At 62.2% G+C, this 54,754-nt stretch carries 57 protein-coding genes and 1 tRNA gene (1 of these 58 cut by a window edge); 33 read left to right on the top strand and 25 right to left on the bottom strand.

The genetic code is table 11. From position 1 onward, the window contains the following. A partial coding sequence (locus ACQY6C_RS09285; protein ID WP_427967973.1) for a sulfotransferase occupies positions 1 to 318 on the top strand: 318 nt, incomplete at its 5' end. A gap of 13 nt (positions 319 to 331) precedes the next feature. Here the strand turns inward: ACQY6C_RS09285 and ACQY6C_RS09290 are convergent. Next, the gene (locus ACQY6C_RS09290) at positions 332 to 1,255 is read right to left on the bottom strand and encodes a calcium/sodium antiporter (RefSeq protein WP_427967976.1); all 924 of its coding nucleotides are present in this window, start codon (positions 1,253 to 1,255) and stop codon (positions 332 to 334) included. A gap of 27 nt (positions 1,256 to 1,282) precedes the next feature. Beyond that, a complete protein-coding gene (locus ACQY6C_RS09295; RefSeq protein WP_427967979.1) occupies positions 1,283 to 1,906 on the bottom strand; it encodes a ribonuclease HII in 624 nt (207 codons plus the stop codon). Here ACQY6C_RS09295 and ACQY6C_RS09300 point away from each other — a divergent pair. From ACQY6C_RS09300 to ACQY6C_RS09325, 6 genes are all read left to right on the top strand, one after another. Then, on the top strand, positions 1,905 to 3,074 hold the full coding sequence (locus ACQY6C_RS09300) for a PQQ-dependent sugar dehydrogenase (RefSeq protein WP_427967982.1): 1,170 nt from the start codon (positions 1,905 to 1,907) through the stop codon (positions 3,072 to 3,074). The two genes, ACQY6C_RS09295 and ACQY6C_RS09300, sit on opposite strands and share 2 nt — an antisense overlap. Before the next feature lie 63 nt (positions 3,075 to 3,137). Further along, complete coding sequence (locus ACQY6C_RS09305) at positions 3,138 to 3,692, top strand: GNAT family N-acetyltransferase (RefSeq protein ID WP_427967985.1); 555 nt, start codon at positions 3,138 to 3,140, stop codon at positions 3,690 to 3,692. Between the two features lie 131 nt (positions 3,693 to 3,823). After that, a complete protein-coding gene (locus ACQY6C_RS09310) occupies positions 3,824 to 4,372 on the top strand; it encodes a DUF1285 domain-containing protein (RefSeq protein WP_427967988.1) in 549 nt (182 codons plus the stop codon). Beyond that, entirely contained in the window at positions 4,369 to 5,016 is a 648-nt protein-coding gene (locus tag ACQY6C_RS09315; protein ID WP_427967991.1) for a CoA pyrophosphatase, read from the top strand. Before ACQY6C_RS09310 ends, ACQY6C_RS09315 begins: the two co-directional genes overlap by 4 nt. Next, positions 5,006 to 6,196, top strand: coding sequence for a CCA tRNA nucleotidyltransferase (locus tag ACQY6C_RS09320; protein WP_427967994.1), 1,191 nt, complete (start codon positions 5,006 to 5,008; stop codon positions 6,194 to 6,196). Before ACQY6C_RS09315 ends, ACQY6C_RS09320 begins: the two co-directional genes overlap by 11 nt. 230 nt (positions 6,197 to 6,426) lie before the next feature. Beyond that, positions 6,427 to 6,936 carry a hypothetical protein gene (locus ACQY6C_RS09325; protein ID WP_427967997.1) on the top strand — a complete coding sequence of 170 codons (510 nt, stop codon included), beginning with the start codon at positions 6,427 to 6,429 and terminating at the stop codon, positions 6,934 to 6,936. Positions 6,937 to 7,007: 71 nt separating this feature from the next. On the opposite strand, the gene parC is transcribed toward ACQY6C_RS09325, so the two are convergent. Continuing rightward, complete coding sequence (gene parC, locus ACQY6C_RS09330; RefSeq protein WP_427968000.1) at positions 7,008 to 9,308, bottom strand: DNA topoisomerase IV subunit A; 2,301 nt, start codon at positions 9,306 to 9,308, stop codon at positions 7,008 to 7,010. Between the two features lie 152 nt (positions 9,309 to 9,460). Here parC and ACQY6C_RS09335 point away from each other — a divergent pair, with 152 nt between their 5' ends. Further along, complete coding sequence (locus ACQY6C_RS09335; protein WP_427968003.1) at positions 9,461 to 10,630, top strand: cytochrome-c peroxidase; 1,170 nt, start codon at positions 9,461 to 9,463, stop codon at positions 10,628 to 10,630. Here the strand turns inward: ACQY6C_RS09335 and ACQY6C_RS09340 are convergent, their stop codons facing one another. From ACQY6C_RS09340 to ACQY6C_RS09355, 4 genes are all read right to left on the bottom strand, one after another. Beyond that, positions 10,631 to 12,265: a hypothetical protein gene (locus ACQY6C_RS09340; protein ID WP_427968006.1), complete on the bottom strand. Its 1,635-nt coding sequence runs from the start codon at positions 12,263 to 12,265 to the stop codon at positions 10,631 to 10,633. Between the two features lie 246 nt (positions 12,266 to 12,511). Then, on the bottom strand, positions 12,512 to 12,847 hold the full coding sequence (locus ACQY6C_RS09345) for a 2Fe-2S iron-sulfur cluster-binding protein (RefSeq protein ID WP_427968009.1): 336 nt from the start codon (positions 12,845 to 12,847) through the stop codon (positions 12,512 to 12,514). Next, positions 12,844 to 13,923 carry a cysteine desulfurase family protein gene (locus tag ACQY6C_RS09350; RefSeq protein WP_427968012.1) on the bottom strand — a complete coding sequence of 360 codons (1,080 nt, stop codon included), beginning with the start codon at positions 13,921 to 13,923 and terminating at the stop codon, positions 12,844 to 12,846. The genes ACQY6C_RS09345 and ACQY6C_RS09350 overlap by 4 nt, the downstream gene beginning before the upstream one ends. An 83-nt stretch (positions 13,924 to 14,006) precedes the next feature. After that, positions 14,007 to 15,119, bottom strand: coding sequence for a cysteine desulfurase family protein (locus ACQY6C_RS09355; RefSeq protein ID WP_427968015.1), 1,113 nt, complete (start codon positions 15,117 to 15,119; stop codon positions 14,007 to 14,009). 75 nt (positions 15,120 to 15,194) lie between these two features. Here ACQY6C_RS09355 and ACQY6C_RS09360 point away from each other — a divergent pair, with 75 nt between their 5' ends. Together ACQY6C_RS09360 and ACQY6C_RS09365 are read left to right on the top strand one after the other, a co-directional pair. Further along, the gene (locus ACQY6C_RS09360; protein WP_427968018.1) at positions 15,195 to 15,851 is read left to right on the top strand and encodes an alpha/beta hydrolase; all 657 of its coding nucleotides are present in this window, start codon (positions 15,195 to 15,197) and stop codon (positions 15,849 to 15,851) included. A gap of 218 nt (positions 15,852 to 16,069) precedes the next feature. Further along, positions 16,070 to 16,741 (top strand): energy transducer TonB, encoded by a 672-nt coding sequence (locus ACQY6C_RS09365; protein WP_427968020.1) that lies wholly within the window; start codon positions 16,070 to 16,072, stop codon positions 16,739 to 16,741. Here ACQY6C_RS09365 and ACQY6C_RS09370 read toward each other — a convergent pair. After that, the gene (locus tag ACQY6C_RS09370) at positions 16,738 to 16,938 is read right to left on the bottom strand and encodes a hypothetical protein (protein ID WP_427968023.1); all 201 of its coding nucleotides are present in this window, start codon (positions 16,936 to 16,938) and stop codon (positions 16,738 to 16,740) included. The genes ACQY6C_RS09365 and ACQY6C_RS09370 overlap by 4 nt on opposite strands. A 103-nt stretch (positions 16,939 to 17,041) precedes the next feature. Between ACQY6C_RS09370 and ACQY6C_RS09375 the strand changes: the two genes are divergently transcribed. Then, a complete protein-coding gene (locus ACQY6C_RS09375; protein WP_427968026.1) occupies positions 17,042 to 18,901 on the top strand; it encodes a DUF885 domain-containing protein in 1,860 nt (619 codons plus the stop codon). Positions 18,902 to 18,980: 79 nt separating this feature from the next. Next, the gene (locus ACQY6C_RS09380) at positions 18,981 to 20,534 is read left to right on the top strand and encodes a DUF1570 domain-containing protein (RefSeq protein WP_427968029.1); all 1,554 of its coding nucleotides are present in this window, start codon (positions 18,981 to 18,983) and stop codon (positions 20,532 to 20,534) included. Between the two features lie 51 nt (positions 20,535 to 20,585). Here ACQY6C_RS09380 and ACQY6C_RS09385 read toward each other — a convergent pair whose 3' ends face one another. Further along, the gene (locus tag ACQY6C_RS09385; protein WP_427968032.1) at positions 20,586 to 21,089 is read right to left on the bottom strand and encodes a DUF937 domain-containing protein; all 504 of its coding nucleotides are present in this window, start codon (positions 21,087 to 21,089) and stop codon (positions 20,586 to 20,588) included. Positions 21,090 to 21,220: 131 nt separating this feature from the next. Between ACQY6C_RS09385 and ACQY6C_RS09390 the strand changes: the two genes are divergently transcribed. After that, positions 21,221 to 21,583, top strand: coding sequence for a DUF3597 domain-containing protein (locus tag ACQY6C_RS09390; protein WP_427968033.1), 363 nt, complete (start codon positions 21,221 to 21,223; stop codon positions 21,581 to 21,583). A 60-nt stretch (positions 21,584 to 21,643) separates the two neighbouring features. Here ACQY6C_RS09390 and ACQY6C_RS09395 read toward each other — a convergent pair whose 3' ends face one another. Next, complete coding sequence (locus tag ACQY6C_RS09395) at positions 21,644 to 23,248, bottom strand: phosphoenolpyruvate carboxykinase (protein WP_427968036.1); 1,605 nt, start codon at positions 23,246 to 23,248, stop codon at positions 21,644 to 21,646. A 237-nt stretch (positions 23,249 to 23,485) separates the two neighbouring features. Here ACQY6C_RS09395 and ACQY6C_RS09400 point away from each other — a divergent pair, with 237 nt between their 5' ends. From ACQY6C_RS09400 to ACQY6C_RS09430, 7 genes are all read left to right on the top strand, one after another. Next, a complete protein-coding gene (locus ACQY6C_RS09400; RefSeq protein ID WP_427968039.1) occupies positions 23,486 to 24,235 on the top strand; it encodes a response regulator transcription factor in 750 nt (249 codons plus the stop codon). Beyond that, positions 24,228 to 25,775: a stimulus-sensing domain-containing protein gene (locus tag ACQY6C_RS09405; RefSeq protein ID WP_427968041.1), complete on the top strand. Its 1,548-nt coding sequence runs from the start codon at positions 24,228 to 24,230 to the stop codon at positions 25,773 to 25,775. The genes ACQY6C_RS09400 and ACQY6C_RS09405 overlap by 8 nt, the downstream gene beginning before the upstream one ends. Positions 25,776 to 25,792: 17 nt before the next feature. After that, positions 25,793 to 26,203: an HPr kinase/phosphorylase gene (locus tag ACQY6C_RS09410; protein WP_427968044.1), complete on the top strand. Its 411-nt coding sequence runs from the start codon at positions 25,793 to 25,795 to the stop codon at positions 26,201 to 26,203. 52 nt (positions 26,204 to 26,255) lie between these two features. Next, the gene (rapZ, locus tag ACQY6C_RS09415; RefSeq protein ID WP_427968047.1) at positions 26,256 to 27,188 is read left to right on the top strand and encodes an RNase adapter RapZ; all 933 of its coding nucleotides are present in this window, start codon (positions 26,256 to 26,258) and stop codon (positions 27,186 to 27,188) included. Between the two features lie 61 nt (positions 27,189 to 27,249). After that, positions 27,250 to 27,675 carry a PTS sugar transporter subunit IIA gene (locus tag ACQY6C_RS09420; protein ID WP_427968050.1) on the top strand — a complete coding sequence of 142 codons (426 nt, stop codon included), beginning with the start codon at positions 27,250 to 27,252 and terminating at the stop codon, positions 27,673 to 27,675. Next, positions 27,672 to 27,950, top strand: a complete 279-nt coding sequence (locus ACQY6C_RS09425; protein WP_427968052.1) for an HPr family phosphocarrier protein — start codon at positions 27,672 to 27,674, stop codon at positions 27,948 to 27,950. The genes ACQY6C_RS09420 and ACQY6C_RS09425 overlap by 4 nt, the downstream gene beginning before the upstream one ends. Before the next feature lie 35 nt (positions 27,951 to 27,985). Next, entirely contained in the window at positions 27,986 to 28,786 is an 801-nt protein-coding gene (locus ACQY6C_RS09430) for a TrmH family RNA methyltransferase (protein ID WP_427968055.1), read from the top strand. Positions 28,787 to 28,823: 37 nt separating this feature from the next. On the opposite strand, the gene ACQY6C_RS09435 is transcribed toward ACQY6C_RS09430, so the two are convergent. The 4 genes from ACQY6C_RS09435 to recR all read right to left on the bottom strand — a co-directional run bounded on the left by ACQY6C_RS09435 (position 28,824) and on the right by recR (position 32,366). Next, positions 28,824 to 29,402, bottom strand: coding sequence for a DnaJ domain-containing protein (locus ACQY6C_RS09435; RefSeq protein WP_427968057.1), 579 nt, complete (start codon positions 29,400 to 29,402; stop codon positions 28,824 to 28,826). A gap of 197 nt (positions 29,403 to 29,599) precedes the next feature. After that, on the bottom strand, positions 29,600 to 30,940 hold the full coding sequence (locus ACQY6C_RS09440) for a DNA recombination protein RmuC (RefSeq protein WP_427968060.1): 1,341 nt from the start codon (positions 30,938 to 30,940) through the stop codon (positions 29,600 to 29,602). Between the two features lie 138 nt (positions 30,941 to 31,078). After that, positions 31,079 to 31,642 carry a peptide deformylase gene (locus tag ACQY6C_RS09445; protein ID WP_427968063.1) on the bottom strand — a complete coding sequence of 188 codons (564 nt, stop codon included), beginning with the start codon at positions 31,640 to 31,642 and terminating at the stop codon, positions 31,079 to 31,081. Between the two features lie 127 nt (positions 31,643 to 31,769). Next, positions 31,770 to 32,366, bottom strand: a complete 597-nt coding sequence (recR, locus tag ACQY6C_RS09450; RefSeq protein WP_427968066.1) for a recombination mediator RecR — start codon at positions 32,364 to 32,366, stop codon at positions 31,770 to 31,772. Between the two features lie 112 nt (positions 32,367 to 32,478). Here recR and fmt point away from each other — a divergent pair, with 112 nt between their 5' ends. The 3 genes from fmt (at position 32,479) to ACQY6C_RS09465 (ending at position 35,326) form a co-directional block, all read left to right on the top strand. Next, complete coding sequence (fmt, locus tag ACQY6C_RS09455) at positions 32,479 to 33,384, top strand: methionyl-tRNA formyltransferase (RefSeq protein WP_427968068.1); 906 nt, start codon at positions 32,479 to 32,481, stop codon at positions 33,382 to 33,384. Next, complete coding sequence (gene truA / locus ACQY6C_RS09460) at positions 33,381 to 34,130, top strand: tRNA pseudouridine(38-40) synthase TruA (RefSeq protein WP_427968071.1); 750 nt, start codon at positions 33,381 to 33,383, stop codon at positions 34,128 to 34,130. The genes fmt and truA overlap by 4 nt, the downstream gene beginning before the upstream one ends. Before the next feature lie 83 nt (positions 34,131 to 34,213). Then, positions 34,214 to 35,326 carry a zinc-binding dehydrogenase gene (locus ACQY6C_RS09465; RefSeq protein ID WP_427968074.1) on the top strand — a complete coding sequence of 371 codons (1,113 nt, stop codon included), beginning with the start codon at positions 34,214 to 34,216 and terminating at the stop codon, positions 35,324 to 35,326. 15 nt (positions 35,327 to 35,341) lie between these two features. On the opposite strand, the gene ACQY6C_RS09470 is transcribed toward ACQY6C_RS09465, so the two are convergent. Then, a complete protein-coding gene (locus tag ACQY6C_RS09470) occupies positions 35,342 to 36,328 on the bottom strand; it encodes an asparaginase (RefSeq protein ID WP_427968076.1) in 987 nt (328 codons plus the stop codon). A gap of 100 nt (positions 36,329 to 36,428) precedes the next feature. On the opposite strand from ACQY6C_RS09470, the gene ACQY6C_RS09475 reads away from it, so the two are divergent. Next, positions 36,429 to 36,504 (top strand) — tRNA-Val (locus tag ACQY6C_RS09475). Positions 36,505 to 36,522: 18 nt separating this feature from the next. On the opposite strand, the gene ACQY6C_RS09480 is transcribed toward ACQY6C_RS09475, so the two are convergent. After that, entirely contained in the window at positions 36,523 to 37,089 is a 567-nt protein-coding gene (locus tag ACQY6C_RS09480; RefSeq protein WP_427968079.1) for a TlpA family protein disulfide reductase, read from the bottom strand. 16 nt (positions 37,090 to 37,105) lie between these two features. Here ACQY6C_RS09480 and argH point away from each other — a divergent pair, with 16 nt between their 5' ends. From argH to ACQY6C_RS09500, 4 genes are read left to right on the top strand one after another with little or no spacing between them, the layout of a single operon-like run. Then, positions 37,106 to 38,482 (top strand): argininosuccinate lyase, encoded by a 1,377-nt coding sequence (gene argH / locus ACQY6C_RS09485; RefSeq protein WP_427968219.1) that lies wholly within the window; start codon positions 37,106 to 37,108, stop codon positions 38,480 to 38,482. Further along, positions 38,479 to 38,730: a hypothetical protein gene (locus tag ACQY6C_RS09490; RefSeq protein WP_427968082.1), complete on the top strand. Its 252-nt coding sequence runs from the start codon at positions 38,479 to 38,481 to the stop codon at positions 38,728 to 38,730. The genes argH and ACQY6C_RS09490 overlap by 4 nt, the downstream gene beginning before the upstream one ends. Positions 38,731 to 38,761: 31 nt before the next feature. Then, entirely contained in the window at positions 38,762 to 40,024 is a 1,263-nt protein-coding gene (gene lysA / locus ACQY6C_RS09495; RefSeq protein ID WP_427968085.1) for a diaminopimelate decarboxylase, read from the top strand. Beyond that, positions 40,012 to 40,809, top strand: coding sequence for an NAD(P)-dependent oxidoreductase (locus tag ACQY6C_RS09500; RefSeq protein ID WP_427968088.1), 798 nt, complete (start codon positions 40,012 to 40,014; stop codon positions 40,807 to 40,809). Before lysA ends, ACQY6C_RS09500 begins: the two co-directional genes overlap by 13 nt. Here ACQY6C_RS09500 and ACQY6C_RS09505 read toward each other — a convergent pair. From ACQY6C_RS09505 to ACQY6C_RS09520, 4 genes are all read right to left on the bottom strand, one after another. Continuing rightward, complete coding sequence (locus ACQY6C_RS09505) at positions 40,806 to 41,783, bottom strand: winged helix DNA-binding protein (protein WP_427968090.1); 978 nt, start codon at positions 41,781 to 41,783, stop codon at positions 40,806 to 40,808. The genes ACQY6C_RS09500 and ACQY6C_RS09505 overlap by 4 nt on opposite strands. Positions 41,784 to 41,860: 77 nt before the next feature. Continuing rightward, positions 41,861 to 42,424: a L,D-transpeptidase family protein gene (locus ACQY6C_RS09510; RefSeq protein WP_427968093.1), complete on the bottom strand. Its 564-nt coding sequence runs from the start codon at positions 42,422 to 42,424 to the stop codon at positions 41,861 to 41,863. 49 nt (positions 42,425 to 42,473) lie between these two features. Further along, a complete protein-coding gene (locus ACQY6C_RS09515; protein WP_427968095.1) occupies positions 42,474 to 43,763 on the bottom strand; it encodes an adenylosuccinate synthase in 1,290 nt (429 codons plus the stop codon). A gap of 504 nt (positions 43,764 to 44,267) precedes the next feature. Then, entirely contained in the window at positions 44,268 to 45,194 is a 927-nt protein-coding gene (locus ACQY6C_RS09520; protein ID WP_427968098.1) for a hypothetical protein, read from the bottom strand. A gap of 68 nt (positions 45,195 to 45,262) precedes the next feature. Between ACQY6C_RS09520 and ACQY6C_RS09525 the strand changes: the two genes are divergently transcribed. Then, entirely contained in the window at positions 45,263 to 45,760 is a 498-nt protein-coding gene (locus ACQY6C_RS09525) for an RrF2 family transcriptional regulator (protein WP_427968100.1), read from the top strand. On the opposite strand, the gene ACQY6C_RS09530 is transcribed toward ACQY6C_RS09525, so the two are convergent. The 3 genes from ACQY6C_RS09530 to ACQY6C_RS09540 form a co-directional block, all read right to left on the bottom strand. Beyond that, on the bottom strand, positions 45,757 to 46,863 hold the full coding sequence (locus tag ACQY6C_RS09530) for an ATP phosphoribosyltransferase regulatory subunit (RefSeq protein ID WP_427968103.1): 1,107 nt from the start codon (positions 46,861 to 46,863) through the stop codon (positions 45,757 to 45,759). The genes ACQY6C_RS09525 and ACQY6C_RS09530 overlap by 4 nt on opposite strands. A 128-nt stretch (positions 46,864 to 46,991) precedes the next feature. Then, a complete protein-coding gene (gene serA / locus ACQY6C_RS09535) occupies positions 46,992 to 48,575 on the bottom strand; it encodes a phosphoglycerate dehydrogenase (RefSeq protein ID WP_427968106.1) in 1,584 nt (527 codons plus the stop codon). 106 nt (positions 48,576 to 48,681) lie between these two features. Then, positions 48,682 to 49,809, bottom strand: coding sequence for a phosphoserine transaminase (locus tag ACQY6C_RS09540; RefSeq protein WP_427968109.1), 1,128 nt, complete (start codon positions 49,807 to 49,809; stop codon positions 48,682 to 48,684). Positions 49,810 to 50,095: 286 nt separating this feature from the next. On the opposite strand from ACQY6C_RS09540, the gene ACQY6C_RS09545 reads away from it, so the two are divergent. Beyond that, positions 50,096 to 50,437, top strand: coding sequence for a hypothetical protein (locus ACQY6C_RS09545; protein ID WP_427968112.1), 342 nt, complete (start codon positions 50,096 to 50,098; stop codon positions 50,435 to 50,437). A 197-nt stretch (positions 50,438 to 50,634) separates the two neighbouring features. After that, complete coding sequence (locus tag ACQY6C_RS09550) at positions 50,635 to 51,834, top strand: glycosyltransferase family 4 protein (RefSeq protein WP_427968222.1); 1,200 nt, start codon at positions 50,635 to 50,637, stop codon at positions 51,832 to 51,834. Positions 51,835 to 51,841: 7 nt separating this feature from the next. Here the strand turns inward: ACQY6C_RS09550 and ACQY6C_RS09555 are convergent, their stop codons facing one another. Next, positions 51,842 to 52,291: a hypothetical protein gene (locus ACQY6C_RS09555; protein WP_427968115.1), complete on the bottom strand. Its 450-nt coding sequence runs from the start codon at positions 52,289 to 52,291 to the stop codon at positions 51,842 to 51,844. A gap of 92 nt (positions 52,292 to 52,383) precedes the next feature. Next, on the bottom strand, positions 52,384 to 53,007 hold the full coding sequence (locus ACQY6C_RS09560) for a PadR family transcriptional regulator (protein ID WP_427968118.1): 624 nt from the start codon (positions 53,005 to 53,007) through the stop codon (positions 52,384 to 52,386). Between the two features lie 114 nt (positions 53,008 to 53,121). Here ACQY6C_RS09560 and ACQY6C_RS09565 point away from each other — a divergent pair, with 114 nt between their 5' ends. Further along, the gene (locus ACQY6C_RS09565) at positions 53,122 to 54,444 is read left to right on the top strand and encodes a replication-associated recombination protein A (RefSeq protein ID WP_427968120.1); all 1,323 of its coding nucleotides are present in this window, start codon (positions 53,122 to 53,124) and stop codon (positions 54,442 to 54,444) included. Continuing rightward, positions 54,441 to 54,754, top strand: the 5' end (the start) of a protein-coding gene (locus ACQY6C_RS09570) for a hypothetical protein (protein ID WP_427968122.1). The gene runs 574 nt beyond the window's last position; 314 of the gene's 888 nt are visible here — the first part of the coding sequence; the start codon lies at positions 54,441 to 54,443; its stop codon lies beyond the right edge, outside the window. Before ACQY6C_RS09565 ends, ACQY6C_RS09570 begins: the two co-directional genes overlap by 4 nt.

A 54,754-nucleotide genomic window follows, 5' to 3' on the forward strand; every position in this document is an offset into this window, starting at 1 on the left:
GTCTTCGCGCCATTCGGAGACCGCGTGAATGACCGCGCCTTCATGACCGATTGGTTCGCCCGGCGGAACCAGGAAGTGATCGACAGCCTGCCGCCGGAACGCCTGCTGGTTTACAACCCCAAGGAGGGTTGGGAACCGCTCTGCGCATTCCTGGGCGTGGCTGTGCCCGCCGAGCCACTGCCCCGTGTGAACAGCCGCGACGAATTGCTCGATGCATCCGACCAGACCGAAGGCATTCCCGCCGATCCGGAAGCGGCCGAGGCTTTCGGTCGGAACTATATCAAGGAATTGAAGGCCAAGGCATTCGCCGCTGGCTAATTGGCGCGATCGATCAACCCGCCAGCGACATGGCGGTGTTGACGGCAAAAATCATCACCAGCGCCGCGCCCGCGACGCGGCCGATCTGCTTCGCCGTCGCCAGCATGACGAGTAGCGCGAATGCCGAAACCGCCAACAGCACCAGCTGATAGGTAAGCAGGCTGGCGGGTACCGGATGCGGCGCAACGCTCATCGTCACACCACCGATCAGCAGGATGTTGTAGATATTCGATCCAATCACATTGCCCAGCGCCAGCCCCGGCTTGCCGCGCACGGCTGCAGCGATCGAAGCTGCAAGCTCGGGCAAGGACGTACCGACGGCGACCACCGTCAGACCGATCACCGTCTCGCTCACGCCGATCAGTTCGGCGAGGTCGATCGCTGCACCGACCAGAAGATTGCCGCCGAGTACCAGCAGCACTAGCCCGGAGACAAAGAACAGCCCCGCCAGCCCGATGGCCGGAGCGGGTTCGTCATCCACCTCCTCGTCGGTCGGTCGCGGGTGATTGTAGCGCCAGTAGATATAGGCCACCAGCAGAGCGAGCAGCACCACGCCGAGCCACATCGATCCGATCTGCAGCGCCGTCACCGCCCACAGCACCAGCGTCGCCAACAATGCGATGACGCCATCACGCTTGCCGGTGCCGGTAAGCGCGATAGGCATTACGAGCGCGCAAACGCCGAGGATGAGAAGAGTGTTGGCGAGGTTGGATCCGACGATATTGCCCCAGGCAAGTTCGGGCGAGCCCATCAGCGCGGCTTCCACGCTAGCGACCATTTCAGGCATGGAAGTCGCGGCGCCGACGATCACCAGCCCGGTGATGAGGTGGGAGATACCCAGATGCCGGGCTATGCCGACAGAACCGCGCACCAGCAGTTCACCGCCCACTGCCAGCCCGGCTAGCCCCGCAAGGCTGAACAGAATCGCTTCGATCATGAAGCAGGATGTAAGCGATAATCTCGGCTAAAGAAGAGACAATTGCGCGACAGGCGCGAAACTGCGGCGGTGGAGCGGTGTGGGTCCATGTAAACGCAACGCCTCCATGTGCTCGGCGGTTCCATAGCCCTTGTTGCGTTCCCAGCCGTAATGCGGATGAGTCGCGGCAGCTTCAACCATCAGCCTGTCGCGCCATTCCTTGGCAATGATCGATGCGGCGGAGATGGCAGGCTCGATCCCGTCCCCGCCCACTATCGCCCGTGCCGGCCAGCACCAGCCGTCGCAGCGCCCATGCGGCGTCATATTGCCGTCGATCAACACGGATTGCGGCGAACCAGGCAGCAGTCGAACCAGCCTGCCAACCGCTTCGGTCATCGCTTGCATGGTTGCTGCGAAGATATTGATCCGGTCGATTTCGGGAGGCTCGATCACCGCCACGGCCCAGGCGCAACTCGCGCGGATACCTTCATCGAGTGTAGCGCGGCGTTTGGAAGAAAGACGCTTGGAATCGTCGAGCCCTTTGGGGCAGGATGGGCCAAGAACCACGGCTGCCGCGACAACCGGGCCGGCGAGCGGGCCACGTCCCGCTTCGTCCACGCCCACGACCAATGGTGCGGCACCAAATTCGATTTGAGGAGTTCCTGATTGCATGACCACGCTTGCAAAAATGTCGCCCCCCATATTCCTCGTGCTGCTGCTGACCGCAAGCTGCGGAGCCACGGTGGGTGTGGACACTCCTGCAAGTGAACGTGTCGATGCAAGCGAAGCGTTCACAATCGAGGAACAGGCGACGTTCGACGAGCCCTGGGCGGCGGATTTCCTACCCGGCACCGATGTGCTGGTCGTGACCGAGAAGGCAGGCACGATCCGCGGCTATGACACGACCAGCGGCGAGAGCTTCGCGATTTCGGGCGCTCCGAAGGTCGATTACGGCGGACAGGGCGGCCTGGGCGATGTCGCTTTCCTGCAGAGCGAAGCTTCAGACACGATTGGCTCGCGCACGATCTATCTGAGCTGGGCCGAAGCGGGCGAAGGCGATGCGCGCGGCGCAGCGGTGGGCAAGGGCCAGCTCGTCTGCACCGCGAGCAGGGATTGCGCGGTGGAAGGACTTACAGTGATCTGGCGCCAGCGGCCCAAGGTAACAGGGCGCGGCCACTACTCGCATCGTCTGCTGCTTTCACCCGATGAGCGCTATCTGTTCGTCTCAAGCGGAGATCGGCAGAAACTGACGCCTGCGCAGGACACTTCAAACACGTTGGGCACGATCGTGCGGCTCAATCTCGACGGGACGCCCGCCGCGGGCAACCCCTTCGCTGAGCGCGGATCGCCGAGCGACGAGATCTGGTCCTTCGGCCACCGCAATGTGCTGGGGCTCGATTGGGATGCAGAGGGGCGCTTGTGGAATCTCGAGCATGGCCCGCGCGGCGGCGATGAGCTCAACCTGGTGGACCCCGGCGCGAATTACGGCTGGCCGGTCGTGTCGAACGGCGTCCACTATAATGGAAGCGGGATTCCCGATCATGAGACCCGCCCCGACCTCGCCGCGCCTGCGATCAGCTGGAATCCGGTCATCGCGCCAGGAGACCTGCATTTCTATCGCGGCGGGTTGTTCCCCGGCTGGCGCGGCGATGCACTGATTCCGGGGCTCTCGGTTCAATCGCTCGTACGGGTCGAAATCGAAGGCGAAAGCGCGCGCGAAGCGGCCCGTTATGGCTTCGACAGCCGCATCCGCGAAGTGGTCGAAGGCCCGGACGGTGCGCTGTGGCTGCTGGAGGACGGCAAAGGCGCGCACCTGCTGAGGCTCACGCCAAAGCCTTAATCGTCGCGCCCCAAGCGCAATTTCATCGACAGCATTGCGCAACAGGCCTAATCGCGCGGCCCCATGGCGAGTCTGATCCCTCTTGCGAATGTGAGTCCCGAGCTGATTGAGCAATTGCTCGACCGTGCTTTCGGGCCGGATCGCCATGCCCGCACCGCTTACCGCATCCGCGAAGGAACCCAATGGCTCGAAGCTCTGAGCTTCGCTGCTCTCGACGATGAGGACATGCTTGTCGGGACGATCCAGGTCTGGCCGGTGGCACTGACCGATCCCGACGGGCGACCGCATCCGATGCTGATGGTTGGCCCGGTCGCGGTCCTGCCAGAGCACCAGAGCCGGGGCTATGGCAAGGCGCTGATGGTCGCGGCGCTCGATGCGGTGGACAACGGCCCGCAAGACGCGCCATCTTTGCCGCAGGTGATGATCGGCGATCCCGAATATTACGGCCGGTTCTTCGGCTTCAGGGCAGAACACACCGGCGGCTGGCATTGCCCGGGCCCCAACGATCCTGCGCGCCTGCTCGCCCGCTGTGCCAATCCCGCCATCCTTCCTGCCGAAGGGATGTTGGGGCCTTGGCATTCCTCCCCCACAGGGGGAGAGGAACCGCGAGACGCGTAGCGGCTCGGGGTGGAGGTGCACCCTTGGCAAGCTCGATCGCCGATTGCACCCCTCCACCACTTGCGGTAGTCCCCCTCCCCGCGACGGGGAGGATTGAGTCATTAGACCTCATCTGGCATCGCCATTTCCAGATGCCCTATGAGCCCCCACCCCATCTGGCCGAATTGACATTGGCCGAGATCGCCGAGCAGGTTGCCGCGCGCAAGCTGCCCCCCGTGGAAGGATGGGCACCCGAGAAGCAGGGCGACAGCATGATGCGGATCGCTGCCGACGGCACATGGTTCCATGAAGGATCGCCGATCCGCCGCGAGGCAATGGTCCGCGCCTTTTCCGGTCTGCTGACGCGCGACGAGTCCGGTCAACATTGGCTCGTGACACCGTTCGAGAAGTTGACGATCGAAGTGGAAGATGCGGGCTTCATCGCCACCGATGTGGCACGCAAGGATGATGGGCTGGCCTTCCGCCTCAGTACTGATGAACTGGTGATCGCCGGGCCGGACCATGCGCTCATCGCACGCGGCGATGCGGAAACTCCCGCGATCTATCTCCATGTCCGGCGCGGCTGCGAAGCGCGGCTCAACCGCAGCACTTACCAGCAGCTTGCAGAGATCGCGCTAGCGGAAAGCGACGACTGGACGGTCGAAAGCCAGGGGGAGCGTTATTCGCTGCTGCCCGCATGAATGCGCTTTATGACCAGCTTGCGGCCCTTCTGGAGCAGGGGCATCGCGAAGACATCCCCGATCTGCTCAGCGATGCGCGCTTCGCTCATGCAGAGCGGACCGCCGATGCGGCCGTGCTGATCGCGGTGACCGCGCGTCCTTTCGGCCTCAAGCAGCGAAGCGATAGGCCGGATTTCGACGGCCCCGGCGTGATCCTGACGCAGCGCCCGCAAGATATGCGCAACCATCCTGGCCAGGTCGCTTTCCCCGGAGGCAAGATCGATCCGGGTGAGAACGCAGTCCAGGCGGCCTTGCGCGAGGCGGAAGAGGAGCTCGCACTGCACCGAGAACATGTGCGCGTGATTGGCACCACCGATCGTTATCGGACAGGCACAGGCTTCGACGTAACGCCCGTGCTTGCCGTTATCCCGCCCGATCTCGATCTGACCCCCAATCCGCATGAAGTCGAAGACTGGTTCGAAGCACCGCTCTCGCTCCTGCTCCAGCGCGAGAACTGGACCGAACAGGAGGTCTTTTGGAAGGGGGAGATGCGCCAATACCTCGAAATGCACTACAAGGGCTTTCGTATCTGGGGCGTCACTGCAGCGATTATCGCCAATCTGTCGCGCCGGATCGGACATGAGGGGTTGTTCGATGAGCGCTGATCTGAAGGCAGCGGAGTGGACCGAGCGAGAGGGACTGCGCGCGCTGATCGCTGCGCTTGGAGCGGAGAACATTCGCTGGGTCGGCGGTGCGATCCGCGACACGCTGCTGCATACGCCTGTCGCCGACGTCGATTGCGCCACTGTCCACCTTCCGGATGTCGTCATGCAAATGTGCAAGGACGCGGGCATCCGCACCGTCCCAACCGGGATCGATCATGGCACCGTGACGGCAGTTCTGCGCGACGGGCCGGTCGAAATCACCACCTTGCGTCGTGACGTCTCGACCGATGGCCGCCGCGCCACCGTCGCCTTTGCCCAGGCGTGGGAGGAAGACGCCGCGCGGCGCGATTTCACCATCAATGCGCTCTATGCCCATCCCGAAACACTGGAGATTTCCGACTATTTCGGCGGGCTTGATGACCTTGCCGCGCGGCGCGTACGCTTTATCGGCGATGCGCGCGCGAGGATCGCGGAAGATCATCTGCGCATCCTGCGCTATTTTCGCTTCCAGGCGCGCTTCGGCGCCGAGCTGGACCAGGAGGCGGAGGAAGCCTGCGCCGATCTGGCCCCGACACTGAAAGGATTGAGCCGCGAACGGATCGCGATGGAACTGCTCGCCATCCTCGCTCTACCTAACCCTCACCCGACCGTCGCCCGCATGTTCGCTCGCGGGGTACTCGGCGTGATCCTGCCGGAAACCTGCAAGCCGCACATCGACGCGCTTGAGCGCCTCATCGCTGCAGAACAGGATCAGGGAATTGCGCCCGATCCGATCCGCCGACTTGCCGCCTTGCTGCCGCCAATTGCGGAAATTGCGGAGACGGTGGCAGCGCGCTTGCGGCTTTCGCGAGCGCAGCGGGCACATCTCGTCTGCGACGCCGACCGGCAGGAAAGCGACCTCTCACACGCGCGTGCGCTGGCCTATCTCGAGGACCTGGCCTGCGCCATCGATCGGGTGCTGCTGCAAGGCGGGGACACCTCTCCCTTGCGCGATTGGGAGGTCCCTCGCCTCCCCCTGAAGGGAGGGCAGATCGTCGCGCGCGGCGTAGCCGCCGGCCCGGATGTCGCAAGAATATTGCGCGCTGTTGAGGCCAAATGGATCGAAGAAGGCTTCCCCGGGGAAAAAAGAATCGCAAGCTTGCTCGACGCGGAACTGGCTGGGCACAAAGGCGATTCCTAGCCTGAACCCGTCTTAAGCGGGGCTTCATATTGGTAGCGCTACAACAGAGACGGTTGTCACGCCGCCCTGCTTTTAGCTATGGCGCGTCACCGCAAGGGCCCTTTGTGTGCCCTGCACATATGGCGAGCCGGCCCTATTCGGCATGCCAGACAATTCATCCCGAGGTCGCCGGCGCCGCTACTGGACAACGGTTGGCGGCGCTATTGAAGTTGAGAAATTGGAGAGATTGAATGAAATTCGCGAAGCTTGCCATCCTGGCCACCGCCCTGGCGGCGACCCCGATCGCGGCTAGCGCTGCCGATGTACAGGCCGGTGCAACCGTTTATGGCCCCGAAGGCAATCCTGTCGGAACGATTGAAAGCGTGGCCAATGGCCAGGCAGTGCTCGACACGGGCAAGCACAAGGTCCCGCTGGGCCTTGCATCCTTTGGCGAAGGTGAAACCGGACCGACCATTACCGTCACCAAGGTTCAGCTCAACCAGATGATGGACCAGCAGGTCGCTGCCGCTGCCGCCAAGCGTGACGCCGCGCTGCTGGTCGGCGCTTCTGTTGTGAGTGCAGACGGGCAATCGGCGGGGATGGTCAAGGAAATCAATGACGAAACCGATGCTGTCGTTGTCGAACGCGAAGCTGGCCTCGTCACGCTCAAGCGCGAGCATTTTGCGGTCGACGGGAGCGGCGCGCTGATGGCGCTGTTCACGCTCGCCCAGATCGACGGCGCGACTGTCAGCAACCAGTAAGCTCGAACCGCTGGGTTGATTGAGGGCCGTGGGCGGATGCGCCTGCGGCCCTTTTTCTATTGCCGGGAGGGTCACTCTCCCGAGAAGCGATTGTCCTTCGGGAAGCCCTGCGGCGGCATCCGGCCCGCCGCGCCGCGCGCGACCTTCCATTGCCAGATATCGCTCTCGGTCCGGGTGCGATCGCCCTTCCCGCCCATCTGCCAGCTCAGCCCGTCCGCCAGAACGAAGGTCTTGGCATCGCAAAGCCCGCCGTCACGATAGCGTTGCAGCATCACGCCCTGGCCACGGCCCAGCACGGGCACTTCTTCCAGGTTGAACACGACCAGCTTGCGGTTCTCGCCCACGCAGGCGACATGGTCATGTCCTTCGCCGATCTGACGCATGACAACCAACCTGGCATCGCCCTTGAGGTTGACCACCTGCTTGCCCTTGCGCGTTTCGGCCAGCAATTCACTGGTTTCCGCGACGAAGCCCTTGCCCGTGCTTGAGGCAAGCAGCAACCGGCCCTCGGGCTTGTGCACCACCATGCCTGCGACGCGGGTTTCCGCCTCGAGGTCGATCATCGACTGCACGGGCTCGCCAAAGCCGCGCGCACTGGGGAGCTTGTCAGCACCAAGTGTGTAGAAGCGCCCGTTCTCCGCTGCGATCAGGATCTTGTCGGTGGTCTGGGCATGGGCGATGAAGCCCAGCTCGTCGCCTTCCTTGTACTTGAACTCCTGGTCGAGCGGGACATGCCCGCTGGCCGCGCGAATCCAGCCCTTTTTCGAGAGTATCACCGTGACCGGCGCCTTCTCGATCATCGCGTCCATGCTGAACTCGACCGCGGGCGCTGCTTCCTCGATCCGCGTGCGGCGGCGGCCCAGCGCGGTGTCCTCACCATATTCCTTGCGCAGCGCATTGAGGTCGCGCTTCAAACGCGTGCGCTGGCGTGCGGGCGATCCGAGCAGCTTTTCGAGCTCGTCCTGCTCCGCCAGCAACTCGTCCTTCTCCTGCCGCAGCTGCATTTCCTCAAGCTTGCGCAAGCTGCGGAGCCGCATGTTGAGGATCGCTTCGGCCTGTCGCTCGGTGAGCTTGAATTCCTCCATCATCACCGCTTTGGGATCGTCCTCGTAGCGGATGATCTCGATCACGCGGTCGAGATTGAGGAAGGTGATGATGTAGCCTTCGACCAGTTCCAGCCGCCGCGCGATCTGGTCCAGCCGGTGCTGGCTGCGGCGCTGGAGAATGTCGATCTGGCTCGCGGTCCAGTTCTGCAGCAGTTCCTTCAGGCCCATCACCATCGGCGTGCGCGTAGCGTCGAGCACATTGAGGTTAAGGCCGAAGCGCGTTTCGAGATCGGTCAGCTTGAACAGCGATTCCTTGAGCAGTTCAGGATCGACATTGCGGCTGCGCGGGACCAGCACGATACGGATCTGCTCATCGCTCTCGTCGCGCACATCGTCCAGGATCGGCAGCTTCTTGTCGGCGATCGCCTGTGCGATCTGCTCGATCAGCTTGCCCTTCTGGACCTGGTAGGGGATTTCCGAAATGACGAGTTGCCACTGGCCCCCGCCAAGCCGTTCGATGCCTGCATCGCGATCCTCTGCCTTGTCCGCTTCGGCGGCGTGGAAGACACCGCGCACCCGGAACGAACCGCGCCCCGTCTCATAGGCGTCCGCGATCTGGGCCGGCGGGTCCACGATCTGGCCGCCGGTCGCGAAATCGGGCCCGTGAAACAGTTCCATCAGCCGCGCGTGTTCGACATGCGGATTGTCGATCAATTCCAGCGTGGCGTCGATAATCTCGGCCACATTGTGGCTGGGAATATTGGTCGCCATGCCTACCGCGATCCCGCTGGCCCCATTGGCGAGCAGATTGGGGAACAGGCCGGGGAATATCTCCGGCTCCTGCTCTTCGCCATTGTAGGTCGGGATGAAATCGACCGTGCCTTCGTCGAGGCCTTGCATCAACTGCAAGGCGGTCTTGGTCAGTCGCGCTTCGGTGTAGCGATAGGCGGCGGCATTATCGCCATCGATATTGCCGAAATTGCCCTGTCCCTCGACCAGCGGATAACGCAGCGCGAAATCCTGCGCCAGGCGAACCATCGCATCATAGACCGACGCATCACCATGCGGGTGGTACTTGCCGATCACGTCACCGACCACGCGCGCGCTCTTCTTGAATGCGCTATTCGGATCGAGCTTCAATTGCCGCATCGCCCACAGCAAGCGACGGTGAACCGGCTTCAACCCATCACGCAGATCAGGCAGCGAGCGCGCGGTAATGGTCGAGAGCGCATAGACGAGATAGCGTTCTTCCAGCGCGGAATCGAACGGCGCATCTACGATAGCGTCAAAGGGATCGGGCTCGGGCATATCAATCACGTCAGACATTGCTCACGCGCTTAGCAACGCGCGCGCCGCTGTGGGAGAGGCGTTTCCACAGGAATGGGCCAAATCGCCTTGCAGGGTTGTCGATGCCTGTTGGCGAATGATCCAGCTTCAGAGTAGCTCTACGCAGCGATCGGTCATACAGATTGCAGGACATGCGCCTCACCACATTCATCCTCTCGCTCGCATTGCCGCTCGCGCTGGCTTCATGCAGCAACCCGGAAAGTGGCCAGACCGCGGTAACTCCGGACGGCGTAAGAGAAGCCACCACGATCGACTTTGCCAGAGTTGCGAACTACGCCTCGCCCGAATTGCCAGCCTATTTCGATCGAACGGTTTCGGTACTAGACAACAGCCCTGCATCGAACCCGCCTGACGATCGGATCGCGACACTGGGCCGGGTTCTGTTTTACGATCTTCGATTGAGCACGAATGACCGTGCGTCCTGCGCGTCCTGCCACCAGCAGTCGTTCGGATTTACCGACCCTATGCGGTTCAGCAACGGGATCAGCAGCGCAGCCACTACTGAAGCCCACTCGATGCGGCTGGCCAATTTGCGCTATTGGCAACCCGGCACGGCGTTCTGGGACCGACGCGCAAAGACCGTGGAAGATCAGGTGAGCGACCCGATCCACAGCCTGGTTGAGCTTGGCTGGGGAGGTGCCGCAGGCGACATTGACGACCTGATCGCAAAACTGGACCGGACCGAATATTATCCCGAGCTGTTCGAATGGGCTTTTGGCACATCGAAGATAAGTGAACCGCGTATTCAACGCGCACTTGCCCAATTCGTGCGGGCCATGGTTTCAAGCTCGAGCCGCTGGGACGAAGGTTATGCGAAGGTCTTTTCAGCGGAGGCACCAAACCGGGCGCTGGACGTCGACCTGCCCAATTTCACGCCGCAGCAAAATCGCGGCCGATATCTGTTCATGACCGGCGTGGACCGGGGCGGTGCGGGATGCTCGGCTTGCCATCTCCCGCCAACCTTCGCGCTGGAAGGAAACGCGGGCAGCAACGGGCTTGATGCAGGCGAGACCCGGCGGTTCAAGGCACCGTCTCTGCGCAATGTCGGATTGACCGGGCCCTATATGCACGACGGCCGATTTGAGACGCTTGAACAGGTGATTGATTTCTACGTCGGCGGAATTGAGGATGGCTCTGCGCTTGATCCGCGTCTGAAGCAGGGCTCGCGTCCACAGCGGCTGTCGCTCAGCGGAGCCGATCGCGCAGCACTGGTTGCCTTTCTGAATACGCTCAATGATCCGGTGCTGATTGCTGACGAGCGATTCGGCGATCCATTCCGCCGCGAACCCTTTGGCCAATGATCAGCTGGCGCGGATCGCAAACAGGGTTGCATTGTTGATCGCATAGACTCCGCCGTCGGCACCAACCAGCGTCGGCGTATAGGCCTGGCCAAGTCCGGAGGTCAGCCGGATGTTCTGCGAGAGCGTGTTGGTCGAGAGATCCCACCGGTACATCTTCCCGTCCTCATTGTTGGCAAGCACCGAATTGCGTTCGGGATCGACAGCCATGGTGTTGATGCACCATTCGCGCCTTGCAGTCGCCGATCCGCCATCGAGCGTGGGGCCAAGAATCGTCAGCACTTCGCTCATCACCGTCACGCTCGGTATGATTGGATCGGCCTGGCTCCCGGTCGGGTCGAGGATCGCGAGCCGGTTCAGTCCGTCACCGGTCCCGACGCCATTGTAATTGTTGTATTTGACCGCGATGAGATAGCTGGCGGAGCCGGAATAGGACGGCACCATGGAAGCCGGGATGATGCTGGGCGAAACGTCCCAGCCAAAACTTCCCGGCACGCCCGCCGGATCGAGCTGCGCATCAAACTGAAGCAGCCAGCCACGCGCATTGTGGGTGGGGAATTGCGCCTCCAGCACACCGTAGTAAACCTTGTCGTCCGGCCCGACGACGGGCGCGGCTGTGCCATCGTCGCTGATACGCGCGCCGGTGCCCAGATTGGGGTCCACCAGCGCTACCTTGGCCCGCGTCGCCAGCGTTGTGCTGTCAAGCGCCAGCAGATAGCCCGTCTGCACCACCCCCGACACGCGAGGCTGGTTGACCGCAATGTAAACAGTGCCGCCATCGTTCGAAATTGCCGGCGCACAGTTCATTGCCGGCTTCTCGATCGAACCATCGCCCGCTGCGGCGGCCGCACCTACCCAGGTACCGACCCCTGCGGGCGTGACCCGAGCGATACCGCTGACGAGACCAGCCGGGTTTGCGCCCGTCACATGGAAGCCGAAGAAGATATTGCCCGCGGCGTCAGCAGTGAGCGGCGTGTTGATGAACACTGTGGTGTCATAGGTTGCCGGGTCTGCGTTGTAAGTGGCTTCGCCGAAGAACACGACAGGCGTCAGCGTACCTGTCGCAGCATCGGCATCTGTACGCATCAGCAGTTTTCCGCCCGCGCCCGGAGCATAGAGCCGCCCCTGCGCGGTCAATTGCGGATTGTACGGCGGGACCCAATTATGAGGCGGAAACACATAATCCGTAGTTGCCGACCAGATCAGCGCCCCGCTTGCGCCATTGCGGCCTTCAATACGCAGGCTTCCGGTCGCAGTGGTCTTCACCGGCAGGACCACCGTATTGTTGGTCGTGACGATCGGTGAGCCATAATGCGTGAGCAGAGCTCCCGATGGCGTATATTGCGGCGCCAGATCGACCGGAGTTGACCAGGCAATGACTCCCAAATCCTGCGATGCGATGTCGCTTTGGCCGGTATGCTGCGCATCCCGCCCATAGCCAAACCAGGCAGGCCCTGAAGTGGGTGTAGGCGTCGGTGTTGGGGTCGGAGTCGGCGTTGGGGTCGGCGTGGGCGAGCCGCCACCGCCTCTGCCTCCACCACCGCCACAGGTCGCCAGGAAAATTGACGATGACAGCAGCAGCAATGCCTTGCGGCGGGAGATGCGATCAAGGTCGCGCGCCGAGTCCGTATCAGACATGGCCCGCACATCTAGCATTCGAATTGAACCGAAGGGAGAGCAATTTCCACAGGAACGGATGGGACAGTGGATCTTCCGACTCAGGAGCTAGCCCATATCGAAGCCAAAGACTTGTTTGTCGAAAGGGTCAGTTCGCTTGCGAAGTGGCTCAACTACCTGCCCGTGACCAATTGACCGGAGCTGTGGCACGCCCGCGATCCTGGTTCTCCTATTCCTTGAACGGCGTAATCAGAAAATGCCTCTTCCTCACATCCGCTGCATGTCGTGCGCCTCTGCGGGGACGGTAACGGTCAGACCATCCAGCTCCTGCGTCAGCTCGATCTGGCAGGAGAGGCGGCTGGTCCGTTTCACCCCGGCAGCGAAATCCAGCATGTCTTCCTCTTCGTCAGAGGCTCCGGGCAGTTTGCCGAACCATTCGGGATCGACGATCACGTGGCAGGTCGAGCAAGCCATCTGCCCTTCGCAAGTGCCCTCCAGCGGCAGGCCCTTGGCCTGTCCCAACCGCAGCAAATTTTCGCCGACCTCACCGTCCGCTTCCACTGTGTGGCCCTGCGGATCGATGAAATTCACACGAATGCTCACAAACCCTGCTCCTTTGCCGCTGCATTGATGGCTTTTGCCGCGGTTTCGATTTCGTCGAGCGTCGTATAGCGCCCCATTCCGATCCGGATAGAGCTTTTGGCCTGAGCATCGGTCAAACCGATCGCCTTGAGCACATGACTGGGCCTGCCCGATCCGCTGGCGCAAGCGCTTCCTGCGCTGAACATCACATCACGGCATTCGGATATCAGGCGGGCGACGTCGAGCCCGTCCTTGCGGATATTGAGATTGCCGTGCCAGCGTGCATCTGCGCTGCCGTTAAGCGTCCAGTCCTCGAACAATTCGCGTGCGCGCGTCCACAGTGCTTCGAGATGTGCTGCGTCCGCTTCCATGCGCTCTTGAGCTAGCTGCGCTGCCGCGCCGAAACCCGCGATCAGCGCAGGGCTGAGCGTGCCAGAACGCAGACCTTCCTGCAGCCCGCCCGTCACCTGCGGATCGAGCTCGAGCCCGTCACGGACCCAGAGCGCGCCGACACCCTTGGGGCCATAGACCTTGTGCGAACTGATCGCGATCAGGTCCGCCTCTTCAACGTGGATCTTGCCATAGGATTGCACCGCGTCGACCAGCAGCAGTGCGCCCGCCTCGCGTGCCTTTTCGCGCCAGGGAGCCAGGCCCTGGATCGTGCCGATCTCATTGTTCACCGCCATGACCGCGACCAGCCCGGTGTCTTCCGACAGCGCATCGCCGCTATCGGCCTTTCCCTTCGCGTCGACCGGGATTTCGTGCCAATTGCCCAAGGCAAAGGCAGTATCCCGTACCGCCGCATGTTCGATAGCACTGAAGGCAATTCCAGGCTTTCGCCGCGAGGCCGAACCACGCATCGCCAGGTTGATCGCTTCGCAGGCATTGCCGGTAAAGACGATGCGACCGCCGGGCGGAAATAGCGCTGCGATTTTCTCGCGCGCAGCCTCAACAGTGGCAGCCGCCATGCGGCCCATCCGATGCGGCGAATGCGGATTGCCGAATGTGTCGCTCTCCGCCCCACCCAGCCAGCGCAGCATGGCATCACGCGCTTCGGCAGCGAGCGGTGTTGTGGCCTGATAGTCGAGATAGATCATGTCTCAGCTCTATACAGTTATTGCGCGGCAAGAGAAGTATTCCATCTGCCAGTTTTCAATGGACCGCACCGCTGCCTGATGGATTACCGCTTCGCCAGTTCCAGCCAGACCTCGCAGAATCGTTCCACCTCTTCGCGCGTCGTATTCCAGCCGGTGCTGACACGGATCACGCGCGAAGCAAGCTCGTCGTCCAGCCCAATCGCCTGCAGCACATGGCTGGTTTTCATCGTGCCTGAGGAGCAGGCGCTGCCCTGCGACACTGCGATTCCCGCCATGTCGAAACGCATCACCTGCGCGCTGGCAGACATGTTGGGCATGGCGATGGCGTGGATGTAGGGTGTGGGATTGGAAAGCTGGTCGGTCAGCCATGTGCCGCCGGCCACACGCACCTCCTCGGCCAGCTGGTCGAGCGGCTCCAGCACTTCGGGCGCGACATAGGGATCGTTCGCCGCTTCCAGCGCCGCCGCCATGCCAAGCACTCCGGGCAGATTCTCGGTTCCGCGCCGGTATCCGCGCTCATGCCCGCCAGTCGGCTTGAGCATGGCGTAATCCTTCACCAGCAGCGCGCCGACCCCGATCGGACCACCGAATTTGTGTGCGGAGACAATCGTCAGGTCAGCGTTCGGTGGAATCGGCCATTTCCCTGCGCTTTGGGCACAATCACATAGGAACAGCCCTCCGGCCTCATGCGCTATCTCGGCAATTTCCAGTACCGGCTGCTCATTGCCCGTCTCCGAATTGATCGACTGAACAGCGACCAGCGGGCGCTCGCGCTGCACAGCCTCTCGCAGCACTTCCAGATCCAGCGCGCCATCGGGGCGCACCGGAAGCCGCTCGGCATCTGGCGCAGTGCCCAAAATCGAGTCATGTTCGACCGCGCTCACCAGCCGCGCGCCAGCTTGCGCGTTGTGCAACACGAGTGCCGCAGCCTCGCTCGCGCCGCTCGTGAAAATCAGCTCATAGTCTTTTGCTATTTGGCCCAATCCCAGCGCCGCCTTGATCCGCTCGCGCGCATCCTCAAGGGCAGCGCGCGCCTTGCGCCCTTCGGCATGCGGGCTCGATGGATTGGCCCAGATCGCAATGCCCTCATCCATCGCCGCTTTCGCTTCGGGACGCAGCGGGCTGGTTGCGGCGTGATCGAGATAGATGCGTTCGGGAATGGGACGCGGCCTTAAAGATTGCGATTTTTGCTTCAAACCCTATATAGCCCGCGACTTCCCGCGCGCCACCCGGCCCGTGAGGACACGCACATCTCTGGTAGGTAACTCTCGATGCCCTCAGTCATCTTCCCCGGCCCCGAAGGCCGTCTCGAAGGTCGTTTCTCCCCGCCCCCGCGCCCGCGCGCGCCCGTGGCAATGATCCTCCACCCCCATCCCGAGGGTGGCGGCACGATGAACGACCGTATCGTTCAGCGTCTCTACCAGACCTTCGCCAACCGCGGCTTTGCCACGCTGCGTTTCAACTTTCGCGGTGTTGGCCGCAGCCAGGGCAGCTTCGACAATGGCATTGGCGAACTGAGCGATGCCGCTGCGGCGCTCGACTGGGTGCAGTCAATCCATCCCGAAGCGCAGACGACCTGGGTCGCCGGATACAGCTTCGGCGCGCTGATCGGTATGCAGCTGCTGATGCGCCGCCCCGAAGTGCGCGGCTTCATCTCGGTCGCGCCACCTGCAAACATGTATGACTTCAGCTTCCTCGCCCCCTGCCCTGCCTCGGGCATCTTCATTCAGGGCGCGGCCGATACGGTTGTGCAGCCGAGCGCTGTGCAGAAGCTGGTCGACAAGCTGCGCACGCAAAAGCACATCACGATCCATCACGAGGAAATTCCGCGTGCCAACCACTTCTTCGAGAACGAACTCGAAGACATGATGGCATCGGCGGACAATTACCTCGATTTCCGGCTCGATCCCGCCTGCCCGATCAAGTGATCTATAACTGCTACTGAAAGGGGCAGAAGCCCCGCTGACCGGCCATTTGGCGGCGGCAATGAAGCAGCGGCAGCTCCACGCTCAGCCTCCGTGCCCCGGCGCGTAACTTCGCGCATGCGCATCGCGCATTTGCATTCCATAATGTTATGTTGTAACATTTCTAGTTGGAGGAGTCCGGCATCGAATGTCCGGCCTCCGAAACTGGAGAGGAGCGAAGCATGGCTTTCACAGACAGACGCAGCGCGCGCGATCGAGGTGCCGGAATGGCGGGAGTGGTGGTGGTGCACGCCGGACTTGCCGCAATCCTGTTGGCGGGGCTGGCGGTTGGCGAGTTCACGCCACCGGAAGACGAGGGACTGGAAGGCTATACTGTCACGGTTCCGCTGCCACCGCCCCCACCGCCTGAGCCCAGGCCCGAGCGCGATCCCACGCCCGCCAATTCGACGATTTTCACGCCGCCGATACCGGATCCGCTCCCGCAGGAACCGGACTTCATCCACACGACGACAGAACTCCCGCCAATCAGCGACGACCTTGGCCTCAAGATCGTTCCGCCGATCAAGGATTTCGGGCCGCCGGTCATACCTGGCATCAAGCCGGTGGTGGCAGTGCCGCGCAATGATCCTTCTCGTTGGGTCACAGACGAAGACTACAAGCCTCGTTGGGCGCTGGAGAACATGTCAGGGACAGCCAGATTCAAGCTCGAAATCGCGGCCAATGGCAAGGTGAGCGATTGCCGCATCACCAAATCGACCGGACACGAGGCGCTGGATCGGGCGACGTGCCAGCTCATAGCCAAGCGGGCGCGTTTCAAACCGGCGAAGGATGACCAAGGCAATCCTGCCGCCGGAAGCTATTCCAGCGCGATTCGCTGGGAGCTTCCTGACTAATCGCCTTCAACCTGCGTGAGCGGCGCTTCGCCGCTCGCGTCGGGCACCGTCCAGATTGCGACATTGATCAGCGCGATCAGCGCCAGGAGCAGCATCAACAATGGCTGTTTCGCCTCACCTGTCCGGCGATACAATATGAATGCACCCGCCACCAGAGCGACAGCGGCCAGCATTACGATCGAGAGAACTGTGCCCATTGCGCCAGGTTAGTGGCTCTTTCCTGCACTGCAAAGCCCGCTTGGAGCCGCTGCCGTTAAGCGCACCTTTGACAGGCTGCATCGACCGCGCCACACACGCGCAATGACAAAGATGCAAATGAAACTATCGCGCCGCCAGACCCTTGCCGGGCTTAGCGCTACCACTGCCCTTACCTTCACCGGCTGCACCTCGGTCGACCGTATCCGGCCCGGAGCGCTGGACGAGGCGCGCCAGATCGGGGCCGACCACCTGCTCGACGGAGTGGCTTACAGCCTGCTCGAACACTCGCCCGCGGGGGCAACCAGCCTCGGCGTCGATACCGGCAAATATGCTGCACTGCGTGGCAAGCTCGCAGATCAATCGCCGGCGGGTATCGCGGCCCTCGCCGATCAACTCCGCGGTGATCTTGCGCTCGTCCGCAAATATCCGCGCGAAGGCCTCTCCGACGAGACGGTGACAAGCCTCGAAGTGGTCGAGAGCGCCTATTCCAAGGCGCTCGAAGGGTTTGCGCTACCCTATGGTGATGTCGCCGTCGGCGGCTGGCGCAATGCGCCCTATGTCGTGATCCAGAATGTCGGCAACTATCTCGACCTGCCGCGCTTTATGGACTCCACCCAGCCGCTGAACGACATGGCAGATGCCGATGCCTTCACCGCGCGGATGGAAGCCGTACCAGACTCATTTGCCGGCGAATTGACCCGGATGCAGTCGGCGCGCGCGATGGGCGTCGTCCCACCCGATTTCCTTCTCGACAAGGCCATAGCGCAGATCGAACGCACGCTGACCAGTGCAAAGGCGGGCGAACTCTTCGCTGCGCCCATGCGCGCGAGACTGGCAGAGAAAAATCTGCCTGAAAGCTACGCAGACAAGGTAGCGATGTTGGAACGCGATGCGATTTCCAAGGCGCTCGAGGACCAGCTTGCAGAACTCAAAGCTGAGCGCGCAATCGCTGGCAGCGATCCCGGCATGTGGAGCCAACCGCATGGCGAGGAATGGTATGCCTGGGCGCTCAGCGCAGCGACGACGACAAACCTTTCGCCTGCGGAGATTCACAAACAGGGCCTGGAGCAATTGCGGGATGTTCAATCGCGAATGGACCGGATTCTTCGCCAGATCGGATACGGCAGCGGCAGTGTCGGCAAGCGGGTGCAGGCATTGCGAGACGATCCTCGCTACAAATTTTCGGAGGGCGATCCGGGCCGCAAGGAAATCATGGATTTCATCCATGAGCGGATCGAATGGATCAAGGCGCAAATGCCACGCGCCTTCAACACGCTGGTCGATCCGAAGCTGGAAGTCCGTCGACTGCCTCCGTCCGAAGAGCCCGGCGCGCCTAGTGCCTATGGAGGTAGCGGCAGCAAGGATGGCAGTATACCCGGCCGGATGTGGATCAATCTGCACACCACCGAACTGCATCGCAAATTCGACCTGCCTTCGCTGATCTTTCACGAAACCATTCCCGGCCATGTGTGGGAAGGCGAGTTCTCCAACCGCTTGCCCCTTATCCGCTCCACGCTGAGCTTTAGCGCCTTTTCCGAAGGATGGGCACTTTATGGCGAGCAGTTGGCTGAGGAATTGGGCGCCTATGAAGGAAATCCGGCGGGCCAGCTGGGATATCTGCAAAAGGTTGCATGGCGCGCGGCGCGCATGGTCACGGACACAGGCCTGCATGCGAAGCAATGGTCCCGCCAACAGGCGATCGACTTCTTCCTCGATGAGGTGGCGCTATCGGTGCCCGAAACCGTATCCGAAATCGAACGATATTGCAGCTGGCCGGGTCAGGCCTGTGCCTATCTCGTCGGCAAGATGGAAATTCTGAAGCAGCGTAAACGGGCACAGGAAGAACTTGGCCCGGTTTACGATCTCAAGGCATTCGATGATGCAGTGGTACTGGGCGGCAATGCACCCATGAACGTTCTGGCAAAGAATGTTTCGCGCTATATCGAACGCGCTAGAGGCTAGCCTACTATTTGCAAAGTGTTATAGTCAGACAACTAGTCGCATTACCATGAAACCGCGATGAATGGGGGCTGACTGAAGTATGCTGCGTAAGATCTTGTTGTTGACGATCGTCACCGTATTGGCCGCAGGCCCGGTGTCCGCAAAGGCTGATTGGCACAAGGCGTCAAGCGATCATTTTGTGATCTATGCAGAGGACAGCCCGAAAGACCTCGCAAAGTTCGCGGAATTGCTCGAACGCTATCACGCGGCAATGGTCACTGTGACCTCCAAGAAGCTGGAGAAGCCGAGCCCATCCAATCGTGTGACAATCTTTGCTGTCGGTTCCGAACGCGATGTGCAGGAACTTGCCGGTTGGAATTCGAAGTATCTGCAAGGCTTCTATGTGCCGAGAGCGGGTGGTTCACGCGCCTTCGTGCAGAATGTGCGACCTAACGGACGAGAGCCTGATAATACCCTTATCACGCTTCTGCATGAATACGCCCATCATTACCTGATCTCCTCCAGCCGATTTGCAATGCCCCGCTGGATGAGTGAGGGCGCAGCCGAATTCTTCGCCTCGGCTAGCTTTCAAAAAGACGGTCGCGTCCTGATCGGAAGGCCCGCCAACCACCGTGCCGGGGAACTAAACTATGCCGACGATGTGACCGTGCATGAACTGCTGGACGAAGAACTCTATGCCGCACGCAAGAGCAATCGTTATGATGCTTTCTATGGCCGCAGCTGGTTGCTCTATCACTATCTGATCTTCTCGGAAGAACGAACCGGTCAATTTCAGGATTATTGGATCCGATTGGCCAAAGGCTCTGCGTCACCCGATGCCGCCAGGGCAGCGTTTGGCGACCTCGACCAGCTCCAGAAAGATCTCGATAAATATCTGCGTTCCAGACGGATGCTGACCTACAACATACCCGGCGACGAGCTCCCGATTGGTCCGATCACGGTCACGCGCCTGAGCGAAGGCATGGGCGAGATGATGCCGGTGATGATTCGCTCGCAGCGCGGCGTGGACCAGAAGAGCGCACAGGAACTTGTGGTGGATGCGCGAGAGGTGGCGGCGAAATTTCCCGATGATGCCGGTGTATTGACTGCCCTGGCAGAGGCTGAGTTCGATGCAGGCAATCCCGATGCTGCAATCGCCGCCGCGGACCGCGCCATCGCTTTGGAACCAGGCTCAAAGAACGCTTATGTGCAAAAAGGATACGCGCTGTTCGAAAAGGCGGCGGATGCGGATGATCCGGACGCCGCGTACCAGGTGGCGATGAAGCCCTTCTCGGCGCTCAATGCGATAGAGAACGACCATCCCCTGCCGCTCATTTACTACTATCGCAGCTTCGCAGAGCGCGGGCGGGAACCGCCTGAAAATGCCAAACTTGCGCTGGAACGCGCGGCGGAACTTGCGCCGTTTGACCTTGGCCTGGCGTTCCAGGTTGCGGTGATGGAAGCACAGGAGGGTCGAATTCCCCTGGCGAGGCACATGCTCATGCCGATCGCCCACGATCCGCATGGCGGCACATTTGCCAGTCAGGCAGAGCTGCTCCTGAATGCGCTTGAAGCCGCTCCGCAAGACCAGCCATTCCACGACTTCGGCGTCATGAACGATGTCGTCAGCGGAGACGACAATACAACCGAATAGAAGTGGATCCCGCGGCCTTGCAGGAATGGGGCTCCAAATCTTGCGCGCGGATCAGCGCGATGCAAGACCGCCGATTATCGAACCCAGAATGCCGCCAAGGTTTGGCTGCCCGGATGCGCCAGCGCCAGAGCTACCGGAGCCCTTCTGCGCCAGATAACCTGCTACTGCCATCGCCAGCAGCGGGAGCATTTTCTTGAGCATCGTTTCGTCCAGTCCGGTAACGGCGGCGACTTCACCTGCGACCGATCTGCTCACGTCCTTACTGCCGAAAATATTGCCGAGGATATCGTTACCCTGTTGAGACGGCGTTGGCTTGGGCGCGAGCACCGATTCAAGCAGTCCGCCACCGCCACCGCCAAGGATCGCACCTGCCAGGCCGCCCAGTCCGCCGAGCGGATCGCCGCCGGAACCGGCTGTCGCGCTGCGGCCCATCCCCGCAACGATTGCTGGCAGCAGCGCACCTGCCGCTGTTCGCGCGACACCTTCGTCCACGCCCAGTTCCTGCGCAATGCTGCCGATTGCGCCGGTTTCGTTCAACATCTGTCCAAGATTCATCGGATATGCCCTCTCTCATGACCGGTTCCGGTCAACAACTGACATCATTATGCCACTATTCCAATACAACACACAAGGCATGTCAGCTCTTTAACGCCCTGATTTCGGGCAGGAAAAATGGAGAAATTGAAATGGGAATCTTTTCGACCATCAAGAACGCGATTTTCGGCACTGGCGACAAGGAAGAATCCGGTGCTGGCGCCGAGGCGCCTGCGGCAGAGTCGGCTGCCCCTGCTCCCATTTCAGAAGTCGATGTGGCGGCGCGCCTTTCGGCCATGCCCGGTGCTGACAATCTGAATTGGCGCACGTCGATCGTCGACCTGTTCAAGCTCGTCGGACTTGATCCGAGCTATGACAACCGCAAGGAACTCGCTCACGAGCTTGGCAACACCGACTATTCGGGCACCGCAGAAGACAATATCTGGCTGCACAAGGCGACCATGCAGGAAATCGCGAAGAACGGCGGCAATGTACCCGCCGAAATGCTCGACTGAGCCGGAAAAGAATGGGCCCCGCCCCAGTGGGACGGGGCCTCTCTCCCAACTATTGGAAGGTCAGGCTGCGACGGTGTTGTGCGGCGCCGCCTGGCGGACGCCTTCGTCTACGTGACCTTCGAACTGTGCGAAATTCTCGATGAACAGGCTGACCAGCTTGGCCGCCGTTCGATCGAAATCTTCCTTGTCGGCCCAGGTTGAGCGCGGATCCAGGATCGCGCTGTCGACACCGGGCACCGCAACCGGAACTTCGAAGCCGAAGTTCGGATCAATGCGGAACTCTGCATTATTGAGCGAACCGTCCAGCGCGGCATTGAGCAGTGCGCGAGTCGCCTTGATCGGCATGCGGTTGCCCGTGCCATATTTTCCACCGGTCCAGCCGGTATTGACCAGCCAGCACTGCACCCCGCCCTTGGCAATGCGCTCCTTCAGCAGATTGCCGTAAACGCTGGGATGACGCGGCATGAAAGGCGCGCCGAAACAGGTCGAAAAAGTCGCTTCGGGCTCGGTTACGCCGATCTCGGTTCCGGCGACCTTGGCGGTGTAGCCCGAGAGGAAATAATACATCGCCTGGTCGGGCGTCAGCCGCGCGATCGGAGGCAGCACGCCGAACGCATCGGCGGTCAGCATGATAACATTCGACGGAACCGGGCCGAGGTTCTCTTCCGAAGAGTTCGGAATGAATTCGATCGGATAGGCACCACGGCTGTTCTCGGCCAGCGAGTTGTCGTCGAAGTCCAGTTCGCGCGTTTCCTCGTCCATCACCACGTTTTCCAGCACGGTGCCGAACATGCGGGTGGTGGCATAGATTTCCGGCTCGGCCTCCGCCGAAAGCTTGATCATCTTGGCGTAGCAGCCGCCTTCGAAGTTGAAGACCGCAGTGTCCGACCAGCCATGCTCGTCATCGCCGATCAGCGTGCGGCTGGCATCGGCCGAAAGCGTGGTCTTGCCGGTGCCCGACAGGCCAAAGAACACTGCCGTCTTGCCATCCTGCCCGACATTGGCGGAACAGTGCATCGGCATCACACCCTTGGTCGGGAGCAGATAGTTGAGAATGCCGAACACGCTCTTCTTCATCTCGCCGGCATAGGCTGTGCCGCCGATCAGGATCAGCTTTTCAGTCAGATTGACCGCGATCACAGTTCCCGTGCGGCAGCCGTGCCGTTCGGGATCCGCGCGGAAGGTGGGCAGGTCGATGATTGTGTATTCGGGCGTGAAATCCGCAAGCTCGCTTGAAGTCGGCCGTACCAGCAGCGTGCGGATGAAAAGATTGTGCCAGGCAAGCTCGTTGATGACGCGAACTTTGACGCGATGTTCCGGCTGCGAGCCGCCGAACAGGTCCGCAACATAGAGCTTTTCCTTCGCTGCAACGGCAGAAAGGAAATCTTCTTTCAGCGCAGCAAAATGTTCGGGCGTCATCGACACATTTACGTCACCCCACCACACGCTATCCTCGGTTTCGGCGTCGCGTACGATGAATTTGTCCTTGGCCGAACGGCCCGTGTGCTGCCCCGTCTTCACCACCAGCGCACCATGACGCGAAAGTTCGCCTTCCCCATTGCGGAGGGCATGCTCGACGAGCTGCGCCGTCTCCAGATTGGGGATGATTTCTGCTTTGGTTTCAATGCCCTGACTAGTCAGAGGGTATGCAAGCGGGGTGGACACGCAATTCTCCTGCGAATTGATCCGGTTAGGCCGGGATAAGCGGTAATCGCGCCCTTCAATCGCTGGCTGTGCAATCGTATGCGCGCTTTCGGCGAGTCCTGTAGAGGCGAGCGGACGCCACGTCAAACCGCCTTCCCGCCGATTGCAATTTGTTAGCGCTAGCACTGCGTAGTTGCGTTGTTTCGCGACAAGTAAAGCGCTACCCGTCTGCACACGCATCGAGCGGAAAGGATGGCGATGGGCGAAGACGAGAGCGAAGCACCGGCCGCGCAAGAGGAGACCGTGATCGCGCTGGTCGATGACGATCGCAATATCCTGACCACCGTTTCCATCGCCTTGCAGGCGGAAGGCTTCGTTACCCGCGTCTATTCCGATGGTGAGACAGCGTTGAGAGCGTTGCTCGACAACCCGCCCGACCTGGCGGTGTTCGATATCAAGATGCCCAAGATGGACGGGCTGGAACTGCTGCGGAAGATGCGCGAGCATTCCGCCATCCCGGTAATTTTCCTTACCAGCAAGGATGACGAGCGCGACGAAGAAGTCGGGCTGGAACTGGGTGCGGACGACTACATTGCCAAACCGTTCAGCCTGCGCCTGCTGCTCGCTCGGATCCGGGCGATCCTGCGCCGTTCCGATCCAACCCGCTCGCTCGGCGGCGAACAACCTGAAACCGAACAGGCTGCCCCTGCCCTCACGCGTGGTCGCCTGTTCATGGATCCCGCCCGGCATCAGGTTACGTGGGATGACAAACCCATCTCACTGACAGTAACCGAGTTTCTGATCCTCGAAGCGCTTGCGGCGCGGCCGGGGGTGATCAAGAGCCGCAACCAGTTGATGGACGCCGCCTATCCCGACGACGTTTTCGTCGATGACCGCACGGTTGACAGCCACATCAAGCGGATGCGCCGCAAGTTTCGCGTAGCCGATCCGGAGTTTGGCGCGATCGATACGCTTTACGGCGCGGGTTACAGCTTCTCGGATGGCTGAGATTCGCTCTGCCGATCGACTGAGCTGGAGCGGCAAGCTCTCGCTCACGTCACGCATACTGGCGGTCAATATCCTGCCGCTGGCGCTGCTCGGCGGCGGCATCTTCTATCTCGACTCCTACCGCAAGCAACTCTTGTCCGAACGCTACAAGCTGGCGCGGATCGAAGCGCAGATCACCGCAGAGGCTCTGGCGGGCGCAACTCGCGAACGCCAGGAAGCGCTGCTGGTCCAGATCGGCAAGGAACAGCATATGCGGCTGCGTATGTTCGATGCCGAGGGGCGGCTATGGGCAGACAGTTTTGCGCTGGACGAACCGAGCTTCACCTTCAGCGATCCTGTGGCAGAGCCATGGGACGAGGATTTTGCCCGCATCCTCGACCGGGCGGTTGATACGATCGTCGGGGCGGAGCCGATCCCCGACTATATCGAGCCGGAAGAGGCGAATGCCGATTCCTGGCCCGAACTGGCGCGCGCGCGGCAGGAAGGCTTTTCACAGATCCAGTTACGCGATGCACCGGACGGCTCGCCGGTGATCAATGCCGCCGCGCCGGTCGGGCTGCGTGGCGCGACCTTGCTGACCACGCGCAACGCGGTCGACATTACCGAATCGGTCCGCAGTGCGCGTTCGACGCTGGGCATAGCCGTGCTGCTGACGCTGGGAGCATCGATCCTGCTTTCGCTCTTCCTCGCCCGGACGATCATTGCCCCGTTGCGACTGCTGGCCAGCGCTGCGGTGCGCGTGCGCCAGGGGCGTGAGCGCGACGTCGAAGTGCCGCGCCTTCCCGAAAGGCGCGATGAAATCGGCCTGCTGGCGCGCGCTGTTTCCGACATGACAGGAGCGCTCAGGCACCGCATCGACGCCGTCGAGAGCTTCGCCGCCGACGTGGCGCATGAAATCAAGAACCCGCTCGCTTCGCTGCGCAGCGCAATCGAATCGCTTCCCCGCGTCGAGGATTCAGAGCTGCGCCGCAAGCTGATCGATATCGCGACCCATGATGTCCGGCGGATCGACCGGCTGGTAACGGAGATTTCCGAGGCGAGCCGGATAGATGCCGAGATGTCGCGCGCTACGCTCGAACGGATCGATCTTGCCCAATTGGTCCAGGCAATTATCGGCTCGCGTGAAGCCCGTGCAGAAAATCAGGATCGCAGCATCGCGTTCAGCGCCAGCGGCTGGGCAGCCAATATCATGGGCAATGCACAGCGGCTTGAGCGCGTGGTTGAGAACCTGCTCGACAATGCCGTTTCCTTTTCGCCTCCCGATGCGCCGATCGAAGTGCATGTCGACAATGATGGCGAGCGCGTGACGCTGACTGTAACCGATTCCGGTCCCGGCATACCGGAAGATTCACGCGAGAAGGTGTTCCGGCGGTTCCACTCGGTCCGTCCGGAGAGCGAGGATTTTGGCAACCACTCCGGGCTTGGGCTCGCCATCGCCCGCACCATTGCCGAAGCGCATGACGGTGCGCTCACTGCCGACGCAAGGCCCGACGGCAAGTCCGGCGCAATCCTCAAGCTCGACCTCCCCGCATTGCGATGAGCGAGAGCGAACTCCTGATGCAAGCAAGCGCAGTCGCGATTGCAGGCCGCGCTTTGCTGATTGAAGGGAGGCCGGGTTCGGGAAAATCCAGCCTGGCGCTGGCATTGATCGATCGCGGCGCAACCCTGATCGGCGATGATGGGGTGCGGCTGGTGAAGGAAGGCCCGCAACTGCTCGCCTGCCCTCCACCCAATATCACCGGAAAGCTCGAGATTCGCGGGGTCGGCATTGTCGAATTGCCCTGTTGCAGCGCACCGGTCGGCCTGATCCTTGCGCTGGGCAAAAGCTCGGAACGGGTGCCCGAACGCCTCGAAACGCGGGAATTGCTGGGCTGCGCCATCCCCGTGCTGCCATTCGCCCGTGAAGACCCGATCCAGCCCCTGCGCGCCGAATGGGCGCTGCGCCAACATGGCATCCAATGGGCATGACTCTCGCAATTGAGACTTCCCATCGGGCGCAATCGGCGCGACAACGCGCTGGATGACGCCGAGTCACGATCCCGAATCGCCTGCTCCTGCGCCAGGGGAGCCGCTCCGTGTTGCGCTCGTCACCGGCCTATCGGGCGCGGGCAAGACGACGGCGCTGCAAGTTCTGGAAGACCTCGGCTGGGAAGTGATCGACAACTTCCCGATCCGTCTGCTGAAACGCCTCATCGCCAGGCCCGACGGGCAGCACAACATGCTCGCCGTGGGATTCGATTCGCGCACACGCGGCTTCGTTCCGCGCAAGGTGATCGAACTGGTCAAGGAACTGTCCGGGCGCGAGGATCTCTCGCTCTCGACACTCTTTATCGACTGCGCCAGCGGCGAGCTGGAGCGGCGCTATAATGAGACGCGCCGCCCGCATCCGATGGCACATGAACGCCCGCTGCAGGAAGGAATCCGGGCCGAACGCGAACTGATGGGGCCGCTGCGCCGCTGGGCGGATATGGTGATCGACACCAGCGAGATGTCGAGCAATCAGCTGCAACAGCATGTCCGCGAGCTCTATAGAGACCATGCGGCCAGGCCGATGATGGTCACCGTATCCAGCTTCGGATTCGCCCGCGGAATGCCGCCGCTGGCCGATCTGGTGTTCGACATGCGCTTCCTCGATAATCCGCACTGGATCGATGAATTGCGCCCCCTCACCGGGCTGGACGAGCCGGTCGGCGCGCATATCCGCCAGGATCCCGGATTCGAAAGTGCATTCGGGCAGATTCGGGGCCTGCTGCTGGACCTGCTCCCCCGCTATCAGGCGCAGGGCAAGAGCTATGTCCACATCGCATTTGGCTGTACCGGCGGGAGACATCGATCGGTTTACACTGCCGAACGCATGGCGGAAGGCTTGCGCGAGGCCGGATTTTCGCCCACTGTCCGCCACCGCAATCTGGGATCGCGCACAACCGACGCAATCGAAGGAAAGAAGCGTTGATGACCCCGGCTGGACAAACCATTGGTCGCAAGACAGCTGCAGACGGACTCGGCATTCACTTATGATCGGACTGATCCTGGTCACCCACGGCCAACTCGCCGAAGAATTCGTCCATGCGATGGAGCATGTGGTTGGCGAGCAGCAAGCCGTCGCCACCATCTGCATCGGTCCGCATGACGACATGGAGAAACGGCGCAAGGAAATCGCCAATGCCATCAAGAAGGTCGACGATGGCGACGGCGTTATCATGCTGACCGACCTGTTCGGCGGCACGCCCTCCAACCTCGCCATCTCGCTGCTCGAAGCGGGCCGTGTCGAAGTCATCGCCGGGATCAACCTGCCAATGCTCATCCGCTTGGCTGGCGCGCGCAATTGCATGAATGTGGTCGATGCGGTGGATGCCGCGCAGCAGGCGGGCCGCAATTACATAACCGTCGCCAGCGAACTGCTGGGACAGGAAGTGAAGGCCAAAAGGGCCAAGGCATGACCCCGCAGCGCCAGTCCGTCACCATCGTGAACAAGCGAGGCCTGCATGCGCGTGCCAGTGCCAAATTCGTCGGCGCGGTGAGCGCGCTGCCCGAAGGTACGCAGGTGCGCGTGGCCAAGGACGGCACGGAAGCCGCCGGCGGATCGATCCTGGGTCTCATGATGCTGGGCGCCGCCCTGGGTGACGAGATCGAACTGATCGTCGAAGGCGAAAATGCCGAAGGCGTGCTGGGAGAGCTCGTCGCGCTGGTCGGTGGCGGGTTCGGGGAAGAGTGATCCTTCGACGGGCTCAGGATGAACGGTACTGAGTGATGCGACGCGAAATCACCGGATTTTCCAACCCGACGGTCAAATATCTCCGCTCGCTGAGAGACAAGAAACACCGCAAGGCGGCAAGCAAGTTCCTGGCCGAGGGGCTGCGTCTGCTGACCGATGCGCGCGAATGCGGGCATATCCCCGAAGTGCTGGTGATGGCAAAGGCCCGCGATCCGCATGTGCTGCTGGATGATCTGGAACGGGATGTCGCGGCTGCGGGCGGCGAAGTGATCGAGACTACGCCGGATATCCTCGCCAAGATTACCGGCAAATCCAACCCGCAGGCGGTGGCGGGCGTGTTTGCCGAATTCGATACGTCACTCGAGTCGCTTGATCGGAATGTCGCACCGATCTGGCTGGTGGCGCAGGACCTGCGCGATCCCGGCAACTTGGGCACCATGCTGCGCACTTGCGACGCGGTCGGCGCGGGTGGGCTGATCCTGATCGACGATTGCACCGATCCCTTCAGCGTCGAGGCGGTGCGTGCCAGTATGGGCGCGATATTCACGCAACGTATCGCCCGTGCCCGCTGGGACGAGTTCCTGCCATGGCTGCGCGGCGGATCGGGCCAACTGGTTGCGGCATCGCTGAGGGACGCAGTGCCCTATCGCGGCGCGCCCTATGAGGCGCCGTGCTTCATTCTGGTCGGCAATGAATCGCAAGGCCTGCCGGAAAGCTACGAAACCGCCTGCGACCTGCGCGTCACCATGCCGATGCGTGGACGTGCGGACAGCTTGAACGCAGCGGTTGCTGGCGCAGTGCTGGCTTACGAGGTGCTGGCGGGGTTGGAGAGCTGACGCTCTGATCGTGCCCAACACGGGCCGACCGGCGAGCTTAATCGTCTCGATCTTCCAACTTGGCGATCAACTTCTTTTCCGACTGGCTGTGCCTACTGGTGGAGATCACATGGTCAACGCCCTCTATTGTGACAGCAAGGGTTCCCTGTTCCGTCACATCAACAAAGCCCTTGGATTTGAGATACCAAATGTGAAAGTCAAACAAGTCCTCAGGGCAGCCCAGCATCTCCTGTAGCGACCATGCGATGACCCCAGCATCTTTTGGATGCTCTCTCCTCCTCTTGTAGAGATGCAGGAGGATTTTCTCGTGCATTTCCGCATCATTGACTGCTGTTATTTCATCGATTCCGTGCGCAGAACCCGGAGTGAACTGATGATTATTGTGCTTGGTTCTGTTGGCATAATCGCGGTCATACAGTGCCCGCTTTTCTCGATCCTTTAGAATCGAATAGGCCTCCATCACTTCATTGAACTTATCTGTATCGGCGGTTTCTAGATTGTCTGGATGGAACTTTTTCGCGTGATGGTGGTAGGCAATTTCGAGAACCCGGGCATCGCATTTCGGATTCACCTGAAGAACGTTGTAATAATCGACAAATTCCGGCTGTTCATTCATTGCAATGTCCCAACAGGCGCTGTGTTAGCGTCAGACATAATTCAATTGTATCGCAGTCTTCGTGGCAACCCGCGCATAATTGGATCTATTGAATTCAATCTAAGCCAGGGAACGGCAAACAAACAAGATGTATCTCCGCAAATTGACGGAGAGCCGTCCAGCCATGGCTCGTCAGCGGACACTCACAGACGTGCTGATTACTCAGCTGCTTCCTTGCTGCCATCGGTGAGCAAGTCATCCGACGTATAGCGCGGGGCGCCTTCGACCAATGGAACCTCCTCGATCTCGCGCGAGATCTCCAGCCCCTTCTCCGCCATGCGACGGCCTGAGGTGAGGACGTTGCGTTCGAAGCTGCCGACGAACTTGTTGTAGTTCGAAACTGCCGTTTCGAGCCCGCCACCGACGCGCTTCATATGCTCGGCCGCGACGCGCAACCGGTCGTAAAGCTCGGCGCCCATCTTCCCGATTTCCTTCGCTTCGGCCGCCATCTGGTCTTGCCGCCAGACCTGCGCCACCGTGCGCGCAATGGCGACCAGATTGGTCGGGGTCGCCAGCAGCACCTTGTTGCGGAAAGCGAAATCCCACAGCTCCGGATCGTGCTCCAGCGCGGCCGCGACAAAATGTTCGCCGGGCACGAACATCACAACATAGTCGGGCGCATCGTCGAACTGGCTCTGGTAGCTCTTGGAACCGAGCGTCTGGACGTGGCCACGCATCGACTTGGCGTGCTGGTCCATCTGCCGCGCGCGCTCGCCATCGTCATCGGCCTCGAACGCGGCCTGATAGGCATTGAGCGACACCTTGGCATCGATCACCAACTGCTTCTGCCCGGGCACCTTTACGATGGCATCGGGCCGCAAGCGCCCGTCCTCTGTCTCGACCGAATGTTCGAGGATGAAATCGGTATGCTGAGACAGCCCACATTGTTCGAGCACGTTCTGCAATGCCCGCTCGCCCCAGCGACCGCGCGCCTTGGGCGCATTGGTGAGCGAATTGCCGAGTCGCTGCGCTTCGCGCCGGACCTGCTCCTGCCCCTCGCGCATCGACTGGATCAGCCCGGTCAGCTGGCCGAAGGCATCCACGCGCCGCTTTTCCAGCGTTTCAACCTGCTGCTCATACTGCTTGAGCCGCTCGCCGACAGGATTGAGCAGTGCCTTGATCTTCTGCTCGCCCGCTTCCTCGGACTGTTTGAAGCGTTCCTCGGCGCGCTTGAGGAACTCCTCCTGGCTGCGCGACAGAACCTCTCCGCCCACCGCCTTGAACTGCGCCAGCATTTCTTCGCGCGCTTCGCGCATCTGCGCCATTTGCTTGTCGAAATTGGCGGCATTGGCTTCGAGCGTGGCGAGCTTGATCTGCGCTTCGCCCAGTTCGGTAATCGCGCGCTTGAACTCGGCATCACGCTCCGCCGCAGCTTTTTCTGCTTCAGCCAGCCGCGCCTTCGCATCCGCCACGGGACGCGAGCCGAAAAACCACCCAGCCCCTGTACCGATTACGAGGCCGAGAATGAGAGCGATCATGGCAAGAAACGTGGGATCCATCTCGTCAGTCTAGGCGGAACGGACAGGGAACGCTAGTGAATATCTCAGCTCGTCCACTGCATATCGTCGTTCCGGCGAAGGCCGGAATCCAGCTCTGGAAAAGAAATCTGGACCCCGACCTGCGCCGGGGTGACGGGTTCAAGCTGCCCGCAGTTTCTGCAGCTTTTTCAGCGCCATCTGCCGCTTAAGGCGACTGAGATGGTCGATGAACAGGATCCCTTCGAGATGGTCCATCTCGTGCTGGATGCAGGTGGCCATCAGGCCTTCCATCGCTTCCTCGTGATGATTGCCGTCGAGATCCTGCCAGCGCACCGTGCAGGTCGCGGGCCGATCGACATCGGCATATATCTCAGGCACCGAAAGGCAGCCTTCCTGATAGGTCGCGAGTTCTTCTGCCGGGTCGACGATCACCGGATTGATGAAGATGCGCGGCTCCTTCATGGTCGGCTGATGCGTGTGCTCATGCCCGCCGTGGTTGCACACTTCGGGCTCGGCATCGGGATCTTCAGGCTGGAGATCGATCACCAGCACGCGCTTGGGCACGCCCACCTGGATCGCCGCAAGGCCGATACCGGGCGCGTCATACATCGTCTCGAACATGTCCTCGACCAGCGTCTTGAGTTCACCATCGAACTCGGTGACGGGTTCGGACACGGTCTTGAGCCGGGGATCCGGCACTTCCAGGATTTCACGAATAGCCATGGGGCAGAAATAGGCGCGGCATGACACGCAATCAAGCACTCGTCATTGCGAGCGCAGCGAAGCAATCCAGAGTTCACAATATCTGGATTGCCGCGTCACCGCTTACGCGGCTCCTCGCAATGACAAATCAGGAGACAGGCCTCCTAGCCCTCAAAGCCTGCGCCAGCGTGCCTTCGTCGAGATAGTCGAGCTCACCGCCCACCGGCAGGCCATGCGCCAATTGGGTGATGCGGACCGGAAAGCTCTCCAGCCGTTCCGCGATGTAATGCGCGGTGGTCTGCCCCTCCAGCGTGGCGTTCATCGCCAGCACTACTTCGTCGATTCCGCCTTCTTCCACACGGCCCAGCAGGCTGGCGATATTGAGGTCTTCCGGCCCCACACCGTCAAGCGCGGAGAGCTTCCCGCCCAACACGTGATAGCGCCCGGAGAAAAGCCGCGAGCGGTCAAGCGCCCACAAATCCGCCACATCCTCCACCACGCAGAGCGACTTCGCATCACGGCGCGGATCGGAACAAATGCCGCAGGGGTTCTTCGTATCGACATTCCCGCAAGTGTCGCACTCGACCAGCGTATCTCGCACCGTGCCCAACGCATTCAGCAGCGCGGGCAGCGCCTGTTCGCGGTTCTTGACCAGCCACAGCACTGCACGCCGCGCCGAGCGCGGACCCAGTCCGGGCAGCCGCGCCAATGCGCTCGCCAATGCTTCGATTTCTTGCGATGCCATGGGGTTCCACTATCCGTTCGGGCTGAGCTTGTCGAAGCCCTGCCCTTTCTTTTTCCCTCGCTCAAAGTAAGGACGACCCTTCGACAGGCTCAGGGTGAACGGTTTTCTTTAGATGCGCATAATCTTCATGGGAACGCCCGATTTTGCTGTGCCGGCGCTCACCGCGTTGCATGAAGCGGGGCATGAGATCGCGTGCGTCTATACCCAGCCGCCGCGACCAGCAGGCCGCGGAAAAAAGCTGCAACCCTCGCCCGTGCACAAGACGGCGGAAGCGCTGGGCGTGGAAGTGCGCACGCCGACTTCGCTCAAATCGGCTGAGGAGCAGGCGCGCTTCGCCGCACTCGGCGCCGATGTCGCGGTGGTGGCCGCATACGGGCTGATTTTGCCGCAAGCGATCCTCGATGCGCCGCATCACGGCTGCCTCAATATCCATGCCTCGATCCTGCCGCGCTGGCGCGGAGCGGCGCCGATCCACCGTTCGATCATGGCGGGGGACGAACAAACAGGTGTTACCATCATGCAGATGGAGGCCGGCCTCGACACCGGCCCGATGCTCGCCACATTGCGCACGCCGATCAATGACAAGACCACCGGCGAGCTGACCGAGGAACTTGCGGAGCTGGGCGCGGGGCTAATGGTGGAGGTACTCAACGATTTGCCCGCTTGCGAAGCTGTTCCGCAAGACGAAACGCAGGCGACCTATGCCCCCAAGATCGACAAGGCCGAAGCGCGGATCGACTGGACTCGCAACGCAGCGGATGTGGTGCGCCATATCCACGGCCTTGCCCCCTTCCCCGGTGCATGGTGCGAAATCGATGGCGAGCGGGTGAAGCTGCTGCGCGCCGAAGCGAGGGAAGATTCCGGCGCTCCCGGGACTGTGCTCGATACCGAGATGAGCATTGCCTGCGGCACCGGCGCGATACGCCCGCTCCGCCTCCAGCGCGCAGGCAAGCCGGCAATGGACCGCGCGGAGTTCCTGCGTGGTCGACCGGTTACGGTGGGTACCGTCCTGCCATGACCCGCTTCGCGCTCACACTGGAGTTCGACGGCACACCCTTTGTCGGGCTGCAGCGGCAAGTGACCGGCCCCAGCGTGCAGCAGGCGGTCGAGGAAGCGGCGGAGCGTGTCACCGGCGAGAAGGTGACGCTGCACAGCGCCGGGCGCACCGACACCGGCGTCCATGCGCTGGCCATGCGCAGCCATTTCGATATCGAGAAGGACATCACGCCGTTCCGCCTGATGGAGGCGCTCAACGCGCATCTCAGGCCCGATCCGATCGCGGTGACGCATTGCGAGGAAGTGGATGAGGATTGGCATGCGCGCTTTTCCTGCGTGGGGCGGCGCTATGTCTATCGCATCGTCAATCGCCGCGCGCCGCTGACGCTCGATCTCAACCGCGCCTGGCAGGTGCCACAGGAGCTCGATCACGAGGCCATGCATCGCGCTGCACAGGCACTGGTCGGGAAGCACGACTTCACCACTTTCCGATCGGTCCAGTGCCAGGCGAAGGATCCGGTCAAGACGCTCGACCGGCTCGACGTTGAGCGGGAAGGCAGCGAGGTGCGTATCCATGCCGCCGCACGCAGCTTCCTGCATCACCAGGTGCGCAGCATGGTTGGCTGCCTCGCGCTGGTGGGCATGGGGCGCTGGCGTGAGGAACGGGTTGGCGAAGCGCTGGCAGCGCGCGACCGGCAACAGCTCGGTCTCAATGCCCCGCCGCATGGACTCTATTTCGTCGAGGCGATCTACGCGCAAGACACCTGACGTAACGTCAGTCTGGTCAACCCGTTGTTGCGAGCGTAGCGAAGGCGCACACCCGGACGGGAATCAAGATTGGGAGAACGGATATGACCACCACCGGCAAGCAGCTATTCACCACACTTGAGAGCGATGGCACGCTCACGGTCGAGATTACCGAGACGGAATTTCCCGATCCCACCGGCAATCAGGTGCTGGTCAAGATGGAGGCCGCGCCGATCAACCCCTCCGACCTCGCGATTCTGACCGGCGCGGCGGACCTCGAGAACGCGGACTATTCGCCCGGCAAATTCGTCGCCACCATGCCCGAGCCGTTCAATTCGGGGCAGAAGGCCCGCCACGGCCAGCGCCTGCCCGCGGGCAACGAGGGCGCGGGAACGGTCGTCGCGACGGGCGACAGCGATTTTGCCAAGGCGCTGATGGGGCAGCGCGTCGCTTGCGTGCCCGGCAACGCCTTTAGCCAGTATTGCATCGCAGATGCCGCCATGTGCTTGCCGCTGGGCGATCATTCGGCTGAACAAGGCGCAAGTGCCTTCGTCAATCCGATGACCGCGCTGGGATTTGCCGAGAATGCCAGGATGGATGGGCAGAATGCGATCGTCCACACCGTTGGAGCATCGAACCTCGGCCAGATGCTTAACCGCATCTGCCAGGAAGACGGGCTCAAGCTCGTCAATATCGTGCGCAAACAGGAGCAGGTGGACCTGCTCAAGTCGCAAGGCGCCGAGTATGTTGTCAACTCGTCAGACGATGATTTCATGGCCCAACTGCGCGCGGCAATCGACGCGACCGATGCCTTTTACGGCTTCGACCCGATCGGCGGTGGGCAAGCGGTCGACAATGTGTTCAAGGCGATGGAGCAGGTCGCGGTCGGCAAAATGAGCGAATATTCTCGCTATGGCTCGAACCAGCAGAAGAAAATGTACATTTACGGGCGGCTCGACCTCGGGCCGACGATCCTGACACCGGGATACGGCTTTGGGTGGACGCTTTCCGGCTGGCTGCTCACGCCATTCCTGCAAGCGGCCGGTATGGAAACGGTGATGCGGATGCGCCAGCGGGTGCTGGACAATCTCACAACAACCTTCGCCAGCCATTACAAGCGCCGGGTCAATCTGGAAGAGATGCTGACGAAAGACGCGGTACTCGACTACCGCGCGATGAAGACCGGCGAAAAATACCTCGTCACACCGTGGAATTGATTTAGGGCACAGGATTCAGGGGCGGTCGAAAGTCGCCTGCATTTCCGCTGTGCCGGTCATTCCGCTGGCGATCAGCAGCATCAACAGCACGCGCGCCTTGGCCGGGCCGAGCGCGCGTGCCGCGATGAATCCGCGCGCATCGTCGTCGACCTCGACATTGCGGTCGACCAACCCTTCATCGACGCGGCTTGAACGGACTATGGGTACGCCCGCTTTCGCTGCCTTTTCCAGCGCATCGAGCACTCTGGCGGGCGCATTGCCCTGACCCATCCCGGCCAGCACGATGCCCTTGCAGCCGATGCCCAGCAGCGCCTCGACCGGCTTCTCATCCATCCCTGCGCCAGCAATCAGGATCGCCACACGCGGCAAACCGTCAGGCCAGGCGAAGCGCGCTGCCGCCCCTGTCCGGTCCGGCGGGCCGAACCAGTCGAGCGAAGTCGGCGTGACGCGAGCCAGCGGACCGCGCGGGAAACCGCGAAACGCATCCACGCTACTGGTTGCCGCCTTGCGGATATCGCGCGCGGCGAACACCGTGTCGCCCATCACCAGCATGACGCCGCGGCCGCCCGCAGCCTGGTCGCTCACCACTCGCACGGCATTGGCGAAATTGCGCATCCCGTCGCTGCCGACCGCATCGGCGGGCCGCATCGCGCCGACCAGCACGACCGGCTTCCCGGCATCGAGCGTCAGGTCGAGCAGATAGGCCGTTTCCTCGGCAGTGTCGGTGCCGTGAGTCACAATCACGCCAGCGATAGAATCATCTGCCTGCGCACGCAGGATTTCCGAATGGAGCCTGTCCCATTCGCTCCAGCCGATATCCTGTGAGCCGATGCTGGCAACTTCGACCGGATCGAGTTCGGCCTCCACGCCCAGCGATCTTACTTCGCGCAGCATGTCGTCGATACCGATCTGGCCCGCGCGATAGCCGCTGCCAAAGGCGGAACCGCCGCTACCCGCAATCGTCCCACCCGTGGCGAGAACCCTGATCCTGCTGCTGCTCATCTGCTCGCCGATACCGCCACATTCGTATCAAAGCCACTTTCAGCAATTGATTTTGAATAAATGCACGCTAGATAGCCCCCACTTGCGAAGCGAGGCCTTGGGGCGATTAGCTCAGTTGGTAGAGCATCTCGTTTACACCGAGAGGGTCGGCAGTTCGAGCCTGTCATCGCCCACCACGGCCTGCTTCGAAGGTTCTACTTCCCCAGAGCTTCCTCGATCGCCGCGCGCGCTTCCTCGCTGTCCCAGTGATAGCCACCGGCAACGCGGAACACTTCCTGGCCGTTCGCGTCGTACAGGATCGTGGTCGGCATGACGCCGCCATAGGCGAAACCGAGATCGTTTTCCGGGTCGAGCCAGGGCTCGAGATTGCGGAACTTGTTCTGCGCGAAAAAGGGTTCGACCCGTTTGGCCCCCTGCATGTCCTCGCTCACGGTGATGACGCGCAGGCGGTCGCCAAACTCGTCGGCCACATTGTCCAGCATCGGCATTTCGACCACGCAGGGCGCGCACCATGTCGCCCACAGGTTGAGCAGCACCGGCTGGCCCTGCAGCGCGCCGAGATTGAGGGTATTGCCCGCCGGATCGCTCACATTCACCGCCGGCATCAGCTCGCCGGCAAAAGTGCGGTCGATCTCGCCCGACAAGGCCTGCTTTTCCGCCGCCAATTCGCCCTGTTGTTGCGCGGCGTCGTCAGCGCCTCTATCGCAGCCAGCCAGAAGCAGCGCCGAGGCGAGACAAGTGAGCGACAATCGCAGGGACACGTCAGACTCCAATCAGATGTGGGGTGGCAGGTTCGCCGAGGGACCTAGCGCGATCATGCGCGAAATCAATGCTTCGATTCCTTTCGACAAGGCTTTGTGGCGGCAGGACATCGCCGCATCCAAGGCTCATGTCGCCATGCTTGGCGCGCAAGGCATCGTCACGCCCGAGGATGCGCACACAATCGCCGACGGCCTCGATCAGGTCGCTGCCGAATATGAGCGCGACGGCGTTCCGGAAAACTGGGACCTCGAAGACATTCACATGACGACCGAAAGCCGCCTGGCCGAGCTGATCGGCCCGGTAGCGGGGCGGCTCCACACAGCGCGCAGCCGCAACGATCAGGTGGCGACCGATTTCCGCCTGTGGGTGCGCGAAGCAATCGACCAGGCGGACGCGGGCCTCAAGGCGCTACAACAGGCACTGATCGCGCGCGCCGATGAGCACAGCGCCAGCATCATGCCCGGCTTCACGCACCTGCAAACTGCGCAGCCGGTAACGCTGGGCCATCACCTCATGGCCTATTACGAGATGATGCGGCGTGACCGCAGCCGCTTTGCCGATGCGCGGGTGCGCATGAATGAAAGCCCGCTTGGCAGCGCGGCGCTGGCCGGGACGGGCTTCCCGATAGACCGCGAGGCCACCGCCAAGGCGCTCGGTTTCAACAATCCCACCGCCAACAGCCTCGATGCAGTGTCAGACCGCGACTTTGCGCTCGATTATCTGATGGCGGCGAGCCAATGCGCGCTGCACCTCTCGCGACTGGCGGAAGAATTCATCATCTGGGCCAGCCAGCCCTTCGGATTCGTCAAGTTGCCCGATGCGCTCAGCACCGGCAGCTCGATCATGCCGCAGAAGAAGAACCCCGACGCGGCAGAGCTGGTGCGCGGGCACGCGGGGCGCGTGATCGGTTGCACCACCGCGCTGATGGTAACGATGAAGGGGCTGCCGCTCGCCTATTCGAAGGACATGCAGGACGATAAGCCGCCGGTATTCGAAGCTGCCGGCCTGCTGGCGCTCTCGATCGCAGCGATGACCGGAATGGTGGCCGACAGCGCATTCGACACCGCGCGCATGCGGCAAGCGGCCGAACTTGGCTATGCGACGGCGACCGACCTCGCGGATTGGCTCGTGCGCGAAGCCGACATCCCTTTCCGTGAAGCGCACCATATCACCGGAGCCGCGGTGAAACGCGCCGAGGCCGATGGGGTGCCGCTCGACCAGCTTTCGCTCGACGTGTTGCAAGGCATCGATCCGCGCATCGACGAGCGCGTGTTCAAGGCGCTGTCGGTCGATGCCTCGGTCGCGTCGCGCGCCTCCTATGGCGGGACCGCGCCCGATCAGGTAAAGGCGCAGGTGGCGCGTGCAAAGGCGCGCCTGGCCGAGGAAGAATGATGCGCGCAGCCACAAAAGCCCTGATCGCGACACTGGCGTTTTCGGCGCTGTGCGGATGCGGCCAGAAAGCCGATCTGGAACCGCTCGCAAACAGCAGTACCCCGCCCATGTCCTACGGTGCGGAAACGCAGCCGACGGCGGAGGAGATGTTGAAGCTGGAAACGCTCGCGGCGCCGGAACGCAGCGTGGAACTGCGCCGCCGCTCAGAACCCCGGGAAGACGATCCCTTCGATCTCCCGCCCGAATGAATTCCCGACCCGAATAAAGACCTGATATTGCATGGATCATTTCGCTCTCAATCAAGGCGTGCTGCACGCTGAAGACGTGCCTCTGCCGCGCATTGCACAAGAGGTGGGCACGCCCGTTTACGTCTATTCGCGAGCCACGCTCACGCGCCACGCCCGCGTGTTTGCCGAAGCTCTGGACGGTGTGCCCGACAAGCTCGTCGCCTTCGCGGTGAAGGCTAACCCCAACCTTGCCGTTCTCAAGGTGCTGGCAAGCGAAGGCTATGGCGCGGATGTCGTTTCGGGCGGCGAGCTGATGCGCGCACTGGCCGCGGGCATCCCGGCCGAAAAGGTCGTGTTCTCCGGCGTTGGCAAGACGCGCGCCGAGCTCGAACTCGGCCTCGAGAAGGGCATCGGGCAGTTCAACATCGAATCGCGCGAAGAAGGCCGCGAGCTGGCGGAACTCGCCACCGCCCTGGGCAAGCAAGCCCCGGCAACGCTGCGCATAAATCCTGATGTCGATGCGAAGACGCATGAGAAGATCTCGACCGGCAAGGCGGAGAACAAGTTCGGCATTCCGCTGGTCCATGCGCGCGAAGCCTATGCCGAACTTGCGGCGCTGGAAGGGCTCAACCTGCGCGGCGTTGCAGTGCACATCGGCAGCCAGTTGCTCGATCTCGAACCGCTCGAAACCGCCTTCGGCAAGGTTGGGCAATTGATCGCTGACCTGCGTGCGACGGGCCACACGATCAGCCATGTCGACCTGGGTGGCGGACTGGGCGTGCCCTACAAATCCGGCGAAGTACCGCCCTCCCCGGCCGAATATGGCGCGATGGTCGCCCGCGTGACCAGGGACTGGGGCGTGCACCTGACCTTCGAGCCGGGCCGCGTGATCGCGGGCAATGCCGGCGTTCTGATGACCCGCGTGGTCCGCGTGAAGCGCGGCGGCAATGGCCCGCCCTTCGTGATCGTCGATGCGGCGATGAACGACCTGGCGCGCCCTGCACTTTATGGCGCCTGGCACGATTTCGAAGCGGTCGAGCCGACCGGCGAGCGGATGACCGCCAATATCGTCGGCCCGATCTGCGAAACGGGCGACACCTTTGCCCGTGACCGCGAATGCGACGCGCTGCAGTCGGGCGATTTGGCCATATTCCGTACCGCAGGGGCCTATGGCGCGACCATGGCGTCGAGCTACAACTCGCGCGGCTTCGTGGCCGAGGTGATGGTGAGCGGATCCGACTATGCGATCGTCGCCAACCGCATCCCGGCGATGGATATCATGTCCGCCGAACCGATCCCCGAGTGGCTCGATTGAAAAGCCTGCCGCTCTTCCACCGGATCGAAGGGCAGACAGTCCTTGTGCTGGGCGATGGTGAAGCGGCAGAAGCGAAGAAACGCCTGGTCGAACGCGCGGGCGGCGTGATCGAAACCGACATGCAGCGCGCAGTGGAGGCAGGCGCACAACTGGCCTTTGTCGCACTCGAAGATGCACAGGCCTGCGAGAGCGCCGCTGCCGACCTGAGCGCGGCAGGCATGTTGGTGAATGTGACCGACATGCCAGACCTGTGCGACTTCACCGTGCCGAGTGTGCTGGACCGCGACCCGGTGTTGATTGCCGTCGGAACCGGAGGCGCATCCGCCGGGCTGGCCAAACATCTTCGTCTGAGGCTCGAGCGCATTCTGCCGCAGTCTCTGGGCGCGCTGGCCACGGCGCTGTTCGGCGCTCGCGAGAAGCTGCGCGAGCGGTTTCCGGCGGCGAGCGATCGGCGGCGCGCGCTCGACGACGCGCTGCGCGAAGGCGGAGCGCTCGACGTACTCGATCCGGCCGCGAATGAGCGTGTGGATGCCTGGCTGGCCAGATCGACCGGAGCAGCGCCGTCGCGAACCGAAGTGATCGTGCTCACAAGCGATGACCCCGAAGAACTGACGCTGCGCCAGGCGCGCCTGCTGGGCGAGGCCGATGTACTGCAGCTCGACGGCGACATTCCCGAAGCGATCCTCTCCCGCGCCCGCGCGGATGCCGTGCGGCTGCAGCAGGGAGCCGATATGGGCGAGTTCCCCGGTTTGACGCTGATCCTGAAGATGACGAACGAAGCCTAGGCCGCAGCCCGAAGCGGTTCGGCGATCTCCGCGAAATAGCGCGCCATCGCATCGGCCGCGCGGGTGCTCAGTCCGATGAAGGCGCGGCGGCGGTCATTCTCATCATCTGCCCGCTCGAACAGCCCTGCCTCGGTCATCTGGCCGATCCAGCGCAGCGCGGTGGTGGCCGGGACGCCCGACGCGATGCACAGCGACGATACCGAAACCTTGCCGCCCTCACCCTGCGCAGCGGTGAGATCGAGCAGCATGTCCCAGGCCGGATCGGCGAAAAGCTCCGCATCGAAGAAGCGCGCCCTCGCTTGCCGCTGCGCGATCATCCGGCGAACCAGCCTTGGATCGGGCATTTGCATCCGGGCTTGCTTCGCGGAAGCACCCGGCTTCGCAGCATCGCCAAGCCCCTTGAACACCGACTTGTGTTCGCCAAGGGTAAGACCATCATCATCATGCCGGATGCCCCCGGTCAGCCCCTCGATCCTCTTGGCGATCGTATCGACCTGTTCCGACAGGCGCAGAAGCGCCAGCCGATCATCTTCAGACAGGTCGCGCAGCCGCGATCCGCCGACTTGGCCGAGGACGCGGCCCACAGCCACCACCCGCTCTGCGCGGCAGGCATCGACCAGAATCTGCGGCAACGACTGATCGAAACAGGCGAAGATTGCATCGAGCGCTTCGAGCGATGTCGTCACCACCAATTCGCAGCCCGCGCCCGCAATCCGCATGTCGAGCCGCGAAAGCGCCGCCATTGCCGCGGCATCGATCCGTGGACAATCGAGCAGCACGAGATCACCAAGCGGCGCGGCACTGCCATCCAGCAGCGAGGCGACATCGCCACTCTGCGCTATGCGGAAGCCCGCCCCGCCAAGATCCTCTGCAACCTCACCGCGCACATTCTCGCTATCGGCGAATATAGAGACCATGGCCGGCAGACCGGCGGGGTCATGCGCCATCTCATAGGAAAAATCCGCTTGCGGCATCGAATCGTCTCCGTTCCGAAATTCGAAACGAAACTAGAACAAAATGGGATCAAGTCAAGAATACGGGTGGATATGAATCACTGCCGGATCTGGATCGGTGTCCCGTCAGGCACCAGCTGCCACAGCTCCTCGATCTCCGCATTGCTGAGCGCGATGCAGCCATCGGTCCAGTCGCCGCGCATCCGCAAATCGCTGGACAATCCGTTGGGCTGGCCGTGAATGAAGATGTCGCCACCCGCAGAGCGGCCATAGGCATCGGCATAGGCCACATCCCGCGCATTGGGATAGGATATCCGCAGCGAGAGATGATAGGCGCTCTGTGGATTGCGCGTATCGATCGTATAGCGCCCCTCCGGCGTGCGCTCATCGCCTTCGAAGCGCTTGTGGCCCATCGGCGCGTCGCCGAACTGCAAGCCGCGAAAGGCACGGATCGCCTTGCCACCGGAATAGACCACCAGCAGCCGGTCCGATTTGTCGACCAGCACGAAGTCAGCCAGCGGCAGCGCCTCGAGTGTTCGATGGGCATAGGCCGCCGCCGGTACACTGGCTGCCTCTGCCTTCTTCGTGACTTCCGGCGCATTGGCCTGCGGTACGGCACAGGCCGCGCAGGCAAACACCACCGAAAGAACCAGTTTGCGCATGGGACGGAGACTATCGCCGCCCGCCATCAGGCGCAAACCCGGTGCGCGATCAGTCCAGGAACGGGTCACGCACGAGGATGGTGTCCTCGCGTTCGGGGCTGGTTGAAACCAGCGCCACCGGCGTTTCGATCAGTTCCTGCACCCGCTGGATATATTTGATCGCATTGGCGGGCAGATCGGCCCAGCTGCGCGCGCCTTCGGTGCTTTCGTGCCAGCCTTCCATCTCCTCGTAGATCGGCTCGACTTCGGCCTGGTCCGCAGCATGAGCGGGGAAATAGTCCATGATCTTGCCGCGCAGGCGATAGCCGGTGCAGATCTTCACCGTCTCGAAACCGTCCAGCACGTCGAGCTTGGTCAGCGCGATGCCGGTCACGCCGCTGATGGCGCAGCTCTGCCGCACCAGCACCGCATCGAACCAGCCGCAGCGCCGCTGCCGACCGGTGACGGTGCCGAACTCATGCCCGCGTTCGCCCAGCCGCTGGCCGTCCGCATCGTCCAGCTCGGTCGGGAACGGGCCGCTGCCCACGCGCGTGGTATAGGCCTTGACGATCCCCAGCACGAAGCCGGTGGAATTGGGGCCGAGCCCCGATCCGCTCGCCGCCGTGCCGCTGACGGTGTTGGAGCTGGTGACGAAAGGATAGGTGCCGTGATCGATATCGAGCAGCACGCCCTGAGCGCCTTCGAACAGGATCTTCGCGCCCGCCTTGCGCACCTTTTTCAGCCGCTTCCACACCGGCTGGGCGAAGCGCAACACGAAGGGCGCGATTTCGCGCAGGTCCTCAAGCAGGCGCTCTCGGTCGACCGGCGGCTGGTCGAATCCGGCGCGCAGTGCATCGTGATGCGCACACAGCCGGTCTAGCTGCGGGTCGAGATGGTCGAGATGCGCCAGGTCGCATACACGGATCGCGCGGCGACCGACCTTGTCTTCATAGGCCGGGCCGATCCCGCGCCCGGTGGTGCCGATCTTGCCCTTGCCCGCCGCAGTTTCACGCAGGCCATCGAGGTCGCGGTGGATCGGCAGGATCAGCGGGCAATTGTCGGCAATCGCAAAATTGTCGTCATTGATGGTGACGCCCTGGCTCTCGAGCTTTTCGATCTCCGACTTGAGGTGCCACGGATCGAGCACCACGCCATTGCCGATGATCGAAAGCGTGCCGGTGACGATGCCCGAAGGGAGCAGCGAGAGCTTGTAGGTGGTGTCGCCCACCACCAGCGTGTGCCCGGCATTGTGGCCGCCCTGGAAGCGGACGACGGCGTCGGCGCGGCTGGCCAGCCAGTCGACGATCTTGCCCTTGCCCTCATCGCCCCACTGGGCGCCGATCACGGTTACGTTGGCCATGCTTATACCTTCCCACCCTGCCGAGGGGATCCACGCAGTCCTTCGACAGGACTCGACCACGGGATTGGAACTGAGGAGCGGAACCGCTCCGAATGCGCCGCGCGCGATAGTGCGGTGTGTGGGGGCGAGTCAAGCGAGGTCCACCCACTCTTCAAAATCCAACAGGATGGAACACATGGAACACTGTCCATGAAGCGAAAATCCATCGAGCATATTTTGGCGAAATATCGTTTGAATATATTGTCTTGAGGAAGATTCTTGAGCATTCAGGCAGCGTGGCACGAAACGCCCGGGGTAGGAAAATTATCCGTCAGCTCTCGACACAATGCAGACCTGACAATTCTCCGTCACCCCGGACTTGTTTGACCTTTGGTCAGCTTCGCTTCCAGAGATCGTTCTTCAAGCCCCGCCCGGTTCTGGATGAGCCATGGATGCTGAACCAAGTTTAGCATGACGAGTGTCGGAGCCGTCGCTTTCCTACCCACTTTCGGAAATAAGTAGGACTCAGGCCGCCCGCGGGATCATGCAGGCAGAGGCATAGCCGAGACCGCGCTTGATCGCGGGGAAGAGCCGCCCGCTTGCCGCCGCGAGCGTCAGCTCGGTGCGGACCTTGCGGCCGTATTTCGCCTCAACCTGCTCGCCCAGATCGGCAGCGCGCGCGATATCCCCGCTGGCGATCGCCTCGCCGAAACCATAAGCGAGCGCATCCTCTTCGCTGTCAGGCTTGCCGAGCAGCGCGTTTTGCAGCCGGTCCGCATCCATCCTGTCCGCCAGTGCGATACCCCGCACGATTTCCACACAGGGCCCGCAGTCCTCGGACCGCGCAGAGCCCAACCGCGCCATGTGAATCATGTGTCCGGGCGCATGATAGTAATGTCCCGAGAGCACCATGCCATGCTGGAATTTCTCGACCGCGAAGCCGCCAGCCTCGGACAGGTCGTTGAAATAGGGTTCGCCGTCGCCCACCAATCGCCGCATCGATTCGACGAATGTTCGCTTGGGGAGCGGCACGGGCGAAACGCGCTGGCGGCCAAGCTGGACGCCCAATGCGACGAGCACCAGCAGCGGCGGCCCGAGTACACCTGGTGCGTCGCGCCAGAAGATGTCGGGGCTGCAGATCCCCGCCGTCACTTCGTAGATATGCAGAATGCCATGTGCGCCAAGCCAGAAATTGCCCGCGAGCGCGCTCCCCCACCTCAAGCCGGGATTAGGTACAGCGTAACCAAGCATCAGGCCCGAAGCGATATAGGCCAGCCCGATATCCTTGATGAAATGCGGATTGGCGGGGCCAGTAGCCTTCACCGTTCCGACCGCATCGTACCAGCCGAACGGATCGGCCAGCATGAAGAGCCCGTTCAAGAGCGCGAAGGCAGCCACCGCTGCGAGGATTGCTTGCACGAGGCGGTCCAGACCGTCAGGCTTGCCATACATTGCGAATCTCCTTAATTTCGGATATTATTTATCCGATTAAATCCATCCGAGCAAGAGGTGTTGCTGAAATGCGGATCAACAAGGGCGTGGAATGGGCGGCGCATGCCTGCGCGGTGCTGGTGCCGTTGTGGCCCGATCGCGGGCTGCCGCTTGCCGCACTGGCGGAGTTTCACGGGCTTCCCGAACCCTATATGGCCAAGCAGATGCAGGCGCTCTCGCGCGCAGGGATCGTCACCGGGGGGCGCGGCAGGAGCGGTTTCTACATGCTGGCCAAGCCGCCGGCGGAGATCACGCTGCTCGACATATTGCTGGCGGTCGATGGCGAGGAACCGGCCTTCCGCTGCAGCGAGATTCGCCAGCAGGGCCCCTGTGCTGCCAAGCCGGACGAATGCAAATTACCCTGCAACATCGCGGCTGGTTTCGCGCGTGCAGAACGGTCCTATCGCGAGAGCCTGGCGCAAGTCGATCTGGCGGCACTGACCGGCGCGGTCGCCGCGCAATTGGGGCCGGACAAAGTGGCCGAAGCGGGGGAATGGATGGCCGCGAACCTGCGCTCGCGCGGCTAGATCTTCGCCGGTTCCTTGCCGTCGAGCCGGTGCGTGCAGCCAAGCGCCTTCGCATCTTCTTCTTCAGCGATCTGCGCGACAGTGCGCCAGCCGATTGCGCGCAGGCGAGCTGCCGCTTCGCGGTCATGCCCGGTCGGGAGGTAGAGCATGTCGGGCGCATCGGCCCGTGGCAGCATTTCAGCCAGCGTATCGATGAACAGCGAGAAGCCGGTTGCGGCCTCTTCGCTCCCCTTGATACGGTAGGTGCCACCCCGGCCCGCCGCCCCGCGCACGCCATCGGCATAGAGGGTGAAGCCGATCCAGCTCTGGTATTCGAAACCGTGGCGTTCAGTCGGGTCGAGCGTGATCCGCGCCTGGCCGCCGATCCGCGCGGCAATGGCTTGTAGCCCTGAAATCCGGCTGGCGAGCGCGCCGCCCGCATCCACCGCGCGCAGCTTTTCCAGTGCCTCGTCGAACGATCCGGTGGCATAGAGTAGCGGCAGATAGGCTTCGCCACCCGCCGCGCGCAGCCCGCCTGCATCCTTCATGTCCAACTCGCGCCGCACCGCATCGCGGGTTTCCTCCGCCAGCGGGAGCGCTTTCTCGGCCAATGTGTCGACCAGATCGGGCAGAGTGAAATCGACCGACAGACCCTTCATCCCCGCCGCGGCCAGCGCCTCCAGTGCAATCGAGACGACCTCGCTCACCGCCTCGACCGTATCCGCCCCGATCAGTTCGGCACCGAGCTGCATCCGCTCGCGCGCAGGATCGAGCTGGTCGGCCCGGATTACCGCTGTTTCCCCGCAATAGGCCAGCCGCAGCGGGCGCGGCGCATCCGCCATGCTGGTTGCGGCGATGCGGCCGATCTGCGGGGTGATGTCGCTGCGCAAGGCCAGCGTGCGCAGGCTGGAGGGGTCGACGAAGCGGAACATGCGGCGCGGCTGCACCCCATCCATCCGCCCGGCGAGCGATTTCTCGAACTCGACCAGCGGCGGGCGAACCCGGTCATATCCGTGACTGCCCAGCGTATCGATCGCTGCGCGCATCGCGCGCGTGATCCGCTCCGCCTCTGGCGGGAGGCGGTCTTCGAGCCCTTCGGGCAGGAGATCGTTGGGTTGAGTCATGTCATCCGCCCTGTAATTCCCGTTCGTCCTGAGCCTGTCGAAGGGCCGCTCTTTCTATGGAAGAACCACCGCTAGAAGGAAATGCAGGGCTTCGACAAGCTCAGCCCGAACGGAAAGTGACGATTACCCTAAAACGACAGCGCTTTCACCATCTTCACGCCTTCGAGCTTGCAGGCCTGTTGGATGACATTGTCCGCAATCGGCTGATCGACCGAAAGCAGCAGCACCGCCTCGCCCCCGGTTTCGCGACGGCCAAGATGGAACGTGCCGATGTTGATCCCGCTCTCGCCCAGCAGCGTCCCGATACGGCCGATAAATCCCGGCGCGTCCTCGTTGACGATATAGAGCATGTTGCCGTCGAGATCGGCCTCGATCCCGATGCCGAAGATCTCGACCAGGCGCGGCGCCTGATGGCCGAACAGCGTGCCTGCAACCGAACGCGGACCCTGGCTGGTTGCGACGGTGACGCGCAGCAGAGTGTGGTACACGCCTTCGCGATCATGCCGCACCGAACGCACGTCAAGCCCGCGCTCTTTCGCGAGATAGGGCGCGTTGACCATGTTCACGCTGTCCGAATACTGCTTCATGAAACCGGCCATCACGGCAGCTTCGATCGGCTTGCCGTTGAGTTCGGCAGCAGCGCCGGAACGCTCGATGCTGATTTCGGTCAGATTGCCGTGAGCGAGCTGTCCAACCAGAGAACCCAGCTTTTCCGCCAGCCCCATATAGGGCTTGAGCTTGGGCGCTTCTTCGGCAGAGAGCGAAGGCATGTTGAGCGCATTGGTGACGCCGCCATTGACGAGGTAGTCGGAAAGCTGCTCCGCCACCTGCAGCGCGACATTGACCTGCGCTTCGGTGGTCGAAGCGCCCAGATGCGGCGTACAGATGAAGTTGGGCGTGCCGAACAGCGGATGCTCCTTGGCCGGTTCCTTTTCGAAAACGTCGAGCGCAGCGCCCGCGATATGGCCACTCTCGAGCAGGTCCTTGAGCGCAACCTCGTCGATCAGCCCGCCACGCGCGCAATTGACGATACGCAGGCCCGGTTTTGCATTCTCGAGCCGCTCGCGGCTGAGGATGTTGCGGGTCTGGTCGGTCAACGGCGTGTGCAGCGTCACGAAATCGGCGCGCGACAGCAGCGTATCGAGATCGGCTTTCTCGACGCCCAGTTCGATGGCGCGATCCTCCGTCAGGAAGGGATCGAAAGCGACGACCTTCATCTTCAGGCCCAGCGCACGGCTGGCGACGATCGAACCGATATTGCCCGCGCCGATCAGGCCCAGCGTCTTGCCGGTGACTTCGACGCCCATGAAGTCGCTCTTGGGCCATTCGCCCTCTTGCGTGCGTGCGTTGGCGGCAGGGATCTGGCGCGCGAGGGCCATGATCATGGCGATCGCGTGCTCGGCAGTGGTGATCGAATTGCCGAACGGCGTGTTCATCACGACGACGCCCTTGGCGCTGGCATAGGGAATATCGACATTGTCGACGCCGATACCGGCGCGACCGATGACCTTGAGATTGGTCGCTGCGTCGAGCACTTCCTTGGTCACCTTGGTCGAGCTGCGGATCGCAAGGCCGTCATACTCGCCGATACGCGCTATGAGTTGTTCGGGCGTCTCGCCGGTGATGACATCGACGTCGCAGCCGCGTTCCTCGAAGATCTTTGCGGCATTGGGGTCCATCTTGTCGGAAATGAGAACCTTGGGTTTGGTCATGATGAATTCCTTGAATTCGTCATCCCGGACTTGATCCGGGATCCCGCTCACTGTTTGCGGGGTTGAAAAAGGAAGCGGGACCCCGGGTCCGTGCCCGGGGTGACGCTCAAGATTGGAGGCTCGCCCAGGCCCAATCGAGCCAGGGGCCAAGCGCTTCGATATCGGCCGTGTCTACGGTCGCACCACACCAGATGCGCAAGCCAGCCGGCGCATCGCGATAGCCCGCGATGTCATAGGCCGCGCCTTCGGCTTCGAGCAGGCCGGCGAACTTCTTGATGAAATCCGCATCGGCGCCTTCGACCGTCAGGCAGACGCTGGTGTTCGAACGCGAAGCGGGATCGGCGGCAAGATGGCCGAGCCAGTCGCGCTGCTGCACAATCGCATCGAGCGCGGCCGCATTGGCATTGGCTCGCGCCTTCATGCCTTCCAGCCCGCCGACCGACTTGGCCCATTCGAGCGCAAGGATCGCATCTTCCACCGCCAGCATAGAGGGGGTGTTGATGGTTGCGCCGGTAAAGATGCCTTCGATCAGCTTGCCACCCTTGGTCAGGCGGAAGACCTTGGGCAGCGGCCACGCAGGGGTGTAGCTTTCCAGCCGTTCGACTGCACGCGGGCCCAGGATCAGCACGCCATGCGCGCCCTCCCCGCCCAGCACCTTCTGCCAGCTGAAGGTCAGCACATCGACCTTGTCCCAGGCGATATCCTGCGCGAACACGGCGCTGGTGGCATCTGCGATGCACAGCCCCTCGCGGTCGGCAGCAATCCAGTCGCCATTGGGGACGCACACACCCGAAGTGGTGCCGTTCCAGGTGAAGATGACATCATTCGACCAATCGACCTGTGCCAGATCGGGCAGTTCGCCATAGCCGGCTTCGATCACAGTAGGATCGATCTTGAGCTGCTTGACAGCGTCCGTCACCCAGCCCGCGCCGAAGCTTTCCCAGGCCAGCGTGGTGACCGGGCGCGCACCCAGCATGGTCCACATCGCCATTTCGACCGCGCCGGTATCCGAACCGGGAACGATGCCGATGCGGTGCGTGTCGGGCACCTGCAGCACTTCGCGGATCAGGTCGATGCAGTAACCCAGGCGCGCCTTGCCGATCTTGGACCGGTGCGAGCGGCCAAGCGATTCGGTGGCGAGTTTTTCAGGGGACCAGCCCGGCGGCTTCGCGCAGGGACCGGAAGAAAAAAACGGACGCGCAGGCTTGCGCGCCGGAACATTTGTATCAGTCATTTAAGACTCTCCTTACAGAGAGCACGCGCGGCGTTGGGACCGCGTGGCCCGCTGGCCGCATTAGTTTTGCAGCGCAGCAAGTCAAGCACGCATTTCATTGTCCTTTCGGTCGGAGTCGAATCGAGTCTCGCGCACGCAATTCGCAGGCCGCCCAAAACATAACGGAGGAAAACTTGGCAGATATGATATTTTTCATGCGTTTACCGCGCAGCATGAAACCTTGCCCTTGCAGCATTCCCGACTAGGCTCTGACGTTCCCTTTGGGGACTCTGGAGAGGGGGTAAAAATGGAGAAAATAACAGGTATCGCAGGTACGCTTGCCATCATTCTTGCAGTGGTCGCAGGCTTCGTGCCAATCCCGGGACTCGACACGGCACTGGTGCTATTGGTCCTTGGCGTTATCGGCGGGATAACGGCATCGCAGGATACGGCAGTCAGAATTTTCCTCGCCGTGCTGGTATTGCCCGTCGTTGGTGCCACACTTGGCAGCGTGCCTGCCGTTGGTGAATACCTCACCGCAATATTCAACAACCTCGCCGTTGCAGCCGCAGGTATCGCTGCCTCGCTGGTCGCGCGGCGCGTCTATGATATGGCGATGGCTGGCATCAAGGGGTTGAGCGCAGGCTGAGCCTGGCTCTGCCCGAGTTACAGTTGGAGGGGGGAGGCAAGCATCGCTTGCCGTCTCAGGGGAACGGCGCACGATAGGTGCGCCGTTTTCCGTTATGGCAGGCAGCGCTTGCTGGTGGACTCTCGCCAGAGCTTGCCCAGCAGAATTGCAATCCCCCCTCGCCAAGCTTGACCGGCTTCTTTATTGCGCTGCGGATCATGCAGACCAGCGATCTTCGTATTGCCCTGTTCAGCGGGAACTACAACTACACCCGCGATGGGGCGAACCAGGCCCTGAACCGGCTCGCAGACTACCTGCTTCGGCAGGGCGCGGCGCTGCGCGTCTATGCCCCGATGGTGCCCGATCCCGATTTCGAGCCGACCGGTGACATGATCGGCGTTCCCAATATTCGCATGCCGATCAAGAGCCGCGGCGAATACCGGCTACCGTTGGGGCTGGACGGAAAGGCGCTGAAGGATCTCGAGGCGTTCAAGCCGAACATCATCCATCTCTCATCGCCTGATCCGACCGGGCATCGCGCATTGCGCTGGGCGCAGGATCACGACATTCCCGTGCTCGCATCGGTCCACACGCGGTTCGAGACCTATCCGCGCTATTACGGCATGAGCTTTATGGAACCGGCGATCGAATGGATCCTGCGCCGCTTCTACAACCGCTGCGACGCACTGGTCGCCCCATCGCAAAGCATGGTCGATACGCTGATCGAACAGGACATGCATGACGATATCGCGATCTGGTCGCGCGGGGTCGATCGCGAGGTCTTCAACCCTTCGCGGCGCGATATGGAATGGCGGCGCGCGCAAGGCCTGGAAGACGATGATATCGCGATCGTCTTCCTGGGACGACTGGTGATGGAAAAGGGGCTGGACGTCTTTGCCGACAGCATCATCCAGCTTCGCAAGCTGCAGGTCCCACACAAAGTGCTGGTGATCGGTGACGGGCCCGCGCGGCAATGGTTCCAGCAGAGCCTGCCGGGCGGCATCTTCGCGGGCTTTCAGACCGGGCCGGACCTGGGCATGGCGCTCGCCAGCGGGGATGTTTTCTTCAACCCCTCGATCACCGAGACATTTGGCAATGTCACATTGGAAGCCATGGCGTGCGGATTGCCGGTGGTGGCAGCAGGGGCGACGGGCGCATCGAGCCTGGTCGACGATTGGGAAACCGGACGGCTCGTGCCACCAGGAGATGCTGCGGCATTTGCCGAAGCACTCAAGCCCTATTGCACCAACCACGATCTGCGTGCGCGGCATGGCAAGGCAGGCGCGGAAAAGGCCTGCCAGTTCAGCTGGGATGCGATCAACAGCGTAGTGGCGGACACCTATGTCCGGCTGGTCGAAGACAGGCGAGCGCTACAGGAAAGTGAGCGCCTGGAGGCAGAGGCCGCCAAGCACTCCTGATTGCGGTCTAGCGGATCACCCCGGACGATTTCATCCTTATCGCGTACCAAAGCAGCAGGATGGCAATGGCAACGATGCCATACATGACCGGGCTACCCTGCATCTCGGCAAGTTCGGGCGGGTAATCCGCCGTCTTCTGGTTGATCAGGCCCAGCACCGCGCCCGCGAGCGAAACAGTGAAAGCCCAAACCGCCAGCCGGTTGCGTAACAGCAGCAGGACCGATCCTGCCACGGCGCCCCATACGCCGAATGCCCATGCGGCATGCGTCCACATCGGCGAATCGGCGAGGAATTGCAGCACCGCAGTCGTCTGCTCCTCGGAAAATCCCATCCCGGCGAACCAGTTGCGATTTCCCAACTGGCTCATGGTGTAGTCGGCCGCGCCAAAGCCGTTCCACACCAGCGACAGCAAGCCCACGACCCACAGATGCCAAGGCGTTCTTGCACCTTCGTTCATAGCGTCTCTCCCCAATAGCGCCCCGCCATAGCCAGGCGCGATGGTGGGAGACTACACCCGCAGGCGACAGACGGGCAAATCCGTTAACGTGTTCAAAGCCGTTCGATACGCTTGGCGACTTCGTCGATCAGATCCACGATCTCGTCGATCGCATCCTTCTCGAGCTTGCCCAGCCTTGCCCGGTTCTTGAGCACATGGGCGAGATTGCCCATCGCGCGGAACAGGTCTGGCGAGCGAGTGCGCTCCTGCCGCTCGCCATGTTCGGCCAGCCGCTCCATCAGAGCGTCGATCTCGTCCTTGCGCGCATCCACTTCGGCGATTCCGTCGACGGTCGCTTCGAACGGCTTGCGCGGTCCTTCGACTTCGGACTCCGCGATCAGCCCCTCGTCCTGCAGCAATTGCAGCGTGGGATAGACCGCGCCGGGGCTGGGTGCATATTCGCCGCCGGTCAGTTCTTCGATCGCCTTGATGAGCTCGTAACCGTGGCGCGGTTGCTCGTGGATCAGCGCCAGCAGAGCGAGCCTTAGCTCCCCCTGCCCAAACATGCGCCGGCGTCTGCCGCGGCCACCACCGCGACCGCCCCAATCCCCCTCGTCCCATCCGCCGGAGAACGCACCCGAACCCCAACCGCCCCAGCCGCCTTTCGAACCGGCCATCATGGCGATGAATGGAAACGCATCCTTGCGCCCCATCTTGCGGCATCTGTTCCTGTGCATGGCAAAGCTCCATTCCCAATTCGATATTCTTAGATAGCTCTACGATATATCTTTAAGGCATTTTGGCAAGGGCTCTGTGCAAATCGGGTGGAATCGCATTATGGCGATCCTCTCATGGCTGACCTCTTCGCAGACGACCCACCCCCAGCGACAAGTGCGGATGCCCCGCGCGAAGATGCTCCGCTGGCCGACCGGCTGCGGCCGTGCTCGCTTGGCGAAGTGATCGGTCAGGAACATCTGACCGGGCCCGAAGGTGCGATCGGACGAATGGTTTCTGCCGGTCGCCTCTCCAGCATGGTGCTGTGGGGGCCGCCCGGCACGGGCAAGACCAGCATTGCGCGTTTGCTGGCAGACAGCGTGGGGATGCGTTTCGTCGCGGTCAGCGCGGTGTTTTCTGGCGTGGCGGATCTCAAGAAAGCCTTTGCCGAGGCGGACCGATTTGCCGAAGCGGGGCAACGCACGCTGCTGTTCGTGGATGAGATCCACCGCTTCAACCGCGCGCAGCAGGATGGCTTCCTTCCTTTCGTCGAGCGCGGCACGGTGACACTGGTCGGTGCGACGACCGAAAACCCCAGTTTCGAACTCAATGCCGCGCTGCTCAGCCGGGCTCAGGTGCTGATCCTCAACCGGCTCGATGCAGAAGCGCTAGGCAAGCTGCTCGACCGGGCAGAGGAGTTGGAAGGCCCCTTGCCCCTCACCGAAGAAGCACGCGCCGCGCTCATTGCCAGCGCGGACGGCGATGGCCGCTTCCTGCTCAACCAGGCCGAAACGCTCTATAATGCGAAGATCGATATGCCGCTCGATCCGCAAGCGCTTGGAGCGTTTCTACAGCGCCGCGTCGCCGTTTACGACAAGGACCGCGAGGGGCACTACAACCTCATCAGCGCACTGCATAAAAGCCTGCGCGGATCGGACCCCCAGGCCGCGCTCTATTACCTCGCCCGGATGCTGGTGGCGGGCGAGGAGCCACTCTATGTGCTGCGCCGTTTGGTACGCTTCGCCAGCGAGGATATTGGCCTCGCCGATCCGCAGGCGCTCACGCAATGCCTCGCTGCCAAGCAGGCCTATGAATTCCTCGGCAGCCCTGAAGGTGAAGTGGCGATTGCGCAAGCCTGTCTCTACCTCGCCACTGCCCCCAAATCGAATGCAGCCTACACCGCGCAGAAAGCCGCCTGGAAGAGTGCCCGCGAAACCGGCAGCCTGATGCCGCCGCAGAATATCCTCAACGCCCCGACCAAGCTGATGAAGGACATCGGTTACGGCGCGGGCTATGCCTATGACCACGATTCCGAAGGCGGCTTTTCCGGCGACAATTACTGGCCCGCAGAAATGCAGCCGCAGGCCTATTACACTCCGGTCGAGCGCGGCTTCGAACGAGAGATAGCCAAGCGGCTGGAATATTGGGACCGGCTGCGGCGCGAGAAGCGCGGGGAATGACGCCCGGGCGCTTTCGCCACTTCCTCGCAATCGACTGGTCCGGCGCGCGCGGCGAAAGGCACAAGGGGATCGCGCTCGCACTTGCCGATGCACGCGGCGGTCCGCCGGTACTGGTCGATCCCGGCAGTGGCTTCAGCCGCGAGGAAGTGCTCAGCATCCTGCGCGACGCCTTGCCGCAAGATACGCTGGTGGGGATGGATCTGGGCATCTCGCTGCCCTTTGCCGATGCCGGTGCTTTCTTTCCGGACTGGGAGCATAGCCCCGCCGATGCCCGCGCGCTGTGGGCGCTGATCGACCATGTCTGCGCGGA

This window comes from Altererythrobacter sp., assembly GCF_050299635.1.
Taxonomy (GTDB): Bacteria; Pseudomonadota; Alphaproteobacteria; order Sphingomonadales; family Sphingomonadaceae; genus Erythrobacter.

Bases quoted from the DNA above. Each gene is read 5' to 3' on its own strand.
- ACQY6C_RS09555 (WP_427968115.1), bottom strand. From the start codon at position 52,291: ATGAACGAAGGTGCAAGAACGCCTTGGCATCTGTGGGTCGTGGGCTTG.
- ACQY6C_RS09320 (WP_427967994.1), top strand. From the start codon at position 5,006: ATGAGCGCTGATCTGAAGGCAGCGGAGTGGACCGAGCGAGAGGGACTG.
- ACQY6C_RS09565 (WP_427968120.1), top strand. From the start codon at position 53,122: ATGGCTGACCTCTTCGCAGACGACCCACCCCCAGCGACAAGTGCGGAT.
- ACQY6C_RS09530 (WP_427968103.1), bottom strand. From the start codon at position 46,863: ATGACTCAACCCAACGATCTCCTGCCCGAAGGGCTCGAAGACCGCCTC.
- ACQY6C_RS09300 (WP_427967982.1), top strand. From the start codon at position 1,905: ATGACCACGCTTGCAAAAATGTCGCCCCCCATATTCCTCGTGCTGCTG.
- ACQY6C_RS09365 (WP_427968020.1), top strand. From the start codon at position 16,070: ATGGCTTTCACAGACAGACGCAGCGCGCGCGATCGAGGTGCCGGAATG.
- ACQY6C_RS09350 (WP_427968012.1), bottom strand. From the start codon at position 13,923: ATGATCTATCTCGACTATCAGGCCACAACACCGCTCGCTGCCGAAGCG.
- lysA (WP_427968085.1), top strand. From the start codon at position 38,762: ATGGATCATTTCGCTCTCAATCAAGGCGTGCTGCACGCTGAAGACGTG.
- ACQY6C_RS09490 (WP_427968082.1), top strand. From the start codon at position 38,479: ATGATGCGCGCAGCCACAAAAGCCCTGATCGCGACACTGGCGTTTTCG.
- recR (WP_427968066.1), bottom strand. From the start codon at position 32,366: ATGGCATCGCAAGAAATCGAAGCATTGGCGAGCGCATTGGCGCGGCTG.
- ACQY6C_RS09520 (WP_427968098.1), bottom strand. From the start codon at position 45,194: ATGTATGGCAAGCCTGACGGTCTGGACCGCCTCGTGCAAGCAATCCTC.
- ACQY6C_RS09540 (WP_427968109.1), bottom strand. From the start codon at position 49,809: ATGACTGATACAAATGTTCCGGCGCGCAAGCCTGCGCGTCCGTTTTTT.
- serA (WP_427968106.1), bottom strand. From the start codon at position 48,575: ATGACCAAACCCAAGGTTCTCATTTCCGACAAGATGGACCCCAATGCC.
- ACQY6C_RS09515 (WP_427968095.1), bottom strand. From the start codon at position 43,763: ATGGCCAACGTAACCGTGATCGGCGCCCAGTGGGGCGATGAGGGCAAG.
- ACQY6C_RS09435 (WP_427968057.1), bottom strand. From the start codon at position 29,402: ATGAATGAACAGCCGGAATTTGTCGATTATTACAACGTTCTTCAGGTG.
- ACQY6C_RS09325 (WP_427967997.1), top strand. From the start codon at position 6,427: ATGAAATTCGCGAAGCTTGCCATCCTGGCCACCGCCCTGGCGGCGACC.
- ACQY6C_RS09385 (WP_427968032.1), bottom strand. From the start codon at position 21,089: ATGAATCTTGGACAGATGTTGAACGAAACCGGCGCAATCGGCAGCATT.
- ACQY6C_RS09400 (WP_427968039.1), top strand. From the start codon at position 23,486: ATGGGCGAAGACGAGAGCGAAGCACCGGCCGCGCAAGAGGAGACCGTG.
- ACQY6C_RS09380 (WP_427968029.1), top strand. From the start codon at position 18,981: ATGCTGCGTAAGATCTTGTTGTTGACGATCGTCACCGTATTGGCCGCA.
- parC (WP_427968000.1), bottom strand. From the start codon at position 9,308: ATGTCTGACGTGATTGATATGCCCGAGCCCGATCCCTTTGACGCTATC.
- ACQY6C_RS09410 (WP_427968044.1), top strand. From the start codon at position 25,793: ATGCAAGCAAGCGCAGTCGCGATTGCAGGCCGCGCTTTGCTGATTGAA.
- rapZ (WP_427968047.1), top strand. From the start codon at position 26,256: ATGACGCCGAGTCACGATCCCGAATCGCCTGCTCCTGCGCCAGGGGAG.
- ACQY6C_RS09550 (WP_427968222.1), top strand. From the start codon at position 50,635: ATGCAGACCAGCGATCTTCGTATTGCCCTGTTCAGCGGGAACTACAAC.
- ACQY6C_RS09560 (WP_427968118.1), bottom strand. From the start codon at position 53,007: ATGCACAGGAACAGATGCCGCAAGATGGGGCGCAAGGATGCGTTTCCA.
- ACQY6C_RS09470 (WP_427968076.1), bottom strand. From the start codon at position 36,328: ATGAGCAGCAGCAGGATCAGGGTTCTCGCCACGGGTGGGACGATTGCG.
- ACQY6C_RS09375 (WP_427968026.1), top strand. From the start codon at position 17,042: ATGACAAAGATGCAAATGAAACTATCGCGCCGCCAGACCCTTGCCGGG.
- ACQY6C_RS09315 (WP_427967991.1), top strand. From the start codon at position 4,369: ATGAATGCGCTTTATGACCAGCTTGCGGCCCTTCTGGAGCAGGGGCAT.
- ACQY6C_RS09335 (WP_427968003.1), top strand. From the start codon at position 9,461: ATGCGCCTCACCACATTCATCCTCTCGCTCGCATTGCCGCTCGCGCTG.
- ACQY6C_RS09505 (WP_427968090.1), bottom strand. From the start codon at position 41,783: ATGCCGCAAGCGGATTTTTCCTATGAGATGGCGCATGACCCCGCCGGT.
- ACQY6C_RS09390 (WP_427968033.1), top strand. From the start codon at position 21,221: ATGGGAATCTTTTCGACCATCAAGAACGCGATTTTCGGCACTGGCGAC.
- ACQY6C_RS09440 (WP_427968060.1), bottom strand. From the start codon at position 30,940: ATGGATCCCACGTTTCTTGCCATGATCGCTCTCATTCTCGGCCTCGTA.
- ACQY6C_RS09295 (WP_427967979.1), bottom strand. From the start codon at position 1,906: ATGCAATCAGGAACTCCTCAAATCGAATTTGGTGCCGCACCATTGGTC.
- argH (WP_427968219.1), top strand. From the start codon at position 37,106: ATGTGGGGTGGCAGGTTCGCCGAGGGACCTAGCGCGATCATGCGCGAA.
- truA (WP_427968071.1), top strand. From the start codon at position 33,381: ATGACCCGCTTCGCGCTCACACTGGAGTTCGACGGCACACCCTTTGTC.
- ACQY6C_RS09465 (WP_427968074.1), top strand. From the start codon at position 34,214: ATGACCACCACCGGCAAGCAGCTATTCACCACACTTGAGAGCGATGGC.
- ACQY6C_RS09290 (WP_427967976.1), bottom strand. From the start codon at position 1,255: ATGATCGAAGCGATTCTGTTCAGCCTTGCGGGGCTAGCCGGGCTGGCA.
- ACQY6C_RS09545 (WP_427968112.1), top strand. From the start codon at position 50,096: ATGGAGAAAATAACAGGTATCGCAGGTACGCTTGCCATCATTCTTGCA.
- ACQY6C_RS09360 (WP_427968018.1), top strand. From the start codon at position 15,195: ATGCCCTCAGTCATCTTCCCCGGCCCCGAAGGCCGTCTCGAAGGTCGT.
- ACQY6C_RS09425 (WP_427968052.1), top strand. From the start codon at position 27,672: ATGACCCCGCAGCGCCAGTCCGTCACCATCGTGAACAAGCGAGGCCTG.
- ACQY6C_RS09305 (WP_427967985.1), top strand. From the start codon at position 3,138: ATGGCGAGTCTGATCCCTCTTGCGAATGTGAGTCCCGAGCTGATTGAG.
- fmt (WP_427968068.1), top strand. From the start codon at position 32,479: ATGCGCATAATCTTCATGGGAACGCCCGATTTTGCTGTGCCGGCGCTC.
- ACQY6C_RS09430 (WP_427968055.1), top strand. From the start codon at position 27,986: ATGCGACGCGAAATCACCGGATTTTCCAACCCGACGGTCAAATATCTC.
- ACQY6C_RS09370 (WP_427968023.1), bottom strand. From the start codon at position 16,938: ATGGGCACAGTTCTCTCGATCGTAATGCTGGCCGCTGTCGCTCTGGTG.
- ACQY6C_RS09525 (WP_427968100.1), top strand. From the start codon at position 45,263: ATGCGGATCAACAAGGGCGTGGAATGGGCGGCGCATGCCTGCGCGGTG.
- ACQY6C_RS09510 (WP_427968093.1), bottom strand. From the start codon at position 42,424: ATGCGCAAACTGGTTCTTTCGGTGGTGTTTGCCTGCGCGGCCTGTGCC.
- ACQY6C_RS09340 (WP_427968006.1), bottom strand. From the start codon at position 12,265: ATGTCTGATACGGACTCGGCGCGCGACCTTGATCGCATCTCCCGCCGC.
- ACQY6C_RS09405 (WP_427968041.1), top strand. From the start codon at position 24,228: ATGGCTGAGATTCGCTCTGCCGATCGACTGAGCTGGAGCGGCAAGCTC.
- ACQY6C_RS09445 (WP_427968063.1), bottom strand. From the start codon at position 31,642: ATGGCTATTCGTGAAATCCTGGAAGTGCCGGATCCCCGGCTCAAGACC.
- ACQY6C_RS09420 (WP_427968050.1), top strand. From the start codon at position 27,250: ATGATCGGACTGATCCTGGTCACCCACGGCCAACTCGCCGAAGAATTC.
- ACQY6C_RS09310 (WP_427967988.1), top strand. From the start codon at position 3,824: ATGCCCTATGAGCCCCCACCCCATCTGGCCGAATTGACATTGGCCGAG.